Source organism: Acinetobacter sp. NBRC 100985, assembly GCF_000241225.1.
Lineage (GTDB): Bacteria > Pseudomonadota > Gammaproteobacteria > Pseudomonadales > Moraxellaceae > Acinetobacter > Acinetobacter venetianus.
This window is the reverse complement of record NZ_BAEB01000017.1, coordinates 1-57,671: the sequence shown is the minus strand read 5'-3', so window position 1 is coordinate 57,671 and position 57,671 is coordinate 1. Positions and strand designations below refer to the sequence as shown.

Sequence of the window (57,671 nt, the reverse complement as noted above, 5' to 3'; positions counted from 1 at the left end):
TAAAGTTTCTTGGCTCAAGCCCCACAAACGATAATCGCCCGTAGCTGAAGTAATATTAAAATTGTGCGTATAAGCAAAGCTTAGTTCTCGATCTGGATCACACCATGCGCCTGAACCATTAAAACCAACATGACCGAAGCCATGCGGTGCACGTTTGCCCATCGTTAAGATACGGTGATAACCCAAACGCCAATGCATAGGAATCGGCATAACTCGATCACGAGTCTTGCTTTGTACCGTACTCAATTGCTTAAAGACTTCTGGACAAATCAGTTGTTGCCCCTGCCACTGTCCTTGATTAGCAAGCATTGCGTATACTTTTGCAAGGCTATTTGCAGTGAAAACACCATTTGCAGCAGGAATGACCGCTTGTAAACCCGCATCACTATAAAAACTAAAATTACGCATCCCTTTTGGAATCATCGCATCTTGGAAATCTTGTGGACTTTGCCCAGATAACTCTAACAATCTTTCTGATAAAGATGTTTTACGAGCGGCTTGAGGCTTTTGTACTTGCGGTTTTGCTTGAGATTGAGACTTAGGCTTCTCTAATAACCGTGCGACACGCCCCAACTCCGAAGTTGGCGTACCAAAATATGCACCATCAAGCTCAAGTGGCTGTACAAGATAGCGTTGCATTAACCAACTTAAAGGCTGTTTTGCTGCTTTCTCAAGAACCCCACCAATAATCCAACCATACGTGAGCGGTTGATAAGCAAAGCTTTGTCCTGCTGAAAAGCGTGGTGTAGCAGCAGCCATAACATCTAGCATATGTGACCAATCCAACATTTCTGTTGCTGTCTCAATGGTATTTCGAATATCGAATAAACCACTTTGGTGAGACAGTACATGGCGTACAGTTATTGCTTGCTTGCCATTTTGTGCAAACTCTGGCCAATAATGTGCAATCGGTAGATCATAATCCAGTATGCCTTCGCTCACTAAAATATGTGCAAGCGTGGCTAAAATTCCTTTTCCTGTTGAATAGCACATCGACAAAGTATCTGCTTGCCAAGCTTCATCCTGAGATTTCTTACCCGTGAAAATATCAACAACTTTTTGACCTTTAAAATACACCACTAAAGCTGCGCCACCTTTATGACTTCGCGCATCTTGTAGACGGCTAAATTGCGTTGCTAGATCAACAAAACGGTCATCAACATTGCCACGATAATTATGTGTGTCGGCAAATAAAATCTCTTTAATCAATGTACGCATCCTTATGATATTTATATTTTTAAATATCCCTCTTGCCAACAAAAGGGATATTGAACATATGAATAATGGCTTAGATTGCTTTTACAGTACCCGCAACATGTGGCTTCTTAGATTTAACATTACGAATTAAAAAGTCAGTTTGCTTAGCATCTGTAGCAGTTAAAAATTCAACTTTTGAAGGTAAGTACATTGGTAACTTAAACCATACGTCTGCTTCATAAGCATCTGGAAGCTGCACATTTGCTAAAGCTTTTGCTTTGCTCCACATACCATGTGCAATTGCTTGTTTAAAACCAAAAGCTTTTGCAGTCACCGCATGAATATGAATTAAGTTGAAATCACCTGAAATCAACGCATAGCGACGGCCTGTATTTTCTGAAATATTCCATTCAGCCTGCGGTTGATAAGCGGGCTCTTGAGTATCTTTCGCTTTCTCAGCCGCTTTTTTCTCAACTTTCTGACGTGACAGATATGTTGTCAGGCTTTCCATCACAACTTCACCACCAACCTTCGCCGTCGTAATGAAATCAAACTGTAAACCTTTATCATGTGGTTTCAGCTCACCAAACTTGCATGACAATGTGATTTGTTCATTCACACCGATTTTACGCATTTGTTTGATCTGATTGCGGATATGAACTAAACCTAAAATTGCAAATGGGAAAGCTTCGCTTGTCATCATATGCATTTGTAGGCTTTGAGATAGTACGGCTAAATAGATCGCAGGCACAAAACCATCATTTTTAAAACCACAGATTTCGTTATAGCTTTCTAAATGCTTGGTATCAATTTTTAATGTATCCACCACATACTCAACTTGTGGTAATACTTTCTCGCCTTTTGGCTTTTTAAAAATTAAACCCTGAATAACTTTTGGATAAGCCAAATAAGGTTTTGGTAATTCACTAAAATGACGTGTGTTCATAATCAACCTTTTGATATTTTTTATAAAAAAGGGATGCACAAGCACCCCTCTTCAAAACCCTAATGCTTACGCACCTAATAAGCTTTGACCACATACACGAACAACGTTACCAGTAACACCTGTTGAACCAGTAGATGCATACCAAGCAATTGCCTCTGCAACATCTACAGGTAAACCACCTTGGTTCATTGAGTTCATACGACGACCCGCTTCACGAATCGCAAAAGGAATCGCAGCAGTCATTTGAGTTTCAATGAAACCAGGCGCAACAGCATTAATCGTAATACCGTTTTTCAATGTAGGCGCAGTAAATTTCACTAAGCCAATAACACCCGCTTTAGAAACAGCGTAGTTAGTTTGACCTAAGTTACCAGCGATACCACTGATTGATGATACACAAACGATACGACCATTTGCATTTAAACCATCATTTGATAGTAAGTAATCGTTAACGCGTTCAATTGCAGATAAATTAATGTTGATAACTAAGTCCCAAAGCTCTGGCTTCATGTTTGCCAAAGTTTTGTCACGAGTAATACCAGCATTGTGAACAATAACGTCTAAACCACCTTGTTTTGCAGCAGCAGTTTTGATTTTCTCGCCAGCATCCGCAGCAGTAATATCAATTGCCAATACAGAACCACCGATTGAACCAGCAACACGCTCAAGATCAGCTTGCTGTTGTGGTACATCCAAGCAAATTACGTGTGCGCCGTCACGAGCAAGTACGTTTGCAATTGCTTCACCAATACCACGGCTTGCACCAGTCACTAAAGCAGTCTTACCAGCAAGTGGCTTCGCCCAGTCTAGATCAACAACGTCTGCTTTAGAAACACGAACCACTTGACCTGAAACATAAGCAGAACGTGGAGAAATTAAGAAACGTAACGTAGATTCAAGATTTGCTTCTGCACCTTGGTCTACATAAACAACTTGAGCAGTGATGCCTTTTTTGAACTCTTTACCGACTGATTTGATGAAACCTTCAAGCGCACGTTGAGCAATCGCTTGTTTTACTGTCTTTGCAGTTTCAGGCGTTGTACCAATTACAATTACACGACCAGAACTAGAAATCTGGCGAGCAATTGGGTTAAAGAAGTTATACAACTCTTTAAGCTGTTCTGAATCTTGAATACCGGAAGCATCAAATACAACTGCTTTAAACTTAGACTCTTTATCATCTGCATTTAAAGGACGAAGGCTTAAACCAACTTTCGCCGCGGTTTGTTGTAACTCAACATTATTACCCACATAGCTATCTGCATGAATATTGCTAAGAACCTGAGCAATAGCAGCAGAAATCGTGCTTGAAGGCGCTGCGCCAAGCAATACTGCACCATTCACAACAGGTTGAGCACTTTCAAAACGATCTAACGTTACTGGCGATGGTAAACCTAAATTTTTTACAACAAATTTACCCAAAGGCGATTGTGTAAATGCTTGGTATTGATCGGTCATGATTATTATCTCTCATACAAATGAATTTTTTACAAACACATGCATCATGTTAATCAAATTACATGAAATCAATGTTTGATTGACTCGTCATAAATCATACTTGAGTTCATGTTCTGATGTCTTGACCTGAATGTGGTCTACAGCGTCATTCTAGTCAATACAGCAGTATTGTAAATATGGTATTGTTGTCACAAGAATATCGCAATTATGCTTGGAAAAGCCTTATGAGCAAAACAACTCAAGAAAATCCAGCAGTCGAGAATTCTGCTGAAGAAAATGTGTCAAATACATCAAAAGCAGCTTCTACTACACGTAAAACTGCTGGCACGACCTCTAAAGCAGCAAGCACGACACCTAAAACGACTCGTACGCGTGCTACTACTCGTAGTCCGAAAAGCACTGCTTCTTCTACATCTACAAAAGCAGCGCCAGCTAAAACAACCAAACCTTCTGTTCAACAGGATAAAACCATGAGCCAAAACACTGTTCGCCGTGTTGCCATTATCGGCGGTAACCGTATTCCATTTGCTCGTTCAAACGGCGCTTATTTTACAGCTTCAAACATCGACATGTTTACTGCTGCATTAAATGGTTTGGTTGAGCGTTTCAACCTACAAGGTCAACGCTTAGGTGAAGTTGTTGCTGGTGCAGTATTAAAGCACAGCCGTGATTTCAATATGACTCGTGAATGTGTATTGAATACTCAACTTGCTCCAGAAACTCCAGCTTGTGATCTTCAACAAGCTTGTGGTACTGGTTTACAAGCAGCATTCCAAGTTGCAAACAAAATTGCATTAGGTCAAATCGAAGTAGGTATCGCAGGTGGTGTAGATACGACTTCTGACGCGCCTATCGCGTTTGGTGATGGTTTACGTAAAGCTTTACTTGAGCTTAACATCGCTAAAACTGGTAAAGACCGTTTAAAAGCACTTTCTAAGATCAATGTTAAAGATCTTATGGATGCACCTAAAAATGGTGAACCACGTACTGGTTTATCTATGGGTGACCATCAAGCAATCACTGCGCTTGAATGGGGTATTGCTCGTGAAGATCAAGACGCTTTAGCTGCTTCTTCTCACCAAAAAATGGCAAAAGCATACGAAGAAGGTTTCTTCGATGACTTAATTACACCATTCTTAGGTTTAAGCCGTGACAACAACTTACGTGCTGACTCAACTGCTGAGAAATTAGCGAAGTTAAAACCAGTATTTGGTAAAGGCGAAGCTGCAACAATGACAGCAGGTAACTCTACTCCTCTTACTGATGGTGCTTCATGCGTGCTTTTAGCTTCTGAAGAATGGGCTAAAGCAAATGGTCACGAAGTCCTTGCTTACTTAACGTTCTCTGAAACTGCTGCTGTTGATTTCGTTGGCAAGAAAGAAGGCTTATTGATGGCGCCTGCTTATGCAGTTCCACGTATGCTTGAACGCGCTGGTCTTAAACTTCAAGATTTTGACTACTACGAAATTCACGAAGCATTTGCATCACAAGTTCTTTCTACATTGAAAGCTTGGGAAGATGAGAAATTCTGTAAAGAGCGTTTAGGTTTAGATGCACCTTTAGGTTCAATTGATCGTAGCAAATTAAACATTAAAGGTTCTTCTTTAGCTGCGGGTCACCCATTCGCTGCTACTGGTGGTCGTATCATCGCGACTGCTGCAAAAATCTTAAACCAAAAAGGTTCAGGCCGTATCTTAGTTTCGATCTGTGCTGCTGGTGGTCAAGGCGTAACAGCAATTATTGAAAAATAATTACTAGCTAGACTCAAGAGGGATTAAATCTTTGGATTTAGTCCCTTTTTTATATTCTAAGTTAAAAAAATTCACCCTTCTAAATCTAAACCATCATTTACTATCATGGTTGGCGGCATGGACGCCGCCTTGTTGGACTGCGGTAACAGGGATGTACCGTCAGTCCAACAAAAGATTTTGGTTACTTTTCATCTCTGAAAAGTAAAGGTAAAGACAGCCTATCTAGTTATCGTAACTATGAAAATATATTTATTAATTCAGGCTTGAAACCAAACTATCTTGCTCTTTTAAACTTCACATAATAGTCATTTAAAACTTTAATCGCTTGCTTCAACTGTTTAAGATTTTCTTCTGTATTCCCCAACCGCTCAACAAAACGCTGTGAGTGTATTTCTAGATCGATCTTTTCATTAATTTGCGGTGCAATCCGAAATAGCTTTTCGAGATCGTCAAATCGATCTAACTTTCGGTTTGAGAAATATTCCAGACGGAATCCCAACTCATTCAAAACGATGCCTTTATAAATTGCACCACGACTATCAAAAACCAAGTCATTTTCTTTAAGGAATAGCTGTTCAGGTGTTTCCTTTGAACTTTTGAATAAGTTAGTTAGTTGGCTTAACATATGATCTATCTATACAGCTTTGCTTTGATGACTTGCTTATTAAAACGATAAAGTACCCATTGATGCAAGCTAACAATCAATCAGGAATAAAAAAGCACCCTTAACGGATGCTTTTTTAAATCAGGTTAACCATATTGTTTTTTCAAATAATCAACAATCTTAGCCGACTCAAACATCTTCACGCCTGTGTTTGGATCAATTAAAAACGGAACTTGAATATCACGCCCCATAATTTCAACAACCTTTTCACGCTTACCATTCGGTAATGGAATATATTTACCTGGTTTTAAGCGTAGAATGGCTGGCCCCATATCTTGCCAACGCTCCTTAGGCACATTATGCAGAACATATGGAATTTCTAATTCACATAAAGCTTCACGCACTAAACGCGTATAAGGACTCGCTTCAAAGCTCCACAGCTCTAACAGTTGCTCTGGTGCTGCTCGATCAATAATTTTCTTATTGATCCATACACCACGTGCTGCATTCGCAACTGAAGCCAAGGTCGAAACATAAGGTAATTTAGGATAATGGCTGTATTTCTTAGGGGTCTGCCCTGTTTTACCATAATGTTTAAATAAATGATGAATAATATCTTGTGATTCATAAAGTTGATCACCTGTATTTTCATCAATTAAAAATGGAAATTGTCTTTTTCCACCTTTGCTCTTTACAATTTGTCGATATTTCTGACCGCCTTTAGGACATGGATAAATCTCCACATCTAAGTTCAATAAGGTCACTACTTCTCGAACTCGACGGCAGAATGGCGAACCTTCAAATTCATAAAGCTTTAAAGGTTTTGTTGGTTGTTGAGGAAAAGGCGTACCTGATACACCTCGCCCACCCTCAATGATACTCGCAACCACAGATTGTAAAACTTTAAATTGATGATTCACCATTTTCAGCATATCGCTAACCCTTTAGCAGTCGACTAATTTTTCTTTCGCAATCACAATTCCGTTATTATCTGCATAGATATAATCACCAGAAGTGATTGTCACACCACCAAAATACAATGTGATATCAACTTCACCTATGCCTTTACGATTACTTTTTTGTGGAATTGCAGCCAATGCATGTACACCTAAATCTAGTTCCGCAATCGCATCTACATCACGCACACAACCATAGATCACAACACCATTCCAGTGATTTTTCACTGCTGATTCTGCAATCATGTCTCCCATCAATGCACAACGCATGGAAGCACCACCATCAACAACAAGTACCTTACCTGTTCCATCAGTTGCCAATAATTCTTTAACACGAGAATTATCTTCAAAGCACTTTACAGTCACAATTTGGCCACCAAAAGTTTTACGAGCACCATAACTCTTGAAGAACTTCCCATCTAAGCATGGTGTTACGACTTGTAAATCTTTTTCAGGGTTGTCATCTAACAAATCACAAGTTACGAAAGATACTGTTGTCACTGAGCTTCTCCATTATCGAGTTTGTTGTATCATTAAATTATCAAACAGTTTAAATGCGGCAGTTTGTGTTTGGGCTGCAACCAGCATAGTATGCGCCAATTGCTCTGCGGTTACAGGCTTATATTTAAACGGCTTAGTCCATGCTTGTTCTACAAGTTTAAATGCTGTTTGTGCCATATCTTCCAGAAAACGCACATCACTTCGCTTACCAATCAATAATGATGGCTGAAAAATTGATAATTTATAAAGAGATAAACTTCTGAGGTAATTTTCTAATTCACCTTTAACTTTATTATAGAAAATTGGTGAATTTGCACTCGCTCCCAAAGCACTAACGACCAATAAGTGAACATCTTTATCTTGAAGTAAATCAGCAAAATGAGCATTCATTTCATAGTCAATTGCATAGAATGCTTCTTTTGAACCTGCTTGTTTAATCGTGCTACCTAAACAGCTAAAAGCATGCGTATATGCATTCACGTCTTCATCATTTAATAACAAAAAATCTTCTAAGACAAACTGAGTAACTTTATTATAAGTATCTAATGCATCAGACTTTTTACGTACCACGGCAGTTATCGCACTGAATTCGTTAGACTGTTGCAATTGCTCTATTAAAGCTTGTCCAACCAACCCTGTAGCACCTATTACAATCGCTTTTTTATCACCTGTTTTCATTTTTATTTCATCCAAGTTATAACTAGGCTTAATGTAACGTTTTCTTGCAACATAATCACCTGTTAAATGCACTTAAAAACATTACAAGGCTTGACTTCGATGCTTAGTTTCATCAAAATATGGCACTTGTTTACGGGCTGGTGAATGTTGCCAATATTTTTGGTTTTAACTTCAGCCCGCCCAGACCAACTTATTTTCAAGGAGTGCACGAGTGGCAAACTCTGCTCAAGCTAAAAAACGTGCTCGTCAAAACGTTAAAGCACGTAAACACAACGCAAGCTTGCGTTCTATGGTTCGTACTTACCTTAAACGTACAGTAAATGCGATCGCTGCTGGTGATTATGCTGCTGCTTCAGAAGCTTACAAAACAGCTGTACCTGTAATCGACCGTATGGCTGATAAAGGCATCATCCACAAAAATAAAGCTGCTCGTCATAAGAGCCGCTTAAATGCTCAAGTTAAAGCGTTAGCTAACTAATTTGAAGCAAATAAAAAAGCCCGATTTTCGGGCTTTTTTATTGTCTACAGTTTTTCGTATTACAAAAATTAGAAAGAGGTAAATTGTTTACCTCCTCCCTTTTGAATTTTATGGATTAACTGTGAATACTTTAGAAGATAACGCCAAGTTCTTAGTCGTTAAACCTGAAAGTATTAAGCTATTATTCACAGATGGTATCGTCCATTTTTGGTTCGTGCCAGCAGTGCATCTATAACGAATCAAACGCGCTCTATTATTGGTAAGATAACCACCTTCTAAATCAAAACATTGATTCGATTGCTTAATCGCTTGAGCACTTACATCTGTAACCCAAACTTGATTAGCTTGATTATTATCACAAGGCATTAAATTAATTACATTACCTGAGGTTGTTGCCAAACAATGATCAATGTATTGTTTACTGTGTATTTTCCCTAGAGCATCATAAACCCATTTTTCAGAGTCATCTCCCACACATCCAGTAGCACCACTAATAAATGCATTCAATTGCCCGCTTTCAAGTCTCTCAGCTTTCAAACAATTGGTTCGATTCATCAAACTCACTGCTGAGTCTAAATTAAAATCATTTTTTAATTCGAGTTTATCTAGGAATGTATGGAATGCATCCAAGGCATCAACATTCATATCCATCAGATCAGTTCGATATACATTCATCCAGCGGTTCAAACGATAAAGCTTCGTTTGCTGTTGCATATAACGATTCATTTCAGTTTGCGCATCAGATGAAAGCTGGTTTTTAAATTTCTGGTAAGCATCAAATAACAACTTAGCATCTGTTGAAAGACTAACAACTGGTTTAGCTTTGTTCGCAACTAGCGCTTGTTCAAGCACTGGAAGCTCAATTTCTTTTAATGCAGAGTAACCAGCTTCCTCACCAATCTCAACAAATGGTGCAATCGGTGTATTATTTGCAGGAATGCTCATTGTAGAGAGTAATACTGCATTTTCATTGGCTTTTCGACAATACAAATTAACTTGTTGAGGTGCTTCACTTTGGGCAATATTGATATGGAACTTATTGGCATTACTATTGCTATTCATACGCTGAGGTGCAAGCGCAATATTTTGTATAGTTGATGCTAACTGAACATTGAGCCAACAGTTTGCCGTAGTTGCATTAGTATTAACTTGAGGCAAATTAAATACATTCCCCCAATTCCCTTTCGCAGCAGGATAAATTAAACCAATCTGATTCACAGGATCATATCCACCTAGAATCGTATAAACAGGAACACCAAATAATCTTGGTTTTAAATAATTACCATCTGCGCTGTTGTACCAAACATTTCCAGAGTTCGGTACTTTTGGCTGAGCAACTTCCATTACTCGTGTGGTCGCGTTCCATTTTTTATAACCAGTTGGTGAGTTTTTATCCCATACATAGCGATCAAAAGCTGGCTGTATTTTTAAATAGGTACTATAACCTGTGTAGTGCGTATATTTAGAGATGTTACTTGCTGTTGCTCCACCAGACATTGCATCCCAACCATAAGCATATTTGTTTAAAAAGTTTGGAACACCGTTACTGCCATCACCTAAATTTGTTGCCGTCCAGTTTAAATTACCTCGCATTTTATTTCTAAATGCAATATATCCCCAGCCACTATCTGCATGATGTGCAGCCCAAAACATATTATTACCAACTGAACCAGGATAGTGCCCTAATCCATAGTGATGACCAATCTCATGGCTAAATTCATTACCGATGGAATCAATCAACGTAAGCATTCCATTTCCACCACTTAACCCATGTGTCGCCTCTCCATTGCTATATTTACCACGAGCATGATGAGCAACAACACTTTGAGTTAGTTGTGGCTGCTCCTGACTTGCCATAGAAGCACTTGTAATCCCCCAATTGGCTAAGTTTATACCGACACCAAAAGTTGATTTAGCTGTATTTTCACGCATGTCTCCGCTGTAAACATCGCCAGTGGTTGCACTCACAGTGTCGTAAATGACACCACTTGCAACCATCACTTTTTCTAATTTTAAATCATCATATTTTGTGACAATCATTCGCGCAGCTGGAATCGTCTGAAAATAATCTGTTCCCGCTTTTGCTGGTTCTAACAGCATATAGTGACCATTTGATTTAGGCGGATCTGTCAATAAACCTAATCGAATGTTTTGCAGCACTAATTCGCCTGGAGCAGCAAAATCAATATCATTCTCAGTCAAATCGCCTGTACGATTATTTAACGGATCCAGAACTCGAATGTGTAAACCAGCCTTAACCTCATCCCAATTCAAAGGCGCACTCCAAGCGCGCTTTGAATAGCTTACAAGAGGTCGACCATCACTATTTGATTGATCAGATGCTGCCAATCGTGATGGTTCCTCTAACTCAACGGTTCTGAGTAATTGATTGCCCTGATAAATCTCAGCCTTTAAAGTCTTTACATCCCCCATTTCAGCCAATGGTGTAACTAACAATAAAGCCTCTTTATCCGTTGTTAAACGTGGCATGTAGTCTTTTTCATTATTCTTAGGATTAACCACATGACTTTGACCAAATTGAATCATCGCAGCAAAGCTACCATTCAAATCATTTCTTAATGAGCGTGGCTGTCCTAATTTATCGTAATCATAAAAGCCCAGAACATTATCATCGATTACATCCTTTGCTGGCTCTGGATATCTCTCTGCTACAGGCGGAGCAGGATTTTCTGTACTGCCTGTCCCTATCGTATTATCTCCTGAAGATTCCGAACCACCACTATTACCACCTCCACCACAAGCAGTAAGCATAATAGTGAAAATACATACAGATAAATGTTTGAGTTGCAATTGCATCACATTTCCCCAAAAAAATTACAATGAATTATGATTATTAGTTAAAGTTAATAAAAATCATATATTTATAATAATATCACCTTTAATTTAAAGATGAAAAAATATATTCAGAATATAATAAAATATCTAAAATAAAATGAATGACTAAAATTAATTTAAACCCAATTGTTCTTTTAATTATCTTTAAAATCTTTAATTAATAGTTCTTGTTTTTGCCCACGCCAAATCCATTTCAATTTACTATTAGCAAAATCCTCACCTTCAAACCAAACAAATAATCCCTCCATCATATCTGGCCAATCCGCTTTATCAATTTGGTTTTTGCCAGAAATCACTGCAACTATCGCCGCCAAAATCGTATCGTGACTGACAGCTAAACTTAATCCTTTTTGTTGTGAAGGATGTGTGTGATATAGCAATTCGATCACATCAAAAACACCTGTAATCGGATGCTTCATTCCCGGTAAGGCATTATTCACAAAACTATTAATAAAACCCAATGCACCTTGTTTACGAAAATAAGGCGCAGCTTGTTGAATATCCAATACAAAGCTTCCCGGTTCAACCAACAAACGTTGCTCAACTATTTCAATCGTATGTGTATTTGAAGCTTTGTGTGCATCATCAGCCCCTTCAATCATTAAAGCGGCTGTATCGACACAACGCTGAATTGGACTAGAAATACAATGATGGATGGCGCGATCCGTATTTTGTATTAAATACTGCCCCCATGCATAAGCAAGATCTCGACCTTGCTCTGTAAGCTGAAGATCATAACCAGCAAAACCCTGCCCATTCACCAATTCACGTAAAGAGTGGCGTGTAAATAAAGTGACTGGCGTAGAAGCATCAGGCAACAAGTCGACTGCTTCAAACATACTTTTGGGCAAAAGGTGTAATGCCATAATATTTATAAATGATGAAAATTTATTTCACTATACCATGCGTGAAATAACTCTCAATCTAAAATACCCGAATGCGTTAAAGCATCATAAGCAAGATCTTTGCAATATTGATCTTTAAATGCGATAAAACCCCCATTAAGTACGGTATCTCTTTGATTGTATAGAAATGGTTTACCCTCTAAAGTCAACAAACCACCACCAATACTTTCTAACAATGCTTGCCCTGAACTCGTATCCCACTCAGAAGTTGGATGAAAACGTGGATAAATATCAATTTCGCCTTCTAACATCATACAGAACTTATAAGCACTGCCCGCTTCGCGGCGAGTGACATCTCTTGATTTTAAAATCGGATCAATGAAATTTTGATATTTAGGGTTTTTACTATTATGACTTAAGCCAATTTGAATCGGTGTATTAACCAAATGCTCTTCAACTTGATATTGAAACCATTGTTGTTGACTAAAACTATATTTATAAGGGCGTTGAGAAGTGTAGCCAATATACATCACTTGCTCACACGGCACTGCGATGATTGCAAATGTAGTCAAATGCCCATCAATTAAACTTAAATTAATTGTAAATTCATCACGCTCATGAATAAATTCTTTCGTCCCATCTAATGGATCAAGCATCCAACATTGTGGCCATGCCTTTCGAGCTGAATAATCACTTTCTTCAGAGAGTACGGGTAAGGTTGGTGTCACTTCAGCTAAATGCTTCAATAAAAAACGATTCACTTTCAAATCCGCTTGTGTTACTGGTGAATCATCACTTTTTTCCTGAATATTAAATTCACAACCTGCACAATAACTTTGGTATTCTTCCAACAATATTTGACTTGCCTGCGCCATAATCGGAACAAGTTGAGAAATTAACGGATCTTGTGGCGCAAGCGTTTTTAAAAACATAGACCAACCTTATGTCATATTCAGATTTACAGCAGCAGCCGATTGCCATGTTCGACATGGATGGCACATTACTCGATTTAGCCTTTGATGATTTTATTTGGAATCATTGTTTGCCCGAACGACATGCTCAAGTCCACCAATGCAGTCTTGAACAAAGCCAGCAGACACTATTTCAATTCTACCAACAGCATAAGCATACACTATCTTGGTATTCTTCGGCGTACTGGACTGCTAAAGTTGGGGTTGATGTACTGCAACTTCAATATGAACATCGTGAGAAAATTGCTGCACGCGCTGGCTGCCATCAACTGCTAGAACAACTCAAAGCGAAAGGTTATCGCTGCTGGTTATTGACCAATGCAGATCGAGCTGGACTGCAATTGAAACTTGAAAATGTCGAACTCAGCCCTTACTTTGAAGTTATGATCAGTAGTGAAGAATTGGGATATGCCAAAGAAGATGTTGGATTTTGGCAAAAGCTTCAACAGCTTCACCCTTTTGATCCAGTGAAAGCTGTATTTATTGATGATACCGTTGCTGTCTTAAAAGGTGCTGAAGCTTTTGGTATTTCTCAACTTGTAAGCATTCTACAACCATCAAGTAGTAAACCAAGTAGAAGCGCAAACGAACTCCCATATCCTGCACTCAATCATCTAACTGAATTATTTGACTATCTTGAGTCCAACAATCTCGAGACCAACCTACAGGTAACAGATGCCAAAACAGCATGAACCAGACAGCATGGAAAGCATGCGTATTGATAAGTGGCTTTGGGCGGCTCGTTTCTTTAAAACACGCTCCATTGCCAAAGCTGCGATCGAAGGCGGTAAAGTCCACCATCACAATGATCGAGTTAAAGTCTCTAAAGAAGTTCGTATAGGAATGGAACTGACCATCCAGCAAGGCTTCGAAAAAAAGACCGTAGTGATTAAAGCATTATCTGCCGTTCGTGGTGGCGCTCCTATTGCGCAACAACTCTATGAAGAAACACAAGAAAGTATTGCGCGTAGAGAGTTGCATGCATCACAGCGAAAAATGCATAATCTAGCTCGACCAGATCATCGACCAAGTAAAAAAGATCGTCGTGATATCAATCGTTTTAAGCAGGAAAATGTACAATCATGGTCTTATCATGATGAGTGAATTTCCCTACTTTCAGGTGCGTCATTTTGTGTCGCAAAGACACAGATCAGATGTAGAATAAACAACTAGAATCTGCCACTATACCCGAGTCCCAACAAGTTGAGATTCAATACATCCACTTGGGTTAGTCGTTAAGAATATAAAGTTTTGAGGTTTTGAGATGGATGATAATAAAAGCAAAGCGTTACAAGCTGCGTTAAGCCAAATTGAGAAGCAATTTGGTAAAAATACAGTGATGCGCTTGGGCGATAACACTGTACAAGCAGTTGAAGCTGTTTCTACAGGTTCATTAACACTAGATATCGCATTAGGGATTGGCGGATTACCTAAAGGCCGTATCATCGAAATTTACGGTCCTGAATCATCAGGTAAAACGACCATGACATTACAAGCGATTGCTCAATGTCAGAAAAATGGCGGTACATGTGCATTTATTGATGCAGAACATGCATTAGACCCGGAATATGCACGTAAGTTAGGTGTAGATATTGATAACCTCTTGGTTTCACAACCTGACCATGGTGAACAAGCGCTCGAAATCGCAGATATGCTGGTGCGTTCTGGCGCAATTGACCTCATCGTTGTCGACTCTGTTGCTGCATTAACCCCTAAAGCCGAAATTGAAGGCGAAATGGGTGATTCACACATGGGCTTACAAGCACGTTTAATGAGTCAGGCATTACGTAAAATTACAGGTAATGCAAAACGCTCTAACTGTATGGTGATCTTCATTAACCAAATCCGTATGAAGATTGGTGTGATGTTTGGTAGCCCAGAAACCACGACTGGTGGTAACGCACTTAAATTCTATGCATCTGTACGTTTAGATATCCGTCGTATCGGTCAAGTAAAAGAAGGCGATGAAATTACAGGTAACGAAACACGCGTTAAAGTTGTAAAAAACAAAATGGCGCCTCCTTTCAAAGAAGCTGTATTCCAAATCATGTACGGTAGAGGGACTAATCAGTTAGGTGAACTGGTTGATCTCGCTGTTCAACAAGATATCGTCCAAAAAGCTGGCGCATGGTATTCATACCAAGGTAATAAGATTGGACAAGGTAAAAATAATGTAATTCGTCATTTTGAAGAAAATCCTCAAATGGCTCAAGAAATTGAGAAGCTGATTCGAGAACAACTTCTGACTAAAAACAAGCCAGCCGAAAATACAGATATTGAAGAAGAAGAACCAGACTTTTTAGAAAGCTAAGCTGAAACGCCCTTCGGGGCGTTTTTCTTTCATGAGGAAATAAAACGTGTTTAATACTGAAAAATCAGAAAAACCCAAAACGCTTACAGGTACAAGACTACGCTCGTACGCCTTTGCCCTTCTGACACGCCGTGATTATTCCCAAGCCGAACTGAGCAATAAACTCAATCAATATGCAATTAATCCTGATGAGGTTGCAGAATTAGTAGCAGAATTAGCACAGCAAAACTATCAAAGCGATCAAAGAGTCGCAGAACTTACCCTAGCAAGCCAATTGAGAAAAGGCAAAGGGCTACAGCGCATCAAACAGGCTTTAAAAGCGAAAGAATTAGATGAAGAACTGATTACAGAAGAATTAAAAGAAGTCGATTGGTCAGAACAAGCGTATCAGCTTAAAGTTAAAAAATTTGGTATAGATATCGCAAAGGATCCAAGAATCAAAGCTAAGCAAATTCGCTTCTTGCAATATAGAGGATTTAGTATGGATGCGATAATGAAAGCGATTGCTCGAACGAGCGAAGAAGAATAGCTGGTGGCAGCCCTACCAGCAAGACTTCGGCACATTATAGTTCTACTACCGTTGCTACCTTCCGGTCCTGGCGGGGTTCATAGAGTACAATTGCGAAGCTACCAGCAGGGCTACCATTGCCTGACAAAGTATAGAGATTTTTAAACCACTTGCAAGTCTTGTAACTGTTTTTAATTAAGTTTTCTATTCAACTGTCTAATTCATCACCAAAATTTCGTTTTTTTCATTACAACCAATTAAGCATGCATAAATTATAAACAACAAAAACTAAATCTCTTCAAAAGTGCTTGAAGATTGTAAATGCTTATTGCATTTAAATGAGTTGCTGTTTTAATGACTAAAGTAAAATACATATCAACATGCCACAAGCTCAAAAGCTTGCTTGTATCACTTATTTTTCAACATTACGGATGAGTTTTCATGCTAAAAAAGCATTCTGTACTTTTCATTGCTCTGCTTAGCAGTGCGCATTTGTATGCCAATGTTCCTATTGAGTCGAGAGCTTTAAGCCAACAAATTGCTGACAATACAAATGCTTCGCCTGTTGCGACGAATTTAAATTGGGATTTAATCCAAAAGAACCAAAAGCTTGAAGAGGAAGTCCGAAAGTTGCGTGGTCAGCTTGAAGAGCATGAAAATGCAATTGACCAACTCAAAAAAGAGCTAGCAAATCGTTATACTGATTTAGATCAACGCTTAGAGTTGCTATCACAAAAAATCGATCCACCGGAAGAAAATACTGATCCAGAAAATGCTTCTAGTGAACCAACAACAAATACCACAAATCAGGTCGCTCCAGTAGCAAATACACAGCAGACAGCGCCAATCACACCAACACCTGTGCAAACACCAGTTGTTCAACCACAAGCAAACAATAGCGTAAATAACCAAATAGAGCTCGAAAAAGCTGCTTATACAGTTGCTTTAGATGCATACAAACAAGGCGGTGCTAAAAATGCGATCCAGCCTATGCAAAACTTCATCAAAAACCATCCAAATGGAATATATGTCGGGAATGCATATTTTTGGCTAGCAGAATTTTATTTGGCTGTAGAGCCTGTTGACTATAAAGCAGCTAAACAAAACTATAATATCGTTGCCACACGCTATCCAAACTCTGCCAAAGCACCACGGGCTGTTTATCAACTTTATAGTATTGCTAAAGAAGTCGATAAAAATGCAGCTTTAGCTGGTCAATATCGGACAAAGTTACTCACTCAATATCCACAGTCTGAAGAAGCAAAGTTTATTCAGAAAAAATAAAAATCAGTCAAAAAAGCCAGTTCAAATTGAACTGGCTTTTTTTATACCTAGATTAAACTTATTTAATCTTTGCATGTGATTTTAAGTATTCAGTGTAATCTTCTAATATCTGCTGACCGCGGAACTGTTGATATAGTTTTGTCAACTCAGTCAATTGTTCTTGTGGTAGCTCACTAGCAACATTCGCATTCACATTTGATACAGCTACGATAACCAATTCATTTGGTAATTTCGCAGTAGTTGCTGACCACATCCCTTCTTTCGTCGGAGCTGGAATACTGAAAGCCGCTCGTTCAATTGCACGTTTTAAACCTTGGGAACGAACAAATACGCCTGCATTTTCAAAAGTCACATTAGACTTTGCAACAACTTGCGCTGCTGGCTGTGTTTTAAAGTCTGCCAAAATTGTAGACATCTTCGTTTTCACAGCTTTATACGCTTTATCTTCAATAACTTTAGCTTTAACTTCAGCTGTCGCTTGAGCTAACGGCTTAATACCCGCTGGATGATAATCACGAACTTTGATCCAGATCGTATCACCATTTGCTAACTGAATATTTGATGACGCATTACGATCACCATTCTTCACATCATCACTAAAGATTTTAGCTTTAACATTTAAATCACTTAAATAAGGATTTTGCGTTGTCAAAGTTACACCTTTTGCTGATTCAACGCGTGCAGCTTTTACTTCTTGCACTACAGCATCGAGTGAATCGCCACCGACAACCATTTCATTTAAGTTATTGACAGTATCGCTGAATAAATTAGCTGATTTTGTTTTTTCAACTTCAGCTGTCAAACGCGCTTTTTCAGCTTCAAATGAAGGAATAGTCACTGTCTGTGTGTTTGCTTCGATAATGTGATAGCCATACTGAGTTTTCACAGGCTTTGAAACTTGACCATTTTTCAAAGCATTTACAGCATTATCAAAATCAGTAGAGAAAATACCAGGTGCATAAGCATCAACCAAACCGCCCTGATCTTTCGAACTCGGATCTTCAGAGAATTGAGCTGCTGCTTGAGCAAACGTCATGCCTGCTTGAATTTTCGCATAAACATCATTCGCAAGTTTTTGTGCAGCGGCAGCATCACGAGTATCAGTCGTAATTAAAATATGCTTCACTTCACGCTTAGCTTCTTTCTGCTGTTTTTCAACAAAAGCTTGATAGGCTTGCTTTAAATCTGCATCAGTTACAGCTAAGTTTGTTTGTGGCAACAATGATGGTGTTAAAACAACATAATCAACATCAACAGCAGCGACTTGCTTAAACTCACCTTTGTGCTTGTTGTAGTAATCTGTGATTTCCTGATTAGACGCAGTTAAGCCCTTCTTATAGTCATCCAGTTTGATGCTTGCTAGGTGCAAAGTACGTTGCTCAGTTTGCAAGTTAGCCAATTGTTGTAAATCAGACTTACTTACTAATGCATAGTCCATCAACGTTGATGAAATCATTTTCAATGCATGGTCTTGACGTAAGCTTGCAAGCAAACTTTGATTGGTCATGCCTACTGAACGTAAATAGTTTCCATAAAGTTGCTCAGAGAACTTCCCATTTTCTTGGAAGCTTGGTTGTTGAGCCAACATTTGTTCAAGTTGAGCATCGCTTAATGAAATACCTAACTTTTCAGCTTGCTGTTGCAATAAAGCACGCGTCACAAGCGCATCTAAAGCTTTGTTTTGAATAACGGGTAGATTTAAAAGTGACTCGTCACCTTTAACCATAGATAAATACTGATCTTTATAATTCTTGGTTGCACTTTCTAATTCTTTATTAGAAATATCTTGACCGTTGACAGATTTCGCAACGTCTGCCTTATTGCTACCACTAAAATATCCCTCAATACCTACAAGCGCTAAAGGAGTCAAAAACAAAACTAAAAGGACTTTGCCAAGCCAACCCTTAATGAGTGTACGAAAAGATTCCATAAGAATTCCAATATTTTATTTCGGAGCAATTTTAACTGAAAAATAAAAGCGAATGAATGCAGAATAAGGATCAAACTCACTTTTTCATTCATTAAATAAAAAACGCACCCGAAATGGTGCGTTTATTGATTTAAAAAGATTACGCAACTGAATCTTTTAAACCCTTACCTGGTTTGAAACTAGGTACTTTGCTTGCTTTAATTTGCAGCTCTTCACCAGTTTTTGGATTACGACCAGTACGTGCAGCACGTTCTTTAACGCTAAAAGTACCAAAACCAACTAAAGTAACCGTATCACCCTTTTTAAGTGCTTCAGTGATTGACGCAATCGTTGCATCGAGTGCCTTACCAGCATCCGACTTAGATACTCCCCCTTTTTCAGCAATCGCATCAATTAATTCTGATTTATTCATGATAAAAAATATCCTCTTAATATCGTTTGTTAAGATCCAAGGCTATAGTTTAAAAGGCCATGACGCCTTTATAGCAATGCTTTAGGGGAGAACGCAATACTAGAAAGGCCTTTTAGCAAAAATAAATACTGAAATACGACATAAACGGACGAGTGCCAACGATTTTTTTACTTTTTATTCAATTTGGCTTTTAACTGGTTATTTTCTTCAATTAAAGCGTCCACTTTAATGTGAAGTTGCACTAAAAGTTGCTCGATATGTTGAAGATCCTTTGGCGTCACTAAACCAATGCGATTTAAAGAGTGATTTACACCGGTATCTAAAATCTTTTCGACTTTATCTTTGGTATCTGTAACAGACTCTTTGGCTTTCTCAGTGACTTTACCAACTGTGTTATCCGCAAAATCAACTGTTTTTGATTCTAACTCTTCGCCGACCTTGACCAATGAGTCGAATAATTTATTTCCTTCCTCTTCAGCGCGAGAAAAAGCACCTAAACCAGCTAACCAAATTTGTTGTGTATACTTCTTGAAATCAAGCGCAGATTTTTTAGAACTCTTTGATTTTGTCTTAGTTTTTACCTCAGTTTCTTCACTCGAATTTTCTATATTTGAGTTATCCATAGAACCATGCTCCTAAGCACTTTACAAACAGTATGTCGTATTTAACCATAAAAATGTTTTTATAATATCAAAGTTAAGACTTGATCGTTTTAAAAAACTGTTCTACAAAGCAACAAAGTCATGTAAATTATTTTTAATAATTGAGCAAGGATGCTCAAGTTTACAGATTTGTGGTTTTATTGTTTGATTGGTAAGGAAAAAGAGACTTATGAGTTATACGCAACAAAGAAACAAGCACCCTCATTTGTTGCTAAACATTGTCATCATTGTTTTAGAGACTTTTTTCTCATTCATCCTAACCCATGATGCCGCTTTACGTTTGCAAGCAAAAAAATTTATTGAGCAAAAAATTACAATTCGCATCAATAGCTATATCCCTTTCTTTGATTTTTATATCCAATTTACTGACAAAGGCTTGTTGTTTGATATGAAAGCCTTAGATAGAAAAATTGATTTAGAGGTGAATAGCACACTAATTGATTTAGTTAAAATATTTGTGTTTAACAATCAACGCAGCATCACCAATATGCGTATCTTGGGTGATTCAACTTTATCTGAAGAGTTTTTAGACTTTATTCCACATCTAACATTAACCAGTATCTTCGCCAATTGGAGACAATGGTTTAATGCTTTTAATGACGAAGCAGAAGCAGTTGCATCTCAACAACGCATCGCACCGCTCTTGGATAAAATTGACCAACAACGTTCTGAAATCAATACTTTACTCGTTGAAGTAAAACAGTACCAAAATCGTATTCATCGCATGCAGAAACGTCAGCGTTTCATCAATATTTGCTTTGCTTTATTGAGCTTTATTTTTATTGGTTTTTTTGTTTATAATATGTGGATACAATAATTACAGTATATTTTACTTTTCACATTGATATTCGCAATTAAAAAACTTGACTATTTTAGTCGGAATTCATAAAATTTAGACATCTAGTCTAACCATGTGTATCGAATCATGCGCCTTACAACTCGCGGTCGTTACGCAGTGACTGCTCTACTTGATTTAGCTTTGCAGCCAACTGAACAAACGATCACGCTTGCGGAAATAGCAGCACGCCAATCCATCTCAGTCGCTTATTTAGAACAGTTATTCGCGAAACTTAAGCGTCATGGGTTAGTTTCAAGCGTTCGTGGTGCTAACGGTGGATATCATCTTGCACGCAATGCCGCTGAAATCACTGTGCTAGAAATTATCGAAGCTGTAAATGAAACTGTCGATGCGACGCGTTGTGACCATAAAGGCAACTGTCAAAATGGTGCAATGTGCTTGACGCATGACTTATGGCAAGAACTCTCCCACCATATTGCCGATTATCTCGCAAAAATCTCCCTTGCTGATCTGATTGCTCGTGACAACGTTCAAACAGTTGCACTACGCCAAAATTCAGTAAGTTTAGATTCAGCCCTTCTATCGGTTACAGGTATTTGACATGAAACGTCCAATTTATCTTGATTATGCAGCAACTACGCCAGTACTTCCTGAGGTTGCAGAGCGTATGATGGAATGCTTAACTTTCGAAGGTACATTTGGTAATCCAGCATCACGTTCACATGCGTATGGTTGGCAAGCTGAAGAGAAAGTTGAGTATGCTCGTGAACAAGTAGCAAACTTAATCAAAGCTGATCCGCGTGAAATCGTGTGGACTTCTGGCGCTACTGAATCTGACAACTTGGCGTTGAAAGGTATTGCTCAGTTCTATGGTTCAAAAGGCAAACACATCATTACAAGTAAAATCGAACATAAAGCTGTGTTAGATCCTTGCCGTGAACTTGAAGAACAAGGTTTTGAAATTACATATTTAGAGCCAGAACCACGTACTGGTTTAATTACTCCAGAAATGGTTCAAGCTGCTTTGCGTCCAGATACGATTCTTGTATCACTCATGATGGTGAACAATGAAATCGGTACAGTAACTGACGTTGCTGCAATTGGCGAACTCACTCGTGCAAATAAAACATTCTTGCATGTAGATGCCGCACAAGCGGCGGGTAAAGTTGAAATTGATCTTTCAACAATGAAAATTGATTTGATGAGTTTTTCAGGTCATAAAATTTATGGTCCTAAAGGGATTGGTGCACTTTACGTTCGCCGTAGCCCTCGTGTTCGTTTAAAAGCTCAAATGCACGGTGGTGGTCATGAACGTGGTATGCGTTCTGGTACTCTAGCGACACATCAAATCGTTGGCATGGGTGAAGCTTTTGAAATTGCTGGCAAAACAATGCAAGCAGAACAAGAGCGTCTTCGCCTCTTGCGTGACAAACTTTGGAATGGTTTCCAAGATCTTGAGCAAGTGTTCTTGAATGGTCACCCTACTCAAAACGTTGCAAACTATCTCAATGTCAGCTTCAACTTCGTTGAAGGTGAATCATTGATGATGGCACTAAAAGACCTTGCCGTTTCAAGCGGTTCAGCATGTACTTCTGCAACTTTAGAACCATCATATGTGTTACGTGCTTTAGGTTTATCTGATGAGCTAGCACACAGCTCGATCCGTTTCAGTTTTGGTAAATATACGACTGAAGCAGATATTGACCATGTGTTAACACTTACCAAGGCTGCTGTTGAGAAACTTCGTGAACTTTCTCCGCTTTGGGATATGTATAAAGAAGGTATTGACCTTTCAACAGTTGAATGGGCTGAACACTAAATTCATTGTAGTTTTAATTAACTCTTCATTGAAAACAGTGTTTTAACCCTCATATTTAATATTAGGCTGACCCCGAGGTTTGGAGAAGCGACATGGCTTATAGCGAAAAGGTAATTGATCATTACGAAAACCCTCGTAATGTAGGTATTTTAGATAAAAATGCAGAAAACGTTGGTACAGGTATGGTCGGTGCACCAGCTTGTGGTGATGTGATGCGTTTACAAATTCAAGTCGATGACAATGGCGTAATTGAAGAAGCTCGCTTCAAAACTTATGGCTGTGGTTCTGCGATTGCATCAAGTTCTCTTGTAACTGAATGGTTAAAAGGTAAGACACTTGATGAAGCTCAAGCAATCAAAAACATTGATATTGCAACTGAGCTTGCGCTTCCTCCAGTAAAAGTACACTGCTCTGTATTGGCTGAAGATGCGATTAAAGCTGCGATCGAAGACTATCGCGGTAAAAAAGCAAAAGCTTAATTGATTACCGAACAAAATTGGAGTTTTCATGATCAATTTAACTGAAAATGCTGCGACTCACATCAGCAATTACCTACAAAACCGAGGTAAGGGTGAAGGCATTCGTGTTGGTGTGAAAACTTCGGGTTGTTCTGGATTGGCTTACGTACTTGAGTTCGTCGATGATGTCGACACACATGATCAAATGTTTGAACAATTCGGTGTTAAAGTTTTCGTTGATCCAAAAAGCCTAGTTTATCTCGATGGTTTAGAGATGGACTATGTTAAAAACGGTCTCAATGAAGGTTTTGAATTTAACAACCCAAATCAAAAAGGTGAATGTGGTTGTGGTGAATCATTTACTGTTTAATCCACTCCCACCCTCTTTCTTTTCGTCAAAACAGTGTGTTCCGCACTGTTTTAACGTATTTATCAATAGCGGAATTCATCTCCCATGAATCATTTTGAGTTGTTCCAATTACCCGAAGCACTCGATATAGATTTAGCAGCTTTAAAAAAACAATTTTTAAGTTTGCAACAGCAATATCACCCTGACAAAGCAACTGACAAAGATCAAGCACTGATTAAGTCAAGCGAAATCAACCAAGCCTTCAAAGTGCTTTCACAAGTTGACAGCCGTGCTGCATATTTACTTGGTTTAAAGAAACAAGACCACCATCTTGACCAATCCATTAGCGATTTTGAGTTCTTACAATCTGCACTTGAAATGCGTGAACAATTGGATGAAGCAACTTCTTCAGCACAATTGCACACATTAAAAGTTGAAGTGCAACAATGGATTGATGGTCTAGTACGTGAGTTTAAAATTGATTTTGCGGACGAAGATTGGGCTGAAGCACGTGATACTGTTCGTAAACTGCGTTTTTTCCAACGTGTTATGAATGATATTGATAAGGCTGAAGATCGCATACTAGATGAAGAAGAAAGCTTCGATCTAGATGATGATTTTTAATCCGCTATTACCAATTATTTTCAAGGGATACCTCACGCATGGCACTTTTGCAAATTGCTGAACCTGGTCAATCGACTGCCCCGCATGAACATCGTATTGCGATTGGCATTGACTTAGGAACAACCCACTCTTTAGTGGCGACAGTGCTATCGGGAAAACCGAAAGTTCTACAAGATGACAAAGATCGCGTTTTATTGCCATCTATTGTTCACTATGCAAAGGATTCAACAACGTTTGGCTATGAGGCCAAACCGTTTATGATGACTGACCCAAAAAACACTGTCGTTTCTGTAAAACGCTATATGGGTCGTTCACAAGCAGATATTAAATTTCAACATCCTTATACACTTGTTGGCGCAGAAAATGAGATGCCAGCATTTGAAACTGCTGCTGGTCGTAAAACGCCTGTTGAAATTTCAGCTGAGATTTTAAAACAACTTAAAGATCGTGCTGAAGCAAGTTTAAACAATTCTGTAAATGGTGCAGTCATTACAGTTCCTGCTTACTTCGATGAAGCACAACGTCAAGCAACGCGTGATGCAGCTCAACTTGCTGGTTTAAACGTTTTACGCTTATTAAATGAACCTACAGCCGCTGCGGTTGCCTATGGTTTGGATCAAGAAACCAATCTAAGCACTGATCGCAACTATGTGATTTATGATTTAGGTGGTGGTACATTTGATGTATCTATCCTACGTTTTTCACAAGGCGTATTTGAGGTTTTAGCGACAGGTGGACACACTGCGTTAGGTGGCGATGATCTTGACCGTTTAATCGTAAAATGGGCAAAGAAACAGCTAAATATCGATACATTAAGTGATGAAGAATACGCTGTCTTTGTTATTGCTGCTCGCCAAGCCAAAGAACATTTAACAGATCATGAATCTGCTGAATTAAAACTATTGGATGACCGTCTTTCTTTAGACCGTGCTACATTTGAATCAATTATTCAAGTTGCTCTTGATAAAACGATTAGTGTTTGCAAACGCGTATTACGTGATGCAAAACTTGAACTTGATGATATTGAGCATGTTGTTTTAGTCGGTGGTTCAACCCGTTCTTACGCAGTTCAAAAAGTAGTACGTGAGCTATTTAAGCGTGAGCCATTATGTACAATTAATCCAGATGAAGTTGTCGCGATCGGTGCTTCTATTACAGCAAATCAACTGATTGGCAACAGCCAAGACGGTTCATTATTGCTTGATGTTACTCCACTGTCACTTGGCTTAGAAACCATGGGTGGTTTAGTTGAACGCTTAATCTCACGTAACACAGCAATTCCGGTTGCTCGCCGCCAAGAATTCACCACTTATCAAGATGGTCAAACAGCAATGTTAATCCATGTGGTACAAGGTGAACGTGATTTAGTAGAACATTGTCGCTCATTGGGTCGCTTTGTATTACACGGTATTCCGCCAATGACAGCGGGTCAAGCACGCATCGAAGTGACATTCCAAGTTGATGCTGATGGCTTGCTTACAGTATCCGCAAAAGAAACCACTTCTGGCGTGCAAGCACAGATTGATATCAAACCATCTTATGGTTTATCAACTGCGGATACTGAACGTTTACTAGTAGAAGGTTTCCAGCATGCAGAGGAAGATAAACATCTTCGTCATTTGCAAGAAACTAAAGTTGAAGCTGAACGCGAGCTAGAAGCTTTAGAACAAGCATTAAAAGCCGATACTGATCTACTTTCTCAGCAACAAGCACGAGATCTTATTTTAGCCGCAGAAGCATTGAAAGCTCGACTTAAAACTAATGAACTAGAGGCTATTGAACGTGCTGTTCAGGAGCTTAAAGTTCATAGCGATGCTTTTGCAGCGCTTCGTATGAATCGACATATTGACCATGCCTTAAAAGGTACAAAACTTGAAGATTGGTCAAACTCAAATTAAAGGTATAGGTGATCAATATGCCACGTATTAAAGTTCTTCCTCATGCTCAAATTTGCCCTGAAGGTGCAGAATTTGAAGTCGAAAAGAATGCCAATTTATGCCAAAGCTTACTTAAGCAAGGTATTAAAATTGAACATGCTTGTGATATGTCTGCGGCATGTACGACCTGCCATGTGGTTGTCCGCAAAGGTTTTGACAGCCTTGAAGAAATGAATGACGTAGAAGCTGATTTACTTGATCGTGCTTGGGGTTTAGAGCCTGACTCTCGCCTATCTTGCCAAGTTGAAATTGTTGATGAAGATTTAGAAATCGAAATTCCTAAATACACCATTAACCATGCTTCGGAAAACCACTAAGCCTATATTCGCTTAGTTATAAAAAAACTCCTCATATTTGAGGAGTTTTTTATTCAATAAATAAATCCAAATTATTGTCTAATCTCATCATCAAGCGTTAATTTTGGAATGCCCTGAGCATTAGTAATTTTTTGCTGAGTTTTAATACGCTGGATCATTTTCTCCAAAATTTCGACCAATTCTGGATATTCATAGTTCTGTACTTCTTCTAAGTTCAGCACTAAATGGAAGCCTTTATATTCAAAATCAAACCATTTTTGAGTGTCTGACTTCTTACCAGTGAACTTCTCCATAACCTGCCAAGTTTTAACAGGACCTTGAATCCCTTTTAAATAGATCGGTACTTTAGGAACACAAAGAAATTCATTTTTAATGAGCTGATGCGTATCATCAGCAATCAGAATTTCATCAACTTCTGCTGCCGATTGTAAGCGTGCAGCGAGATTCACATCACGCCCAACAATGGTATAAGCCATACGATGTGAAGCACCGTAGTTTCCAACGTGGCAGTATCCAGTACTTACACCCATACGGATATGTAATGCAGGATAACCCATCTTCTTCCAACGTTCACGTAAGAGCTTCATTTGCTGACGCATCGCAATCGCCATTTCTACACAAGATTTTGCATCTTGCTCAACACCTTGCGAGTTTGGATCACCAAAAAAGATCAGAATCGCATCACCCATGAACTTATCGACAGTCGCTTCATACTGCTTCGCTATCTCTGTCATATGACTGAGATAATCATTGAGTAAGAAAGCTAAATCGTCTGGGATTAGTGTTTCTGAAAGCTCAGTGAAACCTTGAATATCTGAAAAGAAGATTGTTAATTTTTTACGCTTATATTCAATCTTTGCTTCGGCCTCACCACGCATAATCGACTGCCATAATTGCAGTGGTGCATATCGACTCAACTGATTCGCGAAAGCAATATAACGCGTCATTTGGTTATGATAATGCTGACGTTGCTGACCAAGAATATTGATACGACGATGCTGATAGTAGTTTCCAATCACAATAAACATCATCAAACCCAGTAAACTGACGACGGTCAGCTCTGGATTCGTTGGCTCAAAATATTCTTCTGCGCCAAAAATGAAGAATGTACAGAAATAGAAAGTTAAAACACCGATTAGCCCAATCAAACAAGCAACAGGTAATGTGATTTTATTATTGAGACCAACGTAAAGTAATGCAAATAAGATTGTAAATGTTGGAACTAAACTTAAATGCAACCCAGCTAAAACGATTGCAACAATGACTGCTTCACAAGCAAAGAGAACATTTTTTTCTGTGTTTTTATCAAATTTGTACTGTAACCACTTTTCTAACTTTGGACAAAACAGAAAAAAACAAATAATAGAGGAAGGATGTAAAGTTGATGGTTAGCACTTGAAGAGGTAAATGTATAAATTACCAATATCAGCGACAGTATCGAATATCCCATCAGCCGATGAAAATATGCGAACTGTCTAGGTTCTTTATCAATCAACCTATCTAGTGGCACCCTTAGCTCCTTCCTTATTATAGAAGACTGTTTTTTATTCTGTTGTCTAAATCAGTCCATACGCCAATCAAATGGCATATCGCCTTGACCACGTAGTGCAAGCATCAAAGTCTGGCGCATATGAGCAAGAACATCACTGCTATAAGGTACAGCTGGAGTTCCCCAAACTGGCTTCGGCCAAGCAACATCATTTTGGTAACGCACAACATGATGAAAATGAAGTTGAGGTACAACGTTACCTAAAGCTGCAACATTCATCTTATCTGCACGGAACACACGTGAAAGTTGGCTTGATAACCAGCTTGATTCACGCAAAAACTGCTCTTGATCTGCTTGGCTAAGTTCATATAACTCAGTGATTCCTGGTACACGCGGTACAAGAATCAACCAAGGAAATTGCATATCATTCATTAAACGACATGTTGAAAGCGGAAAGTCGCCTACAAAAAATGTATCTTGAGCAAGTTGTGGATGCAAACTAAACATATCTTTATAAATGATGCAGAATAATGATGATCAATACTATCACATCAGTTTTGATGTGAATATTATTAGTAACCTGTTTGATTACAAATAACAATGATTTTCCTCATTTATTACATATACATCAGACCAAAGGACTATTCATTGGCTAAAGACCACACATCTTGATCATTTAAGCAGCAAAAATATACTTTTCCACTAACTATGTAATTCAGTAAGAAGCTTATTCAGCAAATCAACAATAAATTGGATGCGTTTATCATACTCAGCCAATTGCACCATGACTTTTAAGCGCTGACCGCCCTCCATACGATAGTAGGTTGGATTCTTTTGCATGAGTTGAATAATGCTAATCGCTTGCACTGGGGTGTCTGGTGCAAACTCAATGTAGCCACCATTACTATTGATATCAATTTTGGTGATACCTAATTGCTCTGCTCTCAAACGGACTTGATGCACACTGAATAATTGCTTCACTGGTTGAGGCGGAATACCAAAACGGTCTATCAATTCCATACGGATATTATCTAGCTTCTCTTGTGTATCGGTATTACTAATGCGCTTATAAAAGAGTAAACGCTGATGTACATCACCCAAATAATCGTCAGGAATCAGTGCTGGCATATGCAGATTGATTTCAGCAGTCAGTGACAATGGTGCATCAAAGTTTGGTGTTTTACCTTTTTGAATCGCTTTGGTCGCCTTTTCCAACATTTCCATATACAAGCTATAGCCAATTGCCTGCATTGAACCACTTTGTTGTTCACCAAGTAACTCACCTGCGCCACGAATTTCTAAATCTTCGGTCGCCAGCATGAAACCAGCGCCCAAAGTAGAAGCACGTTGAATTGCATCTAAACGTTTTTCAGCATCACCTTTGAGATGTTTAATGGATGGAACCAATAAATAAGCATAGGCTTGGTGATGTGAACGTCCAACACGACCGCGTAGTTGATGCAATTGCGCCAAACCGAGTTTGTCAGCACGTTCAATTAAAATGGTATTGGCATTCGGAACATCAATACCTGTTTCAATAATCGTTGAGCAGACCAAGACATTGTATTCTTTATGATAGAACTGTTGCATCACTTGCTCAAGTTCACGTTCACGCATCTGACCATGTGCAACTGCAACACGCGCTTCAGGCACAAGGTTGCGAATGTTTTCCGCTGCTCGTTCAATCGTATCGACTTCATTATGTAAGAAATACACCTGACCGCCACGTAACAACTCACGCAGAATCGCCTCTTTCACAGAATCATCTGTATGCTCTTGTACAAATGTTTTTACTGCTAAGCGACGTGCAGGTGGGGTTGCAATAATCGATAAATCACGCATTCCTGAGAATGCCATATTTAAAGTACGCGGAATCGGGGTAGCAGTAAGCGTGAGCATATCGACATCTGCACGTAGTGCTTTGATGCGTTCTTTATCTCGAACACCAAAACGATGTTCTTCATCAACAATCATCAAACCCAAATTTTTAAACTGAATGCTTTCTTGCAGAATCTTATGTGTTCCAATCACTATATCGACTTTGCCTTCTGCCAAATCTTCGATGGTTTTCAAATGCGTTTTATTGCTACCAAAACGAGAAAGTACTTCAATACGAACCGCGGTATCGGCAAAACGATCTTTGAATGATTCATAATGTTGCTGCGCTAAAAGTGTGGTTGGAACAAGTACAGCGACTTGTTTGCCATTTTGCACCGCAACAAAGGCAGCGCGCATTGCTACTTCAGTTTTACCAAAGCCAACATCACCACAGACCAAACGATCCATCGGTTTGGCAAGTTGCATGTCATGCAAAGTTGCTTCAATCGCATTGGCTTGATCCAGTGTTTCTTCATAGGCAAAACCACTGGAAAACTGCATATAACCAGTATGATCTAACTTAAATGCAAAACCAGGTTTAGATTGACGGCGAGCTTGAATATGCAACAGCTCCGCAGCAACATCATGAATTTGTTCAAGCGCTTTGCGTTTTGCTTTGCTCCACGTATCCGTACCTAGTTTATGTAATGGTGCAAGGTCTGGATCACCACCGCTGTATCGACTGATCAGATGTAAGTTTGTCACAGGCACATAAACTTTTGCACCATCGGCATAATCGAGCTGCAAAAACTCGTGATCTTGCTGATCAATTGCTAATGTAACCAGACCTGCATAACGCCCAACACCATGATCAATATGTACTACAGGCGCACCGATACTCAGCTCAGTTAAACTGCGAATTAAAAACTCTTCTGAAACTTCTTGTTGGCGTTTTCGGCGGCGTTGTACCACACGATGCTCATAAAGTTGGTTTTCAGAAATAACAGATAATTGACCTGTGAGCAGCAAACCACGATCTAAAGGTGCACTGGTTATTGCAACTTGTAATTGATCTTTTTGGAATTGTGCAAAACTTTCTACATTCTGAATTTCCCCCAATACAGAACGTAGTGCATCTTTTAAGGTCTCACGACGACCAGCACTCTCGGCGACGAGTAAAACAGGATGCTTAGCTTGATCGATATAATGTTTGACTGCTTCAAAAGGTTGCTCTTTTTTGGGATCAACTGCTAATTTGGGTGGTTGTTCAGCAGCAAAATTCAACACACCTGATTTGACATCAAATGCGTCTGCAGAGGCTAAAATACGAGGAAATTGGTTGAGTGCCTGCAATACGTGATTCGGCATTAAAAATAAATCTTCTGGCGGAAGAATCGGTTGATCAATATTATGACGACGATCTTCATATCGACGCACAACTTCTTTCCAGAAATTAATCAGCTCATCTTCAATTTCATTATTTGTAATGACAACGCAATTCTTTGGTAGGTACGTCATAAGCGTACTTTGTGATTCCATCAATTTCTTATCGAAAAATAATGGTAGATAAAATTCTAAACCAGGGGTTGCAATCCCCTCTAGCACATCCTGATAAATTGGATTTTTCTTTGGATTGGCAGTTGGGAAGCTTTCAGCATAGCGATCTCGAAATGTAGAGCGTCCTTCTTTAAGTGGAAATTCTTTTGCAGGTAAAACAGTGAAGTTTTTTAGAGATTCCGTAGTACGTTGCGTTTCTGGATCAAAGAATTTTAAGCTCTCAATTTCATCATCAAACAAGTCGATACGAATCGGCTGGTCTTGTCCAGATGCGTAGATGTCCATAATACTGCCACGAACTGCAAACTCACCATGATCATAAACCGTATCAACCAAGCGATAACCCGCTTGTACCAGTTGCTTTTTCTGTGTTTCTAAATCAAGCTTTTGACCGACTTTAATATCAAAGTGTTCGCCCACAACCCACGAATATGGTGCTACACGTTGCGCTAAAGTACTTGCAGCAATCAGCAAAATGCCCTTTTGTGGCATATTGGAAAGAAGTGCCAAACGCTCAGACACAATATCCTGATGTGGAGACAAACGGTCATAAGGCAAAATTTCCCAATCAGGAAAAATCGTTGGCTTGATGCCATAGAACTCAAGTTCACTTTCAAGTTGAGCAAGGTGCTGATTATTTCTTGCGACAATCACATATAAATTAGAATTCTGCGTAGCAATTTCTTTAAATAATAGTGCTGCTGATGATCCGAGTAATGAACCAATCCAGCGTTTTTCGCCCGCTTTGAATTGTTGTAAGTTTAATTGAGAGATTTCTTGTTGAAACATAGAGAAAATCATGCAATCTAAAAAGATAAGTACCCTATTTTAGCATGATGTTTTTTAGTTGCAGTAGAAAATCAGTTTCATTTAAAAGCTTTAAATATGCTTAGGCTATTTTATTTTTGCATCACTCTATTTAGTAACCCCCTTATCCTTTATTTAGATGTGACATTTACATACTTGAATTTCGCTATCAATAAAACAAATAACAAGTAGAACAAAGCTATCGCTAATCAATCAAATACAATATAAAAAGCACCTCAATCAAATTATGCGAGGTGCTTTACTAATCATTAAGATGCAAATTTTGCATTTGGGAAGAAACGTCCTTCAACAATGTCATAGCACCATTGGAAGATAAACGTATACACCAAAATACACATCGTTAAACCAAAATCTAAAATCAAAGCTTCAATGAACGACATATTCATCATATAAGCAATAATTGGAATGGTTGCGAGCATCAAACCGCCCTCAAACCCAATCGCATGAAGAATACGTATACGAATCGTTCTTTGCCATTGATATTTATGTTCTATTTTTTCGAAATAGTGGTTAAAGATCATATTCCAGATAACTGAAATGACTGCCATGATTGTACCTAAAATACCTGTAACTTCTAATGGCATATTAAAAATAAAACTTAACGCAATTGCGATGATGACCAATAAAATCACTTCATAGCTAATCGCATGAACGAGTCTTCTTTTGGAAATCAACATTTTTAAACACTCTCTTGTTTGGATATTATGCATTTTATTTTTATAATTTTGATTAATCCAATCAGGTTCTTTCAGTTTTTTTGACAGATGAATATAAATCAAGAACAACTTCTCATGTTTCAAACCGTCATTGAAACAGGTTCATTCTCTGCTGCTGCACGTAAGCTAGGCAAAGTCCCTTCAGCAGTAAGTATGTCCATCGCCAATTTAGAAATCGACCTCGATCTAAACTTATTTGAGCGTATTGGACGTGAACCAAAACCAACAGATGAAGCATGGGCTTTATATGAGAAAACACAGCAATTACTGATTGAAATGAATCAGTGGAAGCAACATGCTCATGCTTTAAGTACGGGTTTAGAATCTACACTTAATATTGTGGTGGTTTCTGAGTTACTGCATACCAATTGGACAGATTACATCACCCTACTTGAGCAACATTTCCCGAGTCTTGCAATTAATATCGTGTCTGCACCTCAAGAAGATGCTTTGCAAATGTTGCTCGATCAGTCCGCACAACTCGCACTGATGTTTGAGAGAGAGCACTTGGACAGCCGCGAACAATTTGTTGAATTAAAACGAGAAGCTCTCGTTCCTGTTGTTTCAAATATTCATCCGCTTGCACAACTTCAAGAAGTTTCTTTTGAACAAATGATTCAAACTCGACAAATCGTAGTCGCGAGTCGTGATAATACAATTAAGCCAGAATTACTTTATTCTAAAGATTATTGGCGCACCGATAATCATCATTCTGCATGCATGATGATTGTCCGAAATTTGGGTTGGGGTGTTTTACCTTTAGAAATGTTTAATGAAAACCCCGAATTGAAAAAGAAATTAAAAATTTTGGAACTTTATGATTTCACGCCTAAGTTTGAATACTACGTCGATCTTGTTTGGAGTCGTGAAAGCGGACTTGGTGCGGCAGCGAGATTTCTGATTAAACATATCAGAACTCAACGTCAACAAACGAATAAATAAAAAGCATTCTATTGCATAAATAAATGCGGCAATGCCATGCTTTGATTTCACACAGTTTATGTTATAAAGAAGTTATCCGTAATTTTGTTTATTAAGAACGCTATATCAATGACTGAAACTGCATTACACCAATTAAAGAATCTAACAACTGTTGTAGCTGATAGTAGCGACCTAGAAGCGATTGAAAAATTTCGTCCTCTTGATGCAACTACCAATCCCTCATTGATTACTGCCGCAGCAGAGCAGCCAGGGAGCAAACAGCTGATTGAAGATGCTTATACACAAGCAAAACAGGAAGGCTATCAAAGTGATGCGCTGATTGAGCGTACCATTGATATTTTAACAGTCAAATTTGGCGTTGAAATTTTAAAACTAATTGATGGCCGAGTTTCAACAGAGGTTGATGCTTCTCTTTCTTATAATACTGAGGCAACAATTGCCAAAGCGCGTGAGCTTTCTAAACTCTATCAAGGCTATGGCATTGCTCAGTCACGTATTTTGATCAAGATCGCTTCGACATGGGAAGGTATTCAAGCAGCAAAAGTACTTGAAGCGGAAGGTATTCCTTGCAACCTCACTTTGTTATTTGGTTTACATCAAGCTCAAGCTTGCGCAGATGCGAAAATCACTCTGATTTCCCCATTTGTTGGTCGTATCTTAGATTGGTATAAAAAAGCTGAAGGTGTTGAGCAATATCCAATTGAAAAAGATCCTGGTGTACTGTCTGTTAAGCAGATCTATAATTATTACAAACAGCAAGGTATTCAAACTCAAGTGATGGGCGCAAGTTTCCGTAGTACGGCGCAAGTTCTAGGTTTAGCAGGTTGTGATTTATTGACAATTGCACCAAGCCTGTTGTCACAGCTGGAACAAGATCAACAGCCTGTTAAAGCTCAGTTGTCAGCTGAAGTGGCACAACAAGCTGAAAAAATCGAACGCCCAGCTCAAACCAAAGAAAGTTTCAAAGCTGAACTTGAACAAGATTTGATGGCATTCCAATTGCTACAAGGCGGAATCGATGGCTTTATCAAAGCACGTGATCAACTCAGTTTATTGCTACGCCAATCTTTTGGTATTGATGCTGAAATCAAAGCATAATTAGTCGAATTTTCACCTATAAAAACCGATTTTTGCTATATTAGCGAAAATCGGTTTTTTAATGAGTTTAACGTGTTCGGCATAACAGATTTAACCACGTATATTATTGGTACAATCTTGATCGTGTTATTACCCGGACCTAACTCTATATATGTGATGTCAGTGGCTTCACGTTACGGTATTCGAACAGGTTATGCCGCTGCTTGTGGCGTATTTACAGGCGATTTTATCTTAATTATTTGTACTGTATTAGGCGCAGCTTCACTATTAAAAGCATTTCCGATTTTATTTATCGTTTTAAAATTATCTGGTGCCTGTTACCTCGCATATTTAGGCTTTAAGTTATTGCAAAGTGCTTTTCAAACATGGAGTCGACCAACGCAACGTGCTGAAATGGCTGATTTACCACAATTAGATAAAGTTCATCCTTACCGTACAGCACTTAGCATTAGCCTGCTTAACCCCAAGGCAATTTTATTCTTCCTTTCTTTTTTTGTTCAATTCGTAGAACCCAATTACGCTTACCCTGCATTAAGTTTTTTAATCTTAGCAATAATTCTACAAATCATTAGCTTTAGTTATTTAACCGCTTTAATTTTTTCAGGTGTAAAGCTTGCCAACTTCTTTAAACATAATTACAAACTCGCAGCTAGTGGTATTTGTTTAGTCGGGCTTTTATTTTTTGGATTTGGTTTAAGACTTGCAACTTCAACCATTTCTTAGTTTTAATTTTGCAGAGATGATCAGTTTATTCAATCGCCTAAATACTTCGATTCATTTGTGATTAACGATATACTTTTCAACAAATTTTAATCAAGTTTAGATGCATAGATGCAACGTCTCCTTCAAGATTTCTCGATTCCCGCGGTTTTTGCTGGCTTTATTACTTTTCTTATCGGAATTAGTGTTTCAGCCGTACTGGTGATCCAAGGTGCCCAATCTTTGGGTGCAAATACTGCTCAAATTAATTCTTGGTTTTGGGCGCTTGGGCTTGCAATTGGTCTATCTGGATTAATTTTATCTTGGAAATATAAATATCCTGTTGCAACCGCATGGTCAACGCCTGGTATTGCCTTGATTATTGCATCTACGGGACATTACGACTTATATGAAGCCATAGGTGCTTTTCTTATTTGTGGAGTCGCAATTGCTATCGTTGGCTTTTCAGGCATTTTCCAGAAATTATTGGCTCATATTCCTCAAAGCCTGACCTGTGCAATGCTAGCGGGTATCTTATTAAAATTTGGAATACAAATTTTCAGCAGTTTAGAAACGCAGCTTGGTTTTATTTTAAGTATGTTAGTGATCTATCTTGTATCAAAGCGTTTATTCCCACGTTACAGTATTGTTCTTACTGTTATTTTAGGGGCTATCATTTGCCCTCTATTCATTGATTTTGAACTTCATGCAATCACATGGTCTTTGACACAACCTGTGTGGATGCAACCTTCATTTTCTTGGTCTGCCATTCTTGGACTTGCTTTACCGTTGTTTGTAATCAATATGACTTCACAAAATTTACCAGGTATTGCAATGATTCAAAGTTATGGTTATCAACCACATGTGAATCAACTGGTTGGTTGGACGGGTATTGCACACACTGTTTTTGCTCCTTTTGGCTGTTTTTCCGTTAATTTAGCAGCTATCAGCGCAGCGGTAAGTTTAGATGACCAAGTACATCCTGATCCAAGCAAACGTTATATCGCAGGGATTAGTTGTGGTTTGTTTTATATTTTAATGGGGCTTTTTGCCGCGACTCTAGTTAGTCTACTGATGTCGTTCCCACAAATTTTTATTGTCGCACTTGCAGGAATTGCCTTATTTGCAACAATTAGCCACAACGTAGCAGTCGCATTTTCAAATGTCGAAGAACGTGAAGCAGCATTACTTACCTTCCTATGTAGTGCTTCTGGCATTCAATTTTGGGGAATTGGCTCAGCATTTTGGGGATTATTGCTTGGAATTTTCGTACTGATCTTATTTCGATTTAAAGCAAAAAATAAGCCTTAGAGATTAAGGCTTATTTAGAAAATACGCTCTATTTACCTTCCAAATCCTTCTGCGCCTCTTCATCATTTAAGATACGACCAGCTTGTTTGGGGCGTAATAAAGGTGAGGTTGGGCGAGGATGACTATGTGAATATTGTAAACCTACTCCCGCATAAACATCATCTGCGGCAATTTCTGTCTCAAAACGCTCTTCATCACGCTCACGAATTTCATCACTAATCCGTTTGACTTCATCTTCATCAACACCAAGACGCTCCAAAATCACGCCACCAAATTTGATTGCGGATTCAAAGGTCTCACGAATCATATAATCCACTTTTTGTTTCACCAAGTGCAAAGAATGTTCACGATCATATGAGCGAACTAATAGCTTTGCTAAAGGAAATTCATGTGTAACCAGTTCTACGATACGATTGGTTGTTTCTTTGCTATCGACACAGACAACAATTGCTTCAGCTGTTGAAGCACCTGACGCATGTAAAATATCTAAACGACATCCGTCACCATAATAGATTTTAAAACCAAACTTTTCTGCGTTTTGGATCATATCAATGTCATTATCGATAATGGTGACATCAACACCTCTGGCCAATAATAACTGACTGGCTACCTGCCCGAAACGACCAAAGCCGATCAACAAAATACGACCACTTAGTCCCTCAGCAACATTGACATTTTCCAACGAAACTTCGTTTTTACTTTGAGTAAATCGTTTAAATACCACACCAAGAATCGGTGTTAGCACCATTGATAAAACCACAATTGCTGTCAAATTTGACTTAACTGTATTATCAATCACCTGAGCACTCACAGCCGCGGCAAAAAGTACAAAAGCGAACTCACCACCCTGCGCCATCAATAAAGCTCGATCTAAAGCTTCTGTATGCGAACTTTTGGTCATACGTGCAACAACATAAATCATCAAGGCTTTGGCAAACATCATGGCCAAAACGCCACTTACGATCAGCTGCCAGTTCTGTTGTACCACAGATAAATCTAAAGACATCCCCACACCAAGGAAAAATAGTCCTAATAAAATGCCTCTGAATGGCTCAATATCTGCTTCAATCTGATGTCTAAAGGTTGACTCTGATAACAACACACCTGCAAGGAAAGCGCCCATCGCCATCGACAAACCACTGACCTGCATTAACAATGCTGCACCTAATACGACTAAAAGTGCGGCGGCTGTCATCACCTCCCGCGCTTTAGCTGCTGCCAAGAGTCTGAATAGTGGATTCAGTAGCCAATAACCCGCAGCGATTAAACCTGCGATAGCAATTAAACCAATCCCAATATTTTCTAAGCGCGCTGATGTAGTTTCGACCACATGATTTGGTGCCATGAATGCAACAATCGCCAATAACGGAACAATCAGTAAATCTTCGAATAAAAGTATTGCAACAACTTTTTGTCCATGCGGTTGTGCAATATCACCACGATCACCCAATAGCTGCATCACAATTGCAGTTGAGGTTAAAACGAAACCAGCCGCCCCAATAAATGCAACTTGCCATTGAAAACCAAAGAGTAAGCCGACACCTGTTAAAACCAAAGCACAAGCAACAATCTGTAATGTGCCTAAACCAAAGATTTCACGTCTAAGACTCCATAAATGTGACGGTTGCATTTCTAAGCCAATCACAAATAGATACATCACGATACCAAGTTCCGCAATATGTAAAATCGAAGTAGAATCATGAAAAAAAGCAAAACCAAATGGGCCAATGATAAGGCCTGCAATTAAATATCCTAATACGGACCCTAATCCAATACGCTTAAAAATGGGTACGGCGATAACAGCCGCAGCTAATAAAACTACAGGCGCAATTAAACTGATTGAGTGTGCCTCTGAACTCATACTGTTCTCATTTTTATCAATTTGATTTTATTCTATTTGAAACACGAAAAGACTTATATACCATTTATGAGACAATGCTTCTCAATCTATTTTTTAATGATATAGAAATAAAAAAATCGCCACGGAGGACGATTTTAAATTTGATTAAACAACTTTCTAAAGCTCTTTTACCACAACTGTCTTAGCCATTTTGTCATGCCAACCCTGTTTTTTAGGATCAAAAGCGACCCAGATCAAACCTATAAATAAAACTAAAGTGGCAGGAATATAACCAATATAACGAATAATTCCTTGCCCAACAGTAACATTACTTCCTGTTTGCTCATCCAATACTTTTAAACGTAATAGACGTTTACCTGGTGTTCCCGCAAATTTAATCCAACAAAAGATATAAAAAATAGCACTGAGAATTTGACCTAGCCAATCAGCCCAAGTCCAACCCGAAAAATTATTACTCACATTAGGTGCAATAATCATCATAATTGGTATTAGAGCGACTGCCACGATAATCGAATCAATAATTGCTGCACCCACTCGTATCCAGAAACCTGCATACTCATATTTATATGACATTAGCCCCTCTCATTTTATTTCTATAAATGAATAAATATTTATACATAATAACGGCTAAGCATATCATTTATACAGTATTTTGTTTTAACTCTCGATCAAAAAAATCAACTGTACGTTGCCATACGACTTTGGCCTCAGGCATGCCTCGGCTTACACTTCTGAAACCATGCGGCATATTATAGGTATAGGCTTCAACTCGATCACCTAATTGCTGAATCAACTTTTCTCGTTTCGATTTTGGACAAAATGGATCAACATTCGCCCAATGTCCTTGCAAAACTCGAATATCATCTAAGGATTCTTTTTTTGGCACACCAACGCCCTCAATCCCTAAAGAATGATGATAAACCACAGGAGCTAACATATCTTCACGTTTGGCCATTTGAATCACATAACCACCTGTTAAACATTGTCCCAACATGCCTAAACGCCCATTTGAGCGTGGATCGGATTTCAACGCATCCAATAAAACATGAATCTCTTGATTTACTCCACTATCAGCAGCATTGCTACGTCCTGCTTTACTCACCATCGCACGAATACAATATTTGACTGCACCACCATCAAACAAATTAGGTACATAAACGAGATAGCCACGATCAGCTAAATCTTGAGCATCCTCACGATAAACATCAAGAATACCAAATAACTCGTGTAGCAATAAAATTGAAGGAACTGATTCAGAAGTTTCTTTAGGTGCGTACACTTCTACTTCTATTTGGCGGGTAGGTAATGTGATTTTTTTTATTTCCATTTTAGTCATCCGTAATATTCGAATCGACTTCATACTATTTATGACAATAATCATTGTCAAATAAAAAAGGATGATCTGCACCACCCTTTCTGTAAAAAATTCATTTATCTTTAAATCTTAATTTGGTAAAGGTTTAACATTCAATCGAATTGACGGCTAAACCACCTTTGGAGGTTTCTTTATATTTATCTGACATGTCTTTACCTGTTTCTTTCATAGTTTGTATGACTTTATCCAAAGACACATGATGTTCGCCATCGCCATGTAATGCCATTTGCGCTGCATTAATCGCTTTTACCGCAGCAATTGCATTTCGCTCAATACACGGCACTTGTACCAAACCACCAATAGGATCGCACGTTAAGCCTAAATTATGCTCCAGACCAATTTCAGCAGCATGTTCAACTTGCTCAGGTGTGCCATTTAAAATTTCTGCTAAACCAGCCGAAGCCATTGCACATGCTGAACCAACCTCGCCCTGACATCCAACTTCTGCACCAGAAATAGAAGCATTCAATTTACATAAAATTCCAACTGCTGCTGCGCTTAAAAAGAATTTTACGATGGTATCTTCAGACTCATCTTTTGAAAAATTTACATAATAGGATAAAACTGCTGGAATAATCCCTGCTGCACCATTGGTTGGTGCTGTTACCACTCGACCACCTGCGGCATTTTCTTCATTTACTGCAAGAGCAAATAAGTTGACCCACTCCATTGCATTAAAGGTCGTTTCAATCAAATTTTGATTTTCTTTTCTTAATAACCGTTGATGAATATTTTTAGCTCGACGTTTTACATTTAATCCACCCTCTAAAACGCCCTCATGCTCTAATCCGCTTTGGATACAGGTCTGCATTGCCTTCCAAATTTCGATAATTTTAGTGCGTATTTCATCTTCAGTTCGCCAGCTTTTCTCATTTTCCAACATCAAATGACTAATACTGCAATTATACTTTTTACACAGCGCTAATAACTCTTTGGCCGTTTGAAATGGATAAGGAATTTGCGTGTTGTCTTCAATGAAACTGCCATGATTGACATGACTTTCATCTAAAACAAAACCACCACCAATTGAATAATAGGTATTGGCATAAACCTCATGTTCATGTTTGTCATACGCGACAATTTTCATCGCATTTGGATGATAAGCTAAGGCCTCATCGATAAAAGTAATATCTCGGTCAGCATCAAAATCAATCAGTTTTGTACCATCAACTTTTAGTTTCTTAGTCACTAAAGTTTGACCTAGGATCAATCGACTTTCTGCAATATCAATCGTTTCAGGCTCATTACCCATGAGACCTAATATTGTTGCTTTATCTGTACCATGTCCGATCCCTGTGGATGATAAAGAACCGTATAAGAAAATTTTGACTTGCTCAATATTCTGTAGATCATCACGCTCTTTCAGAAGTTGAACGAATCGATACGCTGCTCGCATGGGGGCAACAGTATGGGAGCTTGAAGGACCAACACCAATTTTAAAAAGATCAAATACACTCAAAGCCATCTGTGATTATTCCTAAAATATCCCTTTTTATTTTTATGATTTTTTAGCGGGGAAAATTCCGTATTCAATAAAAAAGAATAGCCACAACCGTAAAAGACTATGGCTAACAAAAAGCTTAAATCAGATTAGATACTCAATAAAGAGTTTAATGTTTCAGATACATTTTTCGACTTCACCTTTGGCTGTAATGCTTTTAAGGCTTGTTGAACCTGAGTGCGTTGCGGCTCGATTAGTGTATACCAACGTGAAAGCACTTGTAGCAAACGAGATCCTAAAATCGGGTTTTTCTCATCTAAATATGCAGCAAGCTGAACGAAATGATCAACGCCATAACTCCATGTATTTACAGGATTCGCCGCTAAACCACCGCTAACTGAACGAATACGGTTCGGTGTACCTAGATCATAATCAACGTGTTTGGTTAGATATTCAATGGTCTCTGCTGTTGCGCATGGATTTGAAGCTTGAATCATAAACCATTGATCTAATGACAAGGCTTCATCTTTGAAACGATTGTAAAAATCATCTATAGCCGCCTGTGCTTGTGGCGCATCATTCCAAACCAATACACGTAAAGCACCTAAACGTTCAGACATATTGCCTGTCTGTTGATACTGTTCATAAGCCAATTCAAATACAGCATCATCACCTTGACGGGCTAACATATTCAACATGATATTTTTTAGCGCACGAACACCCATTGCCAAAGAAAATTCTTTTTGCTGATCTGGATCTAAAGCAAGATAAGTTTCTTTCCAGAATGATCCTAATTCACGCGCTAAACGATTCAGCACAGACTCGCGTTTTTCACGAACAATTTCTGGCTCATAGTCTTGATCAATACGACTACCCAAATAGTTTTCACTTGGTACATCAAACAGACGCGAAGCGAGTAATGGATCTTTATTCACTAAATCTGGCAATGTATTTTTAATCGCCTGAATATAAGTATCTGCTTTATGATCTTCTAATAAGATACGTTCTAATAACGTTTGAGTTGCTTGCCATTGATTAAAACCATTGGTTTCATGCTGAATTAAGAACGCCAAATCATCATTCGAATAATCAAATATCAAATTCACTGGCGCAGAGAAATTACGTAATAATGAAGCAACAGGCTGTTCAGTTATCCCTGTAAACTCAATTGTTGCCTGATCAGTATCAAACAGATAGACACCATCTTTCACATCATTTACAAATAAATCAGTGCTATGCAATGTATATTGCTCACCTGTATTGGCATTGAATAATGCCAAAGCAACAGGAATCGGAACAGCTTTTAAATTTGGGTATTTTGGATGTGCTTTTAAACTTTGTTTAAAGCTCAAACGATAAATTTGCGCAGCAGCATCATATTCACCTTTTGCTTCTAACTTAGGTGTACCTGGCTGATTATACCAAGTGAGGAAGTTAGACAAATCAACACCTGAACCAGCGCTGAGTGCAGCAACCCAATCTTCAACGGTTACAGCTTGACCGTCATAGCGAAGGAAATATTCATCCGTTCCTTTACGATATTTTTCTTTACCTAATAAAGTCGCCATCATGCGGTTAATTTCCGCACCTTTCTCATACACTGTCGCAGTATAGAAATTATTAATTTCCACAAAATGATCTGGACGCGGAGGGTGTGATAACGGACCAGCATCTTCAGGAAATTGATGTGATTTGAGTACAGCAACATCATCAATACGTTGTACTGCGGCTGACTGTAAATCTTCAGAGAAAGATTGATCACGGAAAACCGTTAAACCTTCTTTAAGGCAGAGCTGGAACCAATCACGACAAGTAATACGATTACCTGTCCAGTTATGAAAATATTCATGCGCAATCACAGACTGCACACGCATAATTGCGGCATCAGTCGTGAATTCTTCATCGGCAAGTACACACGAGGTATTAAAGATATTGAGACCTTTATTTTCCATTGCGCCCATGTTGAACTGGCTCACAGCCACAATCATATAGTTGTCCAAATCATAAGGACGACCATAGTGTTCCTCATCCCAACGCATAGAATGCTTTAAAGCTTCCATCGCAATATGACATTTTGGAATATCTTTTTCGATGGCATAAATTTCTAATGCAACGTCACGCCCTTCTGAAGTCGTATAACGATCTTTCAGTACCGCCAAATCACCAATCACACAGGCAAATAAATAGCTCGGTTTTTTGGTTGGATCTTGCCAAATCGCAAAATGACGGTCATCACCTGCTTCACCTGTTTCAAGCAAATTACCATTGGCCAATAAAACTGGATATTTTTTATCTGCCTCTACACGTGTAGTAAATACTGAAAGTACATCTGGGCGATCAGGATAGAAAGTAATTTTACGAAAACCTTCTGGCTCATTCTGCGTAACAAATAAATCGCCAGCTTTATATAAGCCTTCAAGTTGTGTATTTGATTCTGGATGAATAATGACTTGTGTTTGAAGAATGACCTCATCTGGTGCATCTGTGATCTGCAATTGTTCACTGTCTAGAACGTATTGATCTGCACTGAGCATCTGACCATTGAGTTGAATCGACTTTAGCTCTAAATCACGGCCTAAAAGCGTTAATGCGCCTGCTGCCTGACGCTTCATCACTAGTGTTGAGTCAACAATTGTATGATCATCATAAACTTGAATATCTAAATTAATTGATTCAACCAAGAACGATGGCTTTTGATAGTCTTTTAAATAAATGGTTTGATCCGTTTGAACAGGAGGTTGAGCCGCGATATTCATCAGTATTCCTTATCTTTCATGATTTCATGTATATGGTCTTGTCGACAAGACTTCTTGAAGCGTCTTTTATTTGCATAAATTATGCCGTTTGGTCTAAAAATCTCGCATTGAAAACAGTTATAACCACGAGTATCACAGACATCTGCACAAATCATACGCCAACCAATAAAAACTGTCTGTAAGACCCGACATGCGTTTAAAATTTTTATTGGGTTGAGATTGTCTATTTTCAAATAAAATTTGATGAATCGGCTTATCGTTTAGACAAAATTACAACATAGTTTTCTCTTTATAAATAAAAGTGACAAACCTCTCTGCATTTCATCGCTTAATTTACATTTTTTTCGTTAGCTTTACATTTTTTTCGTTAGCTTTACATTTTGTGCACGGTTATTGCTTAAACATATATGCCAATGTAGGTATTTAAAATAACAAGTGAGGGCTACGACTATGGAATTGAAAGCGCATCTTTATCGCCTAGAAAATATTAAAGCAATCCATGATCTTGCCGCTGCAGGCATCGATCATAACGTTATCTCAGTTTTTTTATCAGCGGAGGGAATTAGTCTAACAACACTAGAAGTCACCAATGTAATCAACACCTACGATGCGCTTGGAAAAGAGAAAGTACCAAGTAAGAAAGTTCAAGCATTAATTGCAGCTAAAAAAATTGGTCAGGAGGACGAAAACTTACCATGCCCTGTTTAACGATTTACTTTATCCAATAAAAAAACCTCGAACCTTGTTTAGATTCGAGGTTTTTTATAAGGCTCATTACGGATTTGCACTATCTGTTCGTAACCAAACCACAGTGCGGCCTAAAGCAGATACGCCCATATAGCCACGCATACGTAATCGCTTACCATCACCAGTCACAACAGCTTTGCCTTTATAAACACGACCGCTGGTAGCTTCTAATACACGCCCATCAATATAAGCATCAGCTTTGTTTGGATCTTCTCTAAATCCAGACAGAATCTCTAAGCCTAGCAATGGTTTATTTGTATTTGGCGCTGCACATTTCGTACAGTTGGTTAACGCGATACCGCGTGTTGGGTAACGATAAACTATCTTTCCATGAAAACGTCCGTCATTTCCTTTACGTATTTCAACAATTGATAATTGTTCACCTGTTCTTTCTTCGATACTTTTCCAATAGCCTTCGATTGAAGCAGCAAATGTCGTAGCACTTGCAAAAGCAATTGAAAGTCCCATGATTCCTTTCATGAGCATATGATTTAGCATATTAACCCCCGTCTTAAAAAAGTAAGCTATTCATCGTTATAAATTTAATGGTCGAAAATTATCACACTTTTTAGGAAGTTACATCGTACAAAACCACTCTTTAGCACAAAAAACAACCACATCGTTATTTATATTTTATATACATATGTACATAATTTTAAACAAAAAAAAGCCTAAACTCGTTGTTCAGGCGTCTCTGTAAATAGTTCTTATTTAAGGATTCGCACTATCTGTTCTAATCCAAACTTGGGTACGACCTAATGCTGAAATCCCCATATATCCACGCATACGCATACGTTTCCCATCAGCACTCAATTGCGCTTTACCTTTATAAATATTGCCTGTTTTAGGTTCTAACACACGACCATCAATATACTGATTTGGCTTTTTAGGATCTTCTTTTAATCCCCAAGCAATTTGTAGACCTAAGATTGGCTTATTTTTAAATGGTTCGGGACATTTCACACAATTGGTTAACACAGCCCCACCACCTAAAACTGGATAGCGGTAAACAATCGTTCCTGTATATGTATTATCAGGTTTTTTCTTAATTTCTATGATCGAAAGCTGCTCACCAGTACGGTCATCAATACTTTTCCAAAAACCTTCAGGTGTTGCAGCAAAACTGGTAGAAGTGAATAAAATAAATGACACTCCCATGAGTCCATTCATGAGTGAGTTTCTTTGCATAATATGCTCCGTAATGCAAAATTGATCCATCTAATATACATATGTATTACAACAACAATCAGCAGTCAACACGACCAATAGATATTTAATTATTTAAAATCAAAAAGAATTTTAACTAAGTCACAAATTAACAGTTAAATGAACAAGGGTTAGCAAAGTTATATTTTCTCTCTGTAATTGAAGGCAGTAAAAAATCTAAAAAATTAAATCAAATTTCAAGCTTTTAATTTGCAATTTAAAACTATGCATCATTCTTTTATGCCAACATGTATAATCTTTTATTTAGGCACAATAGGTTTCTTCTCAATGGATTTACAGATTCTACAAAAACAGTTAGATGAAAGTAGCCATTGTCCTCTCTGCCAAGCTTCAATGTACTGGGTCGAAGCTGAACAATACACTCAAGATATCCAATTTCATGAGTGCAGCCATTGCGAACATCGTGTTTTTAAGCCTGATAGCAACATGAACTGTCATTGTACTCAATGCACGGCACAACGAAAGAAACAAACACAACAAGCACTTTTACAAGAACAACGCAAATACAAAGCAAAAGATGAAATCATCTATAGCCTCAATCAACTCAGTTTTTTACATAAACTGTTCTTGTTGAGTCTATTGGATGGTTATGCACGTGAAGACATTCAGCATGATGAAATCATCCATTGGAAAAACATTAAATATCATGAATTCACGCCTAATTTTTTATTTCAGAACCATTTGATTCAAGACCTCGTCAAAGTCGGTATTTTAAAACCACAAGATTCTGGCATTGAAACTGAACATTATTATTTAAATGTTCGCTTAGATGGCTATGCTGACCCAAGTCTGTTTAGTATTACCCACCAGCTTCGCCAGTGGTTTTATGAAAATTTAAGTTTAGGTGTTCCCTTTAAAACTACAGATGAAGTTAAGGATGCTCTCTACTTGGTGCTTTACCAAGAGATTGTGCAATTCATGCAGTTCTACTGTCGTACTTGGGGAATTCAAATTGCTGGAAATCGTTCGTTTCAGGCTTTTTGCTATCGTTTGATGGAGGGGTTAGCGATTGGTCAAATTTATTATCTTATTCAAACCGCTTTAGAATATCTTTATAAACAGAAAGCATTGCAGCCGAGAAATGATAAGTTTATTAATACCAACTTATTGAAAAAGACACTTGAACAATATCGTGAACGTGCTTTGGCTGAACGTTGGGAAACAAGCACATTGCCAAGACCACACAACATTCCTTTTAGTAAAATGAGTGAGGTTTTGTTATTTAAGTTTTTAGGTTATGACGAAAATATTTTCTTTCAACCTGTTTGGAAATCTTGGCGTAAAATTGAACCTCGTTTAAATTTTTATTCGGTTAAGCGTTGTATGTATTGTGGTTCGAATGATTTAGTTGTGGACTATGATGCTAAAGATTACGTCTCATTGATTTGCCGTCAATGTAAACATCAAGACCATTATTTTACGCGTTAGTTAGCTCAGGATTTATCATGTCACAGAAACAACAACTTATTGATCAAGTCATAGAAGCTTGGCATTCATTACAAAAACAATCGCCACTCGTTCAATGTATAACCAATAGTGTTGCCAGTAATTACGCAGCGAATATTTTACTTGCCGCCGGTGCGTCACCTGCGATGATTGATAATCCTTTTGAAGCGGGAGATTTTACTAAAATCAGTTCCGCACTCAGTATTAATGTTGGCACACCAACAACTGAACAGACACAGGCAATGTTAATATCAGCACAAACTGCTCAGCAGCATGAAGTACCGTGGATACTTGATCCTGTGGGTTATGGTGCGATTTTGAAGTGGCGTAGTGAAACTGTAGATCAACTTTTAAAATTTAATCCAACAATTATTCGCGGAAATGCCTCAGAAATCAGTGCGCTGGCTGGCAGTCAAATTCAATCCAAAGGTGTAGACAGTACGCTAAATAGCCAAGATGTATATGTACAAGCAAAGAACTTATTAAACCATGCTAAATGTATTGCGATTTCGGGTGAATCGGATTACATCATTTCTAAAGAATTAGATCTTGTTATTCGGGTAAATGGTGGTTGTCACTTACAACCTAAAATCACAGCAACAGGTTGTGCTTTAGGTGCATTAACAGCAGCGTATAGTGCTGTTAGTGCATCTACAATTGCTGCACTTGCATCACATATTCACTTTGCAATTGCAGGTAAACTTGCTTATGAGCATGCACAAACCGTCGGTAGTTTTAATGTTGCATTCCTAGATTATGTGCATATGCTTGATGATAATTTAATTCGGCAATATGTGGATGTAGAGTTGGTATCCTGCGATTATGAGAGTTAATATAGTAATTCAAAAGTTAAACAGTACTTTTAAAATAATTTTCTTTAGGCATATCAATCACCTCAACACAGAGTTGAATTTTTAAATCGATTTTTGATTTTAAATAATTTTTCTGTTCAAGGATGTTGAGCAGTAATTCACCTAATGATTTTTTTTGAGCGTCAGATCGTCCACTTAATAAATAGAGTTTTAAATGGATATAAGCATCTTGAATTCCATTTACACCAATTAAAAAATTTTGATCTTTAAAAATACGTGACTTGATATCATGCTCACTAAATAGCATCGTATCGAGTAATACAGTATTTACGTCTTTCAAAAGTTGCAACGAATCTAAACTATTCAAATTAGAAGAATAATTCGTAATTATATGAGGCATTTATTGCTCCTATTCAATAAATAATAAAGCTAAACGCACTTGATCATAAGCCATCCTAGGACTTGTTGCTTCAACGATCGGTCTGAGTTTAATTGCACCATCATCAGTAAAATGTTCAGGATTTTTACGCTTATGCAAACGTTTATAAATCTTACGAACTTCTTCCACGACGTCATCACCAGGATTCGCTACAGTAATATCTAAACCTTGTTCTTTATGTAGACGAGATAGATGATTAATAATCGTTGCTGGCGTTAAACCACGCTCATGTGCAATATCTTCAATCTCATAACCTTCTTCAAATAAAGCACGTGTTTCTTCTAAAGTTGCCGCAGCATAATTCTGCTTCGCACCTTTAGCGAGTTTTTTCTCATTACGACTAATTTCCGTCGTATTTAACGTACCACCACAATGACGAATAAAGGCATTATGTTGTGTGGTTAAATCAATATTTTCAAAGTTCGTTTCAGCTTCAGTAGACAACTCCTGAAAACGGCGATCTGCTTTGATTGCCAAACTGTCTAGCTCTAAAGCCTGCTCATTGAAACCTAATAATTTAAGTCCAGTCAGAGACTTCAATCGAGATAAAGCAACGTAGCCCTGACCTTTCTCAAAAGTATGCGTTAGATTAATTTCTGCGGCTTCTAAGGTCATACCCTGACTCTTATGAATGGTAATTGCCCAAGCCAAACGTAAAGGAATTTGCTGAAAACTCGCAATCACCTTACCTGCCTCATTTTCAATTGACCAAGTTTCTGGCTCAACCAATAAGGTTGTGCCATCAGTCAATTTCACTTTAGGCAAAATACCATTTTTATCATCTTCCTCAAATCCAATGACTTCACCCAAGCTGCCATTGATGTAGCCCATATCAAAATTATTTTTTACAAACATAACTTTGGCATGCTTTTTCAAAGTAAGTTCTTCTGGTGCACGAACTGATGATTTCAAGGTTTCAATCAGCTTTTCATTACCATCTAAAACTGCATTAAATTGGTGGCTTTCATTATCGATTTCATTAAGATGCTGATAGTTAATATTATCAACATCCATATTGTGTGTATAAAGGCGGGTAAATGTCTCACCTATATCGTGCTGACGAGATTGTTGTAAAGCCGAAATATGATTGCCTTGAATATTTTGCGCGCGAATTGCATTTAAAATCTGGTTGAGAATTTCATCATCCTGACGATGTTGCTCCGTTAAGTAACACACACGAAATTTTGCTTCGACCCAAGCATCCGACATAAAACAAAATTTATCTCGATTGGCCTCGCCATTTCGGCCCACAGGAGGTAACTGGAAAAAATCTCCAGCGACAATCACTTGAATCCCCCCAAAGGCTTCGTCACTTTCTTTAAAGTATTTGAGGACTTGATTAACGAGATTGAGCTGTTTGGCATGCAACATTGAAATTTCATCAATAATTAAAACTTGGGCATTTTCTAAATGCTCTTTTAAATATTTTCGCTCTTTCATCCGCTTGAGATCATCATCACTCAAGCTATCTTTGATTCCAATTCCTGCCCATGTATGAATAGTCATCCCATTCATATGCGTTGCAGCGATACCCGTTGAAGCTGTAATTGCAACAGGTACTTTGCGTGCTTTTAAATAATGAATGTATTGATTTAACGTATAAGTTTTTCCTGCACCGGCTGAGCCCGTTAAAAAAACATTTTCCCCAGCTTTAAGTAACTTGAGTGCAGTCTCTTGTTTCATAATTTCTTCAGTCAAAAACAACAGCACATAGCTTAACGATTTTTTATGGAAAATAAAAATCTATGTCATGGAGAAAACTCATCATGCCTCACTTTTACATTGACATACGAAGGTTTTCATTTAATGTGTTTGTTAATGAATTCAGACTTGATATATAAAAATGAATAGCTCAAATCTCAATACATATCAAACAGATATATTAGGTGAAGATTATCAGCAAATGACCTTAGATTTTGCTGATGATTATGACGGAAAAGTTGTTGCGACTTTGATCCGAAAGAAAGCCGCATTAGCAACGAAAAAAGCCGTTCTCTATATCCATGGTTTTGCCGATTATTTCTTTCAAAAAGAAATGGCTGAGCAATTTAATCAACATGGTTATGATTTCTATGCACTCGATCTAAGAAAATATGGTCGCTCTAAACTCGCTCATCAAAAACTTTACTATGTGCTTGATTTGAGAGAGTACGATGCTGAAATCAGTAAAGCACTCGAAATTATTGGTCAAGAAAATCACAATCAAGTCTTGCTTGCTGGGCATTCAACAGGTGGTCTGATTACAACACTTTATGCAGCACATTACCCTGATCACCGCCTCATTAAAGCAGTTTGGGCAAATAGTCCTTTTTATGATTTTTATAAAAGTGTTATTGAGAAAAAAGTTGGCATTCCTTTACTCAGTGAGGTTGGTAAACGGTTACCGAATGCCAAATTTCCAAGTGGCTTAAATAAATGGTACACACCAAGTTTGCATAAAGATTTTTACGGCGAATGGGATTTCAATCTGGATTGGAAGCCTAAAACCATGCCTTTTGTGGATCTCTGTTTTGTTACAGCAATTCACGAGGCACAAAAAGAAATCCATAAAGGTGTTAGTCTAAAAGTCCCTACACTGATTATGCATTCGCACCAGTCTAAATACCCTCGTAAATGGGGTACGGATGCGCAACAAAGCGACGTTATTCTAGATGTTAAAGACATGACCGATAATGCTAAAAAAATGCAAGGTGATGTGCAGACTTTAGCAGTTCATAATGGGCTACATGATCTTGTACTGTCAGCACCCGCTGTTCGAGCGGAAGTATATCAGCAGCTCTTTCAATGGTTAGAGCAAAAGATTAACTAGAATTAATTTTTATGAGGGAACTCCAAAAACTTGTTTTGGAGTTCTTTTTTTAATATTTCGCACCATATTTGAGCACCACAAAGTATATTATTCAAAATTTCCTACTTTTTTTTGCATTTATCCTTTTCTCAAATAAATCTGCCTATTGGTAACTGATATAAACTCTCAAATGAAAAGAGAAAAAGCTTTTATTTTTACCATTTGGAATAAAAAATACTAAAAATAAATCAGCACTTCTAAATTTAGGCATTACTTTTGCACTGTTTGATACAAATTCACTCTGAGGAGTAAAGTTGTATGGACCAAGCGAACTCTGTATCTGCCCCTTCTTCGTCAAGCTCAGAAATTTCATCGGCTGAGTATTTTTCTCAACGTCAACTCAAACAAGGTACAGTCGGTTGGCTTCTCCTCATTGGCTTAGGTGTTGCCTATGTCATTTCAGGTGATTTTGCAGGCTGGAATTTTGGGATTGCCCAAGGTGGTTGGGGTGGTATGTTTGTTGCGACCATCCTCGTTGCAATCATGTATCTCTGTTTATGTCTATCCATGTCGGAAATGGCGACAATGATGCCAACCGCAGGCGGTGGTTATAGCTTTGCTCGTGCTGCTTTTGGACCGTTCGGAGGTTATTTAACAGGAACAGCCATTTTAATTGAGTATGCAATTGCACCCGCTGCGATTGCTGTTTTTATTGGTGGCTATTGTGAATCCCTGTTTGGTCTCAACGGTTGGATAGTGTATTTAAGCTGCTATTTACTCTTTATGGGTATTCATTTAAAAGGTGCTGGTGAAGCACTTAAAATCATGTTTGCAATTACTTTAATTGCGGTCATTGCTCTGGTGGTATTTGTTGCGGCAATGGCACCACATTTTAGCTTACAAAATTTATTAGATATTCCGACCACCACCGCATCAGGTGCAAGCGCATTCCTTCCACAAGGCTATTTAGGTATTTGGGCGGCTGTTCCATTTGCCATTTGGTTTTTTCTTGCAGTCGAAGGTGTTCCATTGGCTGCTGAAGAAGCCAAAGACCCTGCAAAATCTTTACCTAGAGGTCTAATTGGTGCGATGTTGATCTTAACAGCCTTCGCAATCTTGATCTTAGTCTTAGGGGCTGGCGCTGCTGGTGCAAGTACATTACAAAACTCAGGCGCACCTTTAGTTGATGCATTGACCAAAGTCTATGGAACAGAAACATGGTTAGCAACCTTTGTTAATTTCGTGGGTTTGGCTGGTTTAATTGCGAGTTTTTTCTCAATTATATATGCTTATTCTCGTCAAATTTTCGCTCTGTCTCGTGCAGGATATTTACCAACCTCGTTATCACTGACCAATAAAAATAAAGCCCCCTATTTAGCCATTATTATCCCCGGAATTATCGGTTTTTTTCTTTCTCTCACTCGTGAAGGCGACTCTCTTATTTTAATTGCTGTATTTGGTGCAACCATTTCTTATGTGCTGATGTTACTTGCGCATATTAAATTACGCTTATCTAAACCTGATATGCCACGTCCTTACAAAACACCTGGGGGCATTTTTACTTCAATCATTGCCTTAGTGCTTGCCATTGCTGCGGTTGTTGCAGGTTTCGTGGTGAATCCTAAAGTTTGGTTTATCGCAGCAGCAATCTACGCTTGCTTTATTGCTTACTTTTTATTCTATAGTCGCTATCATTTAATTAAAGGTACGCCAGAAGAAGAGTTTGCCAATATCAAGGCAGCAGAACAAGAAGCCAAATAATATAAGGAAATCACAATGAGCTATCGAATTATGGTTGCCAATCAACAATATCATTTCACTGATTTAAAGACATTGATGGCAAAAGCAACACCTTTACGCTCTGGTGATGAATTGGCAGGGATTGCTGCACTTGATGCAACAGAGCGTGTTGCTGCTCAAATGGCTTTAGCGGATGTACCACTAAAAACCTTTCTCAATGAAACGGTAGTTGATTACGACATAGATGAAATCACACGCTTGATTATTGATGAGCACAATCAATATGCTTTTGCTCCGATCTCTCATTTCACAGTGGGGGACTTTAGGAATTGGTTGTTGAGCGAACAAGCGACGACTGAAACATTATCTCAGCTTGCTTCAGGGCTTACACCAGAAATGGTTGCTGCGGTCAGTAAAATCATGCGCAATCAAGATTTAATTTATGTCGCAAGCAAATGTGAAGTCGTCACTCAGTTCCGTAATACCATTGGGCTAAAAGGTCATTTATCGACTCGGTTACAACCTAACCATCCAACTGACGATGCACTTGGTATTTCAGCGAGTATTTTAGATGGTTTAATGTATGGCAATGGCGATGCGGTGATAGGAATTAATCCCGCAACAGACAATTTGCATAATCTTACCGAGTTGTTAAAACTACTTGATCACGTCATTCAAGAGTATCAAATCCCCACGCAGTCATGTGTTCTGACACATATCAGTTCAGGTATCCAACTGGCTGAAAAGAATGTACCCATTGATCTAATGTTCCAATCTATTGCAGGAACACAACGAGCCAATGAAGGATTTGGGATTTCACTTGATTTATTACAAGAAGGCTATGAGGCAACACTAGCACTGAATCGAGGGACATTAGGGCAAAATGTCATGTATTTTGAAACTGGGCAAGGCAGTGCTCTATCCAGTAATGCACATCATGGTGTAGATCAACAAACACTTGAAACACGTGCTTATGCTGTTGCTCGAAAATATAAACCATTGCTGGTCAATACTGTTGTTGGCTTTATAGGACCCGAATATCTCTACAATGGTAAACAAATTATCCGTGCAGGTTTAGAAGATCATTTTTGTGGGAAATTACTCGGTTTACCGATGGGCTGTGATATTTGTTATACCAACCACGCAGATGCAGATCAGAACGATATGGATGTACTCCTCACCCTTTTCGGTGCGGCTGGACTTAATTTTATTATGGGTATCCCTGGTTCTGATGACGTAATGCTGAATTATCAAACCACATCATTCCATGATGCGTTGTACTTAAGACAACTTTTGGGCTTAAAACCTGCCCCTGAGTTTTCAGCTTGGTTAGAACAACAAGGAATTTTTAAACAGCAACATGCTCAAATTTGTTGGTCTGATCATATGCCAGAAAAATTTTCACGATTACTGATGAATTAGGAGAATGACGATGAAACTTGATCGTGATATTCAACATCCTGCACATCTACATCAAGATCAGTGGGAAAAACTGAAACAATTCACAGATGCTCGAATTGCGCTTGGTCGTGCAGGTTGCAGCATCCCAACTCAAGCGCTACTTGAGTTTCAACTTTCGCATGCGCAAGCTCAAGATGCGGTTTATCAGAACCTGAATACAGCCTATTTAACTGAGCAATTAAAAGATCATTCACTACAAAGCTATCATGTAAACAGCAATGCAGAAAATAAAGAAACATATCTAAAACGACCAGACTTAGGACGACAGCTTTCAGAGCACTCAAAACAAATACTTATTGAGCAATCTATTGATTCACAACCCTATGATGTTTGTATTGTTGTCGGTGATGGACTCTCCGCACGTGCGATAGAGGCAAATGCAATCCCCTTTATTTTGTCTCTAAACAAATATATTCAGCAAGAAAGTTGGAGTCTTGCACCTATTATTTTAGCAACAGGTAGCCGAGTTGCATTAGGTGATGATGTTGCTCAGATTTTCAAAGCATCCATGTTGGTTATGCTAATTGGAGAACGCCCGGGTCTTAGCTCACCAGATAGCATGGGAATTTACTATACATGGCATGCCCACACAGGATGTCTCGATTCAGCACGCAATTGCATTTCAAATGTTCGTCCAGCAGGCTTGAGCATTCCAATTGCTACGCAACGACTGATGAATTTAATGAAAGAATCAAAACGACTTGGCTTATCAGGCGTGGACTTAAAAGATGAGCATCAAGTCCCAGAGTTTCAACATATAGATCAACCTAAGCTCCTTTTCTAATACCATATTTTTAGAAGTAGAATACGATGACACCTTTTCCAATTTTATCTACTGAAAGACTATTACTGCGTGAAATTACGATGGATGATGTACCTCAACTTTTTGAAATTTATTCAAATGCCGAGGCAATGCGTTGGTTTGGTGCAGATCCTATTCGATCCATATCAGAAGCTCAAAAATATGTTCGAATTTTTGCAGACTGGAGAACACACCCAAACCCTGCAACGCGTTGGGGTATACAAACCCAAGAAAGTGATCAATTGATTGGAACCTGTGGCTTATTCAAATGGGAGCCTGATTGGAAGAAATGTAGAATTGGTTATGAACTCTCATCCTCTGCTTGGGGTCATGGATACATGACGGAAGCATTAAAGACCATGATTGCTTGGGGTTTTGCACACATGAAACTCAGTCGAATTGAAGCATTTATCCATCCCAAGAATTATCCTTCCCTTCGCTTAGCTGAAAATTTAGCTTTTAAATATGAAGGTCATCACAGAGAAGCAGGTTATTGGTCAAATCAGTTTCATGATTTGCTACACTATGGCTTACTTCGATCTGATTGGAACAGTCATTCAGATTAATTGCCTTACAAGTAGTCCCCAAATACACCTGACATAAGAAATATTTCTATGAACTTGAATACATCATTTCCTAAAACAATCTATGCAATTCAACATCTAGCATTCGAAGACTTAGGTTCATTAGAAGACGTATTTTATCAGCTCGGTTTCCGTGTTCGTTATTTTGAAGCTGGTGTTGATGATCTCAGTCCAGCGCTTAATTATGAAGGTCTCACGATTATTTTAGGTGGACCAATTGGTGTCTACGAAACAGAAGACTACCCTTTTTTAATTGATGAAATCTCTGGTTTAAGACAACGCTTAAAAGACGATAAGCCAACGATTGGTATTTGTCTTGGTGCTCAATTAATTGCACATGCGCTAGGAGCAAACGTTTATGCAGGTGAACAAAAAGAAATAGGATGGAGTGAATTAGAAATCAAAAATGTAGAACAGAATATTTTATCGCCACTTAAAGATACAAAAGTATTGCATTGGCATGGAGATACTTTTGATTTACCAGAGAATGCGACCTTACTCGCAAGTTCTGCAATGTATCCAAATCAAGCCTTTTCCATTGGAAAAAATATTTTAGCACTACAATTTCATTTAGAAATTCTTGAAGAAAGCTTCGAAAAATGGCTAATTGGGCATACTTGTGAAATACGTAATGCTCAACTATCGATTCAACAGTTGAGAAATGATAATTATTTGTATGCACAAGATTTAGAACAAAAGACACAGAATCTGATGAGGAGTTTTTTAGAGTATCTTATTTAAAATTAATAGATAAATATTCAAGCAATATGTTAAACATAAACAATATATTGCTTAAGTTCTTTAAAATCCCATAATTTTCAACTCAATATTTTTACAATTTGATAAAATTAGTAACATAAAGAAACACAAAAAAGTCAATTTAAAACAATATATATTAGCAACAGTCAATAAAAACAATAAACTATAAACATTATATTTTATTGTATTGTGTATTGGGTGGGTCAGCAGCAGCATGCTAAAGTTTTTAAAAAGTTTTCATACAATTAATACGTACCTAATTATCTCGATTTTTGTACTTATTTTTATCGTCATTTATTTTTATCATATTAACCCCTTAAAAAT

At 38.3% G+C, this 57,671-nt stretch carries 53 protein-coding genes, 1 other RNA gene and 1 pseudogene (1 of these 55 running past the window's edge); 28 read left to right on the top strand and 27 right to left on the bottom strand.

What is annotated here, in order from left to right; genetic code table 11:
- From ACT4_RS05120 to ACT4_RS05110, 3 genes are all read right to left on the bottom strand, one after another.
- Positions 1-1,209, bottom strand: the 5' portion of a protein-coding gene (locus ACT4_RS05120; RefSeq protein ID WP_007480254.1) for a serine hydrolase. The gene continues 45 nt to the left of window position 1, outside the view; only the first 1,209 of its 1,254 coding nucleotides appear in the window; its start codon is at positions 1,207-1,209; the stop codon falls past the left edge of the window.
- A 79-nt stretch (positions 1,210-1,288) separates the two neighbouring features.
- Positions 1,289-2,143, bottom strand: a complete 855-nt coding sequence (locus ACT4_RS05115) for a MaoC/PaaZ C-terminal domain-containing protein (protein ID WP_007480252.1) — start codon at positions 2,141-2,143, stop codon at positions 1,289-1,291.
- A gap of 66 nt (positions 2,144-2,209) precedes the next feature.
- Positions 2,210-3,601: a 3-oxoacyl-ACP reductase gene (locus ACT4_RS05110; RefSeq protein WP_007480250.1), complete on the bottom strand. Its 1,392-nt coding sequence runs from the start codon at positions 3,599-3,601 to the stop codon at positions 2,210-2,212.
- Between the two features lie 224 nt (positions 3,602-3,825).
- On the opposite strand from ACT4_RS05110, the gene ACT4_RS05105 reads away from it, so the two are divergent.
- Positions 3,826-5,352: an acetyl-CoA C-acetyltransferase gene (locus ACT4_RS05105; protein ID WP_034604637.1), complete on the top strand. Its 1,527-nt coding sequence runs from the start codon at positions 3,826-3,828 to the stop codon at positions 5,350-5,352.
- A 274-nt stretch (positions 5,353-5,626) separates the two neighbouring features.
- Here the strand turns inward: ACT4_RS05105 and ACT4_RS05100 are convergent, their stop codons facing one another.
- The 4 genes from ACT4_RS05100 to ACT4_RS05085 all read right to left on the bottom strand — a co-directional run bounded on the left by ACT4_RS05100 (position 5,627) and on the right by ACT4_RS05085 (position 8,091).
- Positions 5,627-5,977, bottom strand: a complete 351-nt coding sequence (locus ACT4_RS05100) for a hypothetical protein (RefSeq protein ID WP_004878769.1) — start codon at positions 5,975-5,977, stop codon at positions 5,627-5,629.
- Between the two features lie 125 nt (positions 5,978-6,102).
- The gene (locus ACT4_RS05095) at positions 6,103-6,888 is read right to left on the bottom strand and encodes a glutathione S-transferase N-terminal domain-containing protein (RefSeq protein ID WP_004878767.1); all 786 of its coding nucleotides are present in this window, start codon (positions 6,886-6,888) and stop codon (positions 6,103-6,105) included.
- Between the two features lie 12 nt (positions 6,889-6,900).
- Positions 6,901-7,413 (bottom strand): ribonuclease E activity regulator RraA, encoded by a 513-nt coding sequence (gene rraA, locus ACT4_RS05090; protein WP_007480246.1) that lies wholly within the window; start codon positions 7,411-7,413, stop codon positions 6,901-6,903.
- Positions 7,414-7,425: 12 nt separating this feature from the next.
- Positions 7,426-8,091 (bottom strand): NAD(P)H-binding protein, encoded by a 666-nt coding sequence (locus ACT4_RS05085; protein WP_034604635.1) that lies wholly within the window; start codon positions 8,089-8,091, stop codon positions 7,426-7,428.
- Between the two features lie 211 nt (positions 8,092-8,302).
- Between ACT4_RS05085 and rpsT the strand changes: the two genes are divergently transcribed.
- A complete protein-coding gene (gene rpsT / locus ACT4_RS05080) occupies positions 8,303-8,569 on the top strand; it encodes a 30S ribosomal protein S20 (protein WP_004878761.1) in 267 nt (88 codons plus the stop codon).
- A gap of 108 nt (positions 8,570-8,677) precedes the next feature.
- Here the strand turns inward: rpsT and ACT4_RS05075 are convergent, their stop codons facing one another.
- The 3 genes from ACT4_RS05075 to ACT4_RS05065 all read right to left on the bottom strand — a co-directional run bounded on the left by ACT4_RS05075 (position 8,678) and on the right by ACT4_RS05065 (position 13,202).
- Entirely contained in the window at positions 8,678-11,386 is a 2,709-nt protein-coding gene (locus tag ACT4_RS05075; RefSeq protein WP_007480243.1) for a M66 family metalloprotease, read from the bottom strand.
- 173 nt (positions 11,387-11,559) lie between these two features.
- Positions 11,560-12,291, bottom strand: a complete 732-nt coding sequence (locus ACT4_RS05070) for a histidine phosphatase family protein (RefSeq protein ID WP_023012942.1) — start codon at positions 12,289-12,291, stop codon at positions 11,560-11,562.
- A 53-nt stretch (positions 12,292-12,344) separates the two neighbouring features.
- Positions 12,345-13,202, bottom strand: coding sequence for a 3'(2'),5'-bisphosphate nucleotidase CysQ (locus ACT4_RS05065; RefSeq protein WP_007480239.1), 858 nt, complete (start codon positions 13,200-13,202; stop codon positions 12,345-12,347).
- Positions 13,203-13,213: 11 nt separating this feature from the next.
- On the opposite strand from ACT4_RS05065, the gene ACT4_RS05060 reads away from it, so the two are divergent.
- The 4 genes from ACT4_RS05060 to ACT4_RS05045 all read left to right on the top strand — a co-directional run bounded on the left by ACT4_RS05060 (position 13,214) and on the right by ACT4_RS05045 (position 16,081).
- Entirely contained in the window at positions 13,214-13,933 is a 720-nt protein-coding gene (locus ACT4_RS05060; RefSeq protein WP_007480237.1) for an HAD-IA family hydrolase, read from the top strand.
- Positions 13,917-14,345 carry an RNA-binding S4 domain-containing protein gene (locus ACT4_RS05055; protein WP_004878750.1) on the top strand — a complete coding sequence of 143 codons (429 nt, stop codon included), beginning with the start codon at positions 13,917-13,919 and terminating at the stop codon, positions 14,343-14,345. Before ACT4_RS05060 ends, ACT4_RS05055 begins: the two co-directional genes overlap by 17 nt.
- Positions 14,346-14,505: 160 nt before the next feature.
- On the top strand, positions 14,506-15,552 hold the full coding sequence (recA, locus tag ACT4_RS05050) for a recombinase RecA (RefSeq protein ID WP_004878748.1): 1,047 nt from the start codon (positions 14,506-14,508) through the stop codon (positions 15,550-15,552).
- Positions 15,553-15,598: 46 nt separating this feature from the next.
- Positions 15,599-16,081 carry a regulatory protein RecX gene (locus tag ACT4_RS05045; RefSeq protein WP_007480235.1) on the top strand — a complete coding sequence of 161 codons (483 nt, stop codon included), beginning with the start codon at positions 15,599-15,601 and terminating at the stop codon, positions 16,079-16,081.
- 10 nt (positions 16,082-16,091) lie between these two features.
- Here the strand turns inward: ACT4_RS05045 and ffs are convergent.
- Positions 16,092-16,188: signal recognition particle sRNA small type (gene ffs, locus ACT4_RS16880), an RNA gene on the bottom strand.
- A 313-nt stretch (positions 16,189-16,501) separates the two neighbouring features.
- Between ffs and ACT4_RS05040 the strand changes: the two genes are divergently transcribed.
- Positions 16,502-17,344: a YbgF trimerization domain-containing protein gene (locus ACT4_RS05040; protein WP_004878744.1), complete on the top strand. Its 843-nt coding sequence runs from the start codon at positions 16,502-16,504 to the stop codon at positions 17,342-17,344.
- A 58-nt stretch (positions 17,345-17,402) separates the two neighbouring features.
- Here the strand turns inward: ACT4_RS05040 and ACT4_RS05035 are convergent, their stop codons facing one another.
- The 3 genes from ACT4_RS05035 to ACT4_RS05025 all read right to left on the bottom strand — a co-directional run bounded on the left by ACT4_RS05035 (position 17,403) and on the right by ACT4_RS05025 (position 20,309).
- Positions 17,403-19,274 (bottom strand): SurA N-terminal domain-containing protein, encoded by a 1,872-nt coding sequence (locus tag ACT4_RS05035; RefSeq protein ID WP_007480234.1) that lies wholly within the window; start codon positions 19,272-19,274, stop codon positions 17,403-17,405.
- 139 nt (positions 19,275-19,413) lie between these two features.
- Complete coding sequence (locus ACT4_RS05030) at positions 19,414-19,686, bottom strand: HU family DNA-binding protein (protein ID WP_004878739.1); 273 nt, start codon at positions 19,684-19,686, stop codon at positions 19,414-19,416.
- Between the two features lie 167 nt (positions 19,687-19,853).
- Positions 19,854-20,309: a phasin family protein gene (locus tag ACT4_RS05025; RefSeq protein WP_007480233.1), complete on the bottom strand. Its 456-nt coding sequence runs from the start codon at positions 20,307-20,309 to the stop codon at positions 19,854-19,856.
- A 208-nt stretch (positions 20,310-20,517) separates the two neighbouring features.
- Here ACT4_RS05025 and ACT4_RS05020 point away from each other — a divergent pair, with 208 nt between their 5' ends.
- The 8 genes from ACT4_RS05020 to fdx all read left to right on the top strand — a co-directional run bounded on the left by ACT4_RS05020 (position 20,518) and on the right by fdx (position 26,651).
- On the top strand, positions 20,518-21,165 hold the full coding sequence (locus ACT4_RS05020) for a hypothetical protein (RefSeq protein WP_004878737.1): 648 nt from the start codon (positions 20,518-20,520) through the stop codon (positions 21,163-21,165).
- 108 nt (positions 21,166-21,273) lie between these two features.
- Entirely contained in the window at positions 21,274-21,747 is a 474-nt protein-coding gene (locus tag ACT4_RS05015; protein WP_007480232.1) for an Rrf2 family transcriptional regulator, read from the top strand.
- Between the two features lies 1 nt (position 21,748).
- Entirely contained in the window at positions 21,749-22,966 is a 1,218-nt protein-coding gene (locus ACT4_RS05010; RefSeq protein ID WP_004878733.1) for an IscS subfamily cysteine desulfurase, read from the top strand.
- A gap of 92 nt (positions 22,967-23,058) precedes the next feature.
- Positions 23,059-23,445: a Fe-S cluster assembly scaffold IscU gene (gene iscU / locus ACT4_RS05005; protein ID WP_004878732.1), complete on the top strand. Its 387-nt coding sequence runs from the start codon at positions 23,059-23,061 to the stop codon at positions 23,443-23,445.
- Between the two features lie 28 nt (positions 23,446-23,473).
- Complete coding sequence (iscA, locus tag ACT4_RS05000) at positions 23,474-23,794, top strand: iron-sulfur cluster assembly protein IscA (protein ID WP_004878730.1); 321 nt, start codon at positions 23,474-23,476, stop codon at positions 23,792-23,794.
- Positions 23,795-23,878: 84 nt separating this feature from the next.
- On the top strand, positions 23,879-24,397 hold the full coding sequence (gene hscB / locus ACT4_RS04995; protein ID WP_004878728.1) for a Fe-S protein assembly co-chaperone HscB: 519 nt from the start codon (positions 23,879-23,881) through the stop codon (positions 24,395-24,397).
- A gap of 38 nt (positions 24,398-24,435) precedes the next feature.
- Complete coding sequence (gene hscA, locus ACT4_RS04990) at positions 24,436-26,295, top strand: Fe-S protein assembly chaperone HscA (protein WP_007480231.1); 1,860 nt, start codon at positions 24,436-24,438, stop codon at positions 26,293-26,295.
- A 17-nt stretch (positions 26,296-26,312) separates the two neighbouring features.
- Complete coding sequence (fdx, locus tag ACT4_RS04985) at positions 26,313-26,651, top strand: ISC system 2Fe-2S type ferredoxin (protein ID WP_007480230.1); 339 nt, start codon at positions 26,313-26,315, stop codon at positions 26,649-26,651.
- A 71-nt stretch (positions 26,652-26,722) separates the two neighbouring features.
- Here the strand turns inward: fdx and ACT4_RS04980 are convergent.
- From ACT4_RS04980 to aceI, 4 genes and pseudogenes are all read right to left on the bottom strand, one after another.
- Positions 26,723-28,161: pseudogene (locus tag ACT4_RS04980) on the bottom strand (adenylate/guanylate cyclase domain-containing protein).
- 51 nt (positions 28,162-28,212) lie between these two features.
- Entirely contained in the window at positions 28,213-28,647 is a 435-nt protein-coding gene (locus ACT4_RS04975; protein WP_004878720.1) for an HIT domain-containing protein, read from the bottom strand.
- Positions 28,648-28,842: 195 nt separating this feature from the next.
- Positions 28,843-32,304 carry a transcription-repair coupling factor gene (gene mfd, locus ACT4_RS04970; RefSeq protein WP_034604632.1) on the bottom strand — a complete coding sequence of 1,154 codons (3,462 nt, stop codon included), beginning with the start codon at positions 32,302-32,304 and terminating at the stop codon, positions 28,843-28,845.
- A 287-nt stretch (positions 32,305-32,591) separates the two neighbouring features.
- Positions 32,592-33,020 carry a chlorhexidine efflux PACE transporter AceI gene (aceI, locus tag ACT4_RS04965; RefSeq protein ID WP_007480227.1) on the bottom strand — a complete coding sequence of 143 codons (429 nt, stop codon included), beginning with the start codon at positions 33,018-33,020 and terminating at the stop codon, positions 32,592-32,594.
- 87 nt (positions 33,021-33,107) lie between these two features.
- Between aceI and ACT4_RS04960 the strand changes: the two genes are divergently transcribed.
- From ACT4_RS04960 to ACT4_RS04945, 4 genes are all read left to right on the top strand, one after another.
- On the top strand, positions 33,108-34,001 hold the full coding sequence (locus ACT4_RS04960; protein ID WP_007480226.1) for a LysR family transcriptional regulator: 894 nt from the start codon (positions 33,108-33,110) through the stop codon (positions 33,999-34,001).
- A gap of 108 nt (positions 34,002-34,109) precedes the next feature.
- Positions 34,110-35,099, top strand: coding sequence for a transaldolase (gene tal, locus ACT4_RS04955; RefSeq protein ID WP_007480225.1), 990 nt, complete (start codon positions 34,110-34,112; stop codon positions 35,097-35,099).
- A 72-nt stretch (positions 35,100-35,171) separates the two neighbouring features.
- The gene (gene leuE, locus ACT4_RS04950; protein WP_007480224.1) at positions 35,172-35,822 is read left to right on the top strand and encodes a leucine efflux protein LeuE; all 651 of its coding nucleotides are present in this window, start codon (positions 35,172-35,174) and stop codon (positions 35,820-35,822) included.
- Between the two features lie 108 nt (positions 35,823-35,930).
- A complete protein-coding gene (locus ACT4_RS04945) occupies positions 35,931-37,109 on the top strand; it encodes a benzoate/H(+) symporter BenE family transporter (protein WP_007480223.1) in 1,179 nt (392 codons plus the stop codon).
- Between the two features lie 28 nt (positions 37,110-37,137).
- Here ACT4_RS04945 and ACT4_RS04940 read toward each other — a convergent pair whose 3' ends face one another.
- The 5 genes from ACT4_RS04940 to pepN all read right to left on the bottom strand — a co-directional run bounded on the left by ACT4_RS04940 (position 37,138) and on the right by pepN (position 44,542).
- Complete coding sequence (locus tag ACT4_RS04940) at positions 37,138-38,970, bottom strand: monovalent cation:proton antiporter-2 (CPA2) family protein (RefSeq protein WP_007480222.1); 1,833 nt, start codon at positions 38,968-38,970, stop codon at positions 37,138-37,140.
- A 156-nt stretch (positions 38,971-39,126) separates the two neighbouring features.
- Positions 39,127-39,543 (bottom strand): RDD family protein, encoded by a 417-nt coding sequence (locus ACT4_RS04935; RefSeq protein ID WP_007480221.1) that lies wholly within the window; start codon positions 39,541-39,543, stop codon positions 39,127-39,129.
- Between the two features lie 67 nt (positions 39,544-39,610).
- A complete protein-coding gene (locus ACT4_RS04930) occupies positions 39,611-40,297 on the bottom strand; it encodes a dienelactone hydrolase family protein (protein ID WP_007480220.1) in 687 nt (228 codons plus the stop codon).
- A 133-nt stretch (positions 40,298-40,430) separates the two neighbouring features.
- A complete protein-coding gene (locus tag ACT4_RS04925; protein ID WP_007480219.1) occupies positions 40,431-41,810 on the bottom strand; it encodes an L-serine ammonia-lyase in 1,380 nt (459 codons plus the stop codon).
- 125 nt (positions 41,811-41,935) lie between these two features.
- Complete coding sequence (gene pepN / locus ACT4_RS04920; RefSeq protein WP_007480218.1) at positions 41,936-44,542, bottom strand: aminopeptidase N; 2,607 nt, start codon at positions 44,540-44,542, stop codon at positions 41,936-41,938.
- Positions 44,543-44,992: 450 nt separating this feature from the next.
- Between pepN and ACT4_RS04915 the strand changes: the two genes are divergently transcribed.
- Positions 44,993-45,250: a hypothetical protein gene (locus ACT4_RS04915; RefSeq protein ID WP_004878699.1), complete on the top strand. Its 258-nt coding sequence runs from the start codon at positions 44,993-44,995 to the stop codon at positions 45,248-45,250.
- Between the two features lie 66 nt (positions 45,251-45,316).
- On the opposite strand, the gene ACT4_RS04910 is transcribed toward ACT4_RS04915, so the two are convergent.
- Complete coding sequence (locus ACT4_RS04910; RefSeq protein ID WP_004878698.1) at positions 45,317-45,787, bottom strand: DUF2147 domain-containing protein; 471 nt, start codon at positions 45,785-45,787, stop codon at positions 45,317-45,319.
- Positions 45,788-46,000: 213 nt separating this feature from the next.
- Positions 46,001-46,477 (bottom strand): DUF2147 domain-containing protein, encoded by a 477-nt coding sequence (locus tag ACT4_RS04905; protein ID WP_004878695.1) that lies wholly within the window; start codon positions 46,475-46,477, stop codon positions 46,001-46,003.
- Between the two features lie 306 nt (positions 46,478-46,783).
- Here ACT4_RS04905 and ACT4_RS04900 point away from each other — a divergent pair, with 306 nt between their 5' ends.
- Entirely contained in the window at positions 46,784-47,944 is a 1,161-nt protein-coding gene (locus ACT4_RS04900; protein ID WP_007480217.1) for a hypothetical protein, read from the top strand.
- Positions 47,945-47,961: 17 nt separating this feature from the next.
- Positions 47,962-48,795, top strand: a complete 834-nt coding sequence (gene thiM / locus ACT4_RS04895) for a hydroxyethylthiazole kinase (protein WP_007480216.1) — start codon at positions 47,962-47,964, stop codon at positions 48,793-48,795.
- Positions 48,796-48,811: 16 nt separating this feature from the next.
- On the opposite strand, the gene ACT4_RS04890 is transcribed toward thiM, so the two are convergent.
- Entirely contained in the window at positions 48,812-49,174 is a 363-nt protein-coding gene (locus ACT4_RS04890; RefSeq protein WP_007480215.1) for a 5-carboxymethyl-2-hydroxymuconate Delta-isomerase, read from the bottom strand.
- A 9-nt stretch (positions 49,175-49,183) separates the two neighbouring features.
- Positions 49,184-50,896 (bottom strand): AAA family ATPase, encoded by a 1,713-nt coding sequence (locus tag ACT4_RS04885; RefSeq protein ID WP_007480214.1) that lies wholly within the window; start codon positions 50,894-50,896, stop codon positions 49,184-49,186.
- Between the two features lie 160 nt (positions 50,897-51,056).
- Here ACT4_RS04885 and ACT4_RS04880 point away from each other — a divergent pair, with 160 nt between their 5' ends.
- From ACT4_RS04880 to ACT4_RS04855, 6 genes are all read left to right on the top strand, one after another.
- A complete protein-coding gene (locus tag ACT4_RS04880) occupies positions 51,057-52,022 on the top strand; it encodes an alpha/beta hydrolase (RefSeq protein WP_004878686.1) in 966 nt (321 codons plus the stop codon).
- Between the two features lie 297 nt (positions 52,023-52,319).
- Positions 52,320-53,762, top strand: a complete 1,443-nt coding sequence (eat, locus tag ACT4_RS04875; RefSeq protein WP_007480213.1) for an ethanolamine permease — start codon at positions 52,320-52,322, stop codon at positions 53,760-53,762.
- Between the two features lie 15 nt (positions 53,763-53,777).
- Positions 53,778-55,163, top strand: a complete 1,386-nt coding sequence (locus tag ACT4_RS04870) for an ethanolamine ammonia-lyase subunit EutB (RefSeq protein WP_007480212.1) — start codon at positions 53,778-53,780, stop codon at positions 55,161-55,163.
- Positions 55,164-55,173: 10 nt separating this feature from the next.
- Positions 55,174-55,986, top strand: coding sequence for an ethanolamine ammonia-lyase subunit EutC (gene eutC, locus ACT4_RS04865; RefSeq protein ID WP_007480211.1), 813 nt, complete (start codon positions 55,174-55,176; stop codon positions 55,984-55,986).
- Between the two features lie 26 nt (positions 55,987-56,012).
- Entirely contained in the window at positions 56,013-56,570 is a 558-nt protein-coding gene (locus ACT4_RS04860) for a GNAT family N-acetyltransferase (RefSeq protein WP_007480210.1), read from the top strand.
- A 48-nt stretch (positions 56,571-56,618) separates the two neighbouring features.
- Positions 56,619-57,329 (top strand): glutamine amidotransferase, encoded by a 711-nt coding sequence (locus ACT4_RS04855; RefSeq protein WP_007480209.1) that lies wholly within the window; start codon positions 56,619-56,621, stop codon positions 57,327-57,329.
- Positions 57,330-57,671: the final 342 nt, after the last annotated feature.

Bases quoted from the DNA above. Each gene is read 5' to 3' on its own strand.
- ACT4_RS05115 (WP_007480252.1), bottom strand. From the start codon at position 2,143: ATGAACACACGTCATTTTAGTGAATTACCAAAACCTTATTTGGCTTAT.
- ACT4_RS05110 (WP_007480250.1), bottom strand. From the start codon at position 3,601: ATGACCGATCAATACCAAGCATTTACACAATCGCCTTTGGGTAAATTT.
- ACT4_RS05105 (WP_034604637.1), top strand. From the start codon at position 3,826: ATGAGCAAAACAACTCAAGAAAATCCAGCAGTCGAGAATTCTGCTGAA.
- ACT4_RS05100 (WP_004878769.1), bottom strand. From the start codon at position 5,977: ATGTTAAGCCAACTAACTAACTTATTCAAAAGTTCAAAGGAAACACCT.
- ACT4_RS05095 (WP_004878767.1), bottom strand. From the start codon at position 6,888: ATGCTGAAAATGGTGAATCATCAATTTAAAGTTTTACAATCTGTGGTT.
- ACT4_RS05085 (WP_034604635.1), bottom strand. From the start codon at position 8,091: ATGAAAACAGGTGATAAAAAAGCGATTGTAATAGGTGCTACAGGGTTG.
- ACT4_RS05075 (WP_007480243.1), bottom strand. From the start codon at position 11,386: ATGCAATTGCAACTCAAACATTTATCTGTATGTATTTTCACTATTATG.
- ACT4_RS05070 (WP_023012942.1), bottom strand. From the start codon at position 12,291: ATGGCATTACACCTTTTGCCCAAAAGTATGTTTGAAGCAGTCGACTTG.
- ACT4_RS05065 (WP_007480239.1), bottom strand. From the start codon at position 13,202: ATGTTTTTAAAAACGCTTGCGCCACAAGATCCGTTAATTTCTCAACTT.
- ACT4_RS05060 (WP_007480237.1), top strand. From the start codon at position 13,214: ATGTCATATTCAGATTTACAGCAGCAGCCGATTGCCATGTTCGACATG.
- ACT4_RS05055 (WP_004878750.1), top strand. From the start codon at position 13,917: ATGCCAAAACAGCATGAACCAGACAGCATGGAAAGCATGCGTATTGAT.
- recA (WP_004878748.1), top strand. From the start codon at position 14,506: ATGGATGATAATAAAAGCAAAGCGTTACAAGCTGCGTTAAGCCAAATT.
- ACT4_RS05040 (WP_004878744.1), top strand. From the start codon at position 16,502: ATGCTAAAAAAGCATTCTGTACTTTTCATTGCTCTGCTTAGCAGTGCG.
- ACT4_RS05035 (WP_007480234.1), bottom strand. From the start codon at position 19,274: ATGGAATCTTTTCGTACACTCATTAAGGGTTGGCTTGGCAAAGTCCTT.
- ACT4_RS05030 (WP_004878739.1), bottom strand. From the start codon at position 19,686: ATGAATAAATCAGAATTAATTGATGCGATTGCTGAAAAAGGGGGAGTA.
- ACT4_RS05025 (WP_007480233.1), bottom strand. From the start codon at position 20,309: ATGGATAACTCAAATATAGAAAATTCGAGTGAAGAAACTGAGGTAAAA.
- ACT4_RS05020 (WP_004878737.1), top strand. From the start codon at position 20,518: ATGAGTTATACGCAACAAAGAAACAAGCACCCTCATTTGTTGCTAAAC.
- ACT4_RS05015 (WP_007480232.1), top strand. From the start codon at position 21,274: ATGCGCCTTACAACTCGCGGTCGTTACGCAGTGACTGCTCTACTTGAT.
- ACT4_RS05010 (WP_004878733.1), top strand. From the start codon at position 21,749: ATGAAACGTCCAATTTATCTTGATTATGCAGCAACTACGCCAGTACTT.
- iscU (WP_004878732.1), top strand. From the start codon at position 23,059: ATGGCTTATAGCGAAAAGGTAATTGATCATTACGAAAACCCTCGTAAT.
- iscA (WP_004878730.1), top strand. From the start codon at position 23,474: ATGATCAATTTAACTGAAAATGCTGCGACTCACATCAGCAATTACCTA.
- hscB (WP_004878728.1), top strand. From the start codon at position 23,879: ATGAATCATTTTGAGTTGTTCCAATTACCCGAAGCACTCGATATAGAT.
- hscA (WP_007480231.1), top strand. From the start codon at position 24,436: ATGGCACTTTTGCAAATTGCTGAACCTGGTCAATCGACTGCCCCGCAT.
- fdx (WP_007480230.1), top strand. From the start codon at position 26,313: ATGCCACGTATTAAAGTTCTTCCTCATGCTCAAATTTGCCCTGAAGGT.
- ACT4_RS04975 (WP_004878720.1), bottom strand. From the start codon at position 28,647: ATGTTTAGTTTGCATCCACAACTTGCTCAAGATACATTTTTTGTAGGC.
- mfd (WP_034604632.1), bottom strand. From the start codon at position 32,304: ATGTTTCAACAAGAAATCTCTCAATTAAACTTACAACAATTCAAAGCG.
- aceI (WP_007480227.1), bottom strand. From the start codon at position 33,020: ATGTTGATTTCCAAAAGAAGACTCGTTCATGCGATTAGCTATGAAGTG.
- ACT4_RS04960 (WP_007480226.1), top strand. From the start codon at position 33,108: ATGAATATAAATCAAGAACAACTTCTCATGTTTCAAACCGTCATTGAA.
- tal (WP_007480225.1), top strand. From the start codon at position 34,110: ATGACTGAAACTGCATTACACCAATTAAAGAATCTAACAACTGTTGTA.
- ACT4_RS04945 (WP_007480223.1), top strand. From the start codon at position 35,931: ATGCAACGTCTCCTTCAAGATTTCTCGATTCCCGCGGTTTTTGCTGGC.
- ACT4_RS04940 (WP_007480222.1), bottom strand. From the start codon at position 38,970: ATGAGTTCAGAGGCACACTCAATCAGTTTAATTGCGCCTGTAGTTTTA.
- ACT4_RS04935 (WP_007480221.1), bottom strand. From the start codon at position 39,543: ATGTCATATAAATATGAGTATGCAGGTTTCTGGATACGAGTGGGTGCA.
- ACT4_RS04930 (WP_007480220.1), bottom strand. From the start codon at position 40,297: ATGGAAATAAAAAAAATCACATTACCTACCCGCCAAATAGAAGTAGAA.
- ACT4_RS04925 (WP_007480219.1), bottom strand. From the start codon at position 41,810: ATGGCTTTGAGTGTATTTGATCTTTTTAAAATTGGTGTTGGTCCTTCA.
- pepN (WP_007480218.1), bottom strand. From the start codon at position 44,542: ATGAATATCGCGGCTCAACCTCCTGTTCAAACGGATCAAACCATTTAT.
- ACT4_RS04915 (WP_004878699.1), top strand. From the start codon at position 44,993: ATGGAATTGAAAGCGCATCTTTATCGCCTAGAAAATATTAAAGCAATC.
- ACT4_RS04910 (WP_004878698.1), bottom strand. From the start codon at position 45,787: ATGCTAAATCATATGCTCATGAAAGGAATCATGGGACTTTCAATTGCT.
- ACT4_RS04905 (WP_004878695.1), bottom strand. From the start codon at position 46,477: ATGCAAAGAAACTCACTCATGAATGGACTCATGGGAGTGTCATTTATT.
- ACT4_RS04900 (WP_007480217.1), top strand. From the start codon at position 46,784: ATGGATTTACAGATTCTACAAAAACAGTTAGATGAAAGTAGCCATTGT.
- thiM (WP_007480216.1), top strand. From the start codon at position 47,962: ATGTCACAGAAACAACAACTTATTGATCAAGTCATAGAAGCTTGGCAT.
- ACT4_RS04890 (WP_007480215.1), bottom strand. From the start codon at position 49,174: ATGCCTCATATAATTACGAATTATTCTTCTAATTTGAATAGTTTAGAT.
- ACT4_RS04885 (WP_007480214.1), bottom strand. From the start codon at position 50,896: ATGAAACAAGAGACTGCACTCAAGTTACTTAAAGCTGGGGAAAATGTT.
- ACT4_RS04880 (WP_004878686.1), top strand. From the start codon at position 51,057: ATGAATAGCTCAAATCTCAATACATATCAAACAGATATATTAGGTGAA.
- eat (WP_007480213.1), top strand. From the start codon at position 52,320: ATGGACCAAGCGAACTCTGTATCTGCCCCTTCTTCGTCAAGCTCAGAA.
- ACT4_RS04870 (WP_007480212.1), top strand. From the start codon at position 53,778: ATGAGCTATCGAATTATGGTTGCCAATCAACAATATCATTTCACTGAT.
- eutC (WP_007480211.1), top strand. From the start codon at position 55,174: ATGAAACTTGATCGTGATATTCAACATCCTGCACATCTACATCAAGAT.
- ACT4_RS04860 (WP_007480210.1), top strand. From the start codon at position 56,013: ATGACACCTTTTCCAATTTTATCTACTGAAAGACTATTACTGCGTGAA.
- ACT4_RS04855 (WP_007480209.1), top strand. From the start codon at position 56,619: ATGAACTTGAATACATCATTTCCTAAAACAATCTATGCAATTCAACAT.